Annotated in this window: 58 protein-coding genes and 1 tRNA gene (1 of these 59 running past the window's edge); 29 read left to right on the top strand and 30 right to left on the bottom strand. The window is 41.4% G+C overall.

All coding sequences use genetic code 11. The annotated features are described in order from the left end of the window. On the top strand, positions 1-798 hold the 3' portion of the coding sequence (locus KXJ59_RS00295) for a PAS domain-containing protein (protein ID WP_295199874.1). Its footprint begins 537 nt before the window's first position; only the last 798 of its 1,335 coding nucleotides appear in the window; its start codon lies off the left edge, out of view; it ends in the stop codon at positions 796-798. A 1-nt stretch (position 799) separates the two neighbouring features. Here the strand turns inward: KXJ59_RS00295 and KXJ59_RS00290 are convergent, their stop codons facing one another. From KXJ59_RS00290 to KXJ59_RS00275, 4 genes are all read right to left on the bottom strand, one after another. Further along, positions 800-1,690 (bottom strand): EamA family transporter, encoded by an 891-nt coding sequence (locus KXJ59_RS00290; protein WP_295199872.1) that lies wholly within the window; start codon positions 1,688-1,690, stop codon positions 800-802. A gap of 198 nt (positions 1,691-1,888) precedes the next feature. After that, entirely contained in the window at positions 1,889-2,632 is a 744-nt protein-coding gene (locus KXJ59_RS00285) for a polyprenol monophosphomannose synthase (protein ID WP_295199869.1), read from the bottom strand. A 97-nt stretch (positions 2,633-2,729) separates the two neighbouring features. Next, positions 2,730-3,500 carry a 3'-5' exonuclease gene (locus tag KXJ59_RS00280; RefSeq protein WP_295199867.1) on the bottom strand — a complete coding sequence of 257 codons (771 nt, stop codon included), beginning with the start codon at positions 3,498-3,500 and terminating at the stop codon, positions 2,730-2,732. A 24-nt stretch (positions 3,501-3,524) separates the two neighbouring features. After that, positions 3,525-4,904, bottom strand: a complete 1,380-nt coding sequence (locus KXJ59_RS00275) for a Mur ligase family protein (RefSeq protein WP_295199865.1) — start codon at positions 4,902-4,904, stop codon at positions 3,525-3,527. A gap of 297 nt (positions 4,905-5,201) precedes the next feature. On the opposite strand from KXJ59_RS00275, the gene ytxJ reads away from it, so the two are divergent. Both ytxJ and KXJ59_RS00265 read left to right on the top strand, forming a co-directional pair. Next, positions 5,202-5,534, top strand: coding sequence for a bacillithiol system redox-active protein YtxJ (gene ytxJ / locus KXJ59_RS00270; RefSeq protein ID WP_295199862.1), 333 nt, complete (start codon positions 5,202-5,204; stop codon positions 5,532-5,534). A 55-nt stretch (positions 5,535-5,589) separates the two neighbouring features. Next, entirely contained in the window at positions 5,590-6,228 is a 639-nt protein-coding gene (locus KXJ59_RS00265; RefSeq protein ID WP_295199860.1) for an NAD(P)H-binding protein, read from the top strand. A 72-nt stretch (positions 6,229-6,300) separates the two neighbouring features. On the opposite strand, the gene KXJ59_RS00260 is transcribed toward KXJ59_RS00265, so the two are convergent. Both KXJ59_RS00260 and KXJ59_RS00255 read right to left on the bottom strand, forming a co-directional pair. After that, entirely contained in the window at positions 6,301-6,831 is a 531-nt protein-coding gene (locus tag KXJ59_RS00260; RefSeq protein ID WP_295199857.1) for a GNAT family N-acetyltransferase, read from the bottom strand. A gap of 5 nt (positions 6,832-6,836) precedes the next feature. Continuing rightward, a complete protein-coding gene (locus tag KXJ59_RS00255; RefSeq protein ID WP_295199854.1) occupies positions 6,837-8,027 on the bottom strand; it encodes an acetyl-CoA C-acyltransferase in 1,191 nt (396 codons plus the stop codon). 177 nt (positions 8,028-8,204) lie between these two features. Between KXJ59_RS00255 and KXJ59_RS00250 the strand changes: the two genes are divergently transcribed. Genes KXJ59_RS00250 through KXJ59_RS00240 form a run of 3 tightly spaced genes read left to right on the top strand, consistent with a single transcriptional unit; the run spans position 8,205 to position 10,056 of the window. Further along, positions 8,205-8,633 carry a hypothetical protein gene (locus tag KXJ59_RS00250; protein WP_295199853.1) on the top strand — a complete coding sequence of 143 codons (429 nt, stop codon included), beginning with the start codon at positions 8,205-8,207 and terminating at the stop codon, positions 8,631-8,633. Positions 8,634-8,690: 57 nt separating this feature from the next. Then, a complete protein-coding gene (locus KXJ59_RS00245) occupies positions 8,691-9,359 on the top strand; it encodes a hypothetical protein (protein WP_295199850.1) in 669 nt (222 codons plus the stop codon). Positions 9,360-9,369: 10 nt separating this feature from the next. Continuing rightward, positions 9,370-10,056, top strand: coding sequence for a hypothetical protein (locus KXJ59_RS00240; RefSeq protein WP_295199847.1), 687 nt, complete (start codon positions 9,370-9,372; stop codon positions 10,054-10,056). Here KXJ59_RS00240 and KXJ59_RS00235 read toward each other — a convergent pair. After that, positions 10,053-10,898 (bottom strand): S1-like domain-containing RNA-binding protein, encoded by an 846-nt coding sequence (locus tag KXJ59_RS00235; protein WP_295199845.1) that lies wholly within the window; start codon positions 10,896-10,898, stop codon positions 10,053-10,055. The genes KXJ59_RS00240 and KXJ59_RS00235 overlap by 4 nt on opposite strands. 129 nt (positions 10,899-11,027) lie before the next feature. Between KXJ59_RS00235 and KXJ59_RS00230 the strand changes: the two genes are divergently transcribed. Beyond that, positions 11,028-11,957 (top strand): hypothetical protein, encoded by a 930-nt coding sequence (locus KXJ59_RS00230; RefSeq protein WP_295199843.1) that lies wholly within the window; start codon positions 11,028-11,030, stop codon positions 11,955-11,957. A gap of 33 nt (positions 11,958-11,990) precedes the next feature. On the opposite strand, the gene KXJ59_RS00225 is transcribed toward KXJ59_RS00230, so the two are convergent. From KXJ59_RS00225 to KXJ59_RS00210, 4 genes are read right to left on the bottom strand one after another with little or no spacing between them, the layout of a single operon-like run. Continuing rightward, positions 11,991-14,507 carry a DNA gyrase/topoisomerase IV subunit A gene (locus KXJ59_RS00225; protein WP_295199842.1) on the bottom strand — a complete coding sequence of 839 codons (2,517 nt, stop codon included), beginning with the start codon at positions 14,505-14,507 and terminating at the stop codon, positions 11,991-11,993. 20 nt (positions 14,508-14,527) lie between these two features. Beyond that, a complete protein-coding gene (locus tag KXJ59_RS00220; RefSeq protein WP_295199839.1) occupies positions 14,528-14,899 on the bottom strand; it encodes a hypothetical protein in 372 nt (123 codons plus the stop codon). A gap of 11 nt (positions 14,900-14,910) precedes the next feature. Continuing rightward, entirely contained in the window at positions 14,911-15,747 is an 837-nt protein-coding gene (locus KXJ59_RS00215) for a DUF1835 domain-containing protein (RefSeq protein WP_295199836.1), read from the bottom strand. Between the two features lie 28 nt (positions 15,748-15,775). Further along, positions 15,776-17,656: a DNA topoisomerase IV subunit B gene (locus KXJ59_RS00210; protein ID WP_295199834.1), complete on the bottom strand. Its 1,881-nt coding sequence runs from the start codon at positions 17,654-17,656 to the stop codon at positions 15,776-15,778. Positions 17,657-17,977: 321 nt separating this feature from the next. Between KXJ59_RS00210 and KXJ59_RS00205 the strand changes: the two genes are divergently transcribed. Together KXJ59_RS00205 and KXJ59_RS00200 are read left to right on the top strand one after the other, a co-directional pair. After that, entirely contained in the window at positions 17,978-18,361 is a 384-nt protein-coding gene (locus tag KXJ59_RS00205; protein WP_295199882.1) for a YkgJ family cysteine cluster protein, read from the top strand. 136 nt (positions 18,362-18,497) lie between these two features. Next, a complete protein-coding gene (locus KXJ59_RS00200; protein WP_295199833.1) occupies positions 18,498-19,667 on the top strand; it encodes a DUF1343 domain-containing protein in 1,170 nt (389 codons plus the stop codon). Positions 19,668-19,732: 65 nt separating this feature from the next. Here the strand turns inward: KXJ59_RS00200 and KXJ59_RS00195 are convergent, their stop codons facing one another. Further along, entirely contained in the window at positions 19,733-20,464 is a 732-nt protein-coding gene (locus KXJ59_RS00195; RefSeq protein WP_295199830.1) for a tRNA threonylcarbamoyladenosine dehydratase, read from the bottom strand. An 84-nt stretch (positions 20,465-20,548) separates the two neighbouring features. On the opposite strand from KXJ59_RS00195, the gene KXJ59_RS00190 reads away from it, so the two are divergent. Then, a complete protein-coding gene (locus KXJ59_RS00190; protein ID WP_295199827.1) occupies positions 20,549-21,661 on the top strand; it encodes a YCF48-related protein in 1,113 nt (370 codons plus the stop codon). A gap of 283 nt (positions 21,662-21,944) precedes the next feature. Further along, positions 21,945-22,247 (top strand): DUF3106 domain-containing protein, encoded by a 303-nt coding sequence (locus KXJ59_RS00185; protein ID WP_363265400.1) that lies wholly within the window; start codon positions 21,945-21,947, stop codon positions 22,245-22,247. Between the two features lie 40 nt (positions 22,248-22,287). Here the strand turns inward: KXJ59_RS00185 and KXJ59_RS00180 are convergent, their stop codons facing one another. Beyond that, entirely contained in the window at positions 22,288-22,620 is a 333-nt protein-coding gene (locus KXJ59_RS00180) for a DMT family protein (RefSeq protein WP_295199825.1), read from the bottom strand. Between the two features lie 131 nt (positions 22,621-22,751). Here KXJ59_RS00180 and KXJ59_RS00175 point away from each other — a divergent pair, with 131 nt between their 5' ends. From KXJ59_RS00175 to aat, 5 genes are all read left to right on the top strand, one after another. After that, entirely contained in the window at positions 22,752-23,042 is a 291-nt protein-coding gene (locus KXJ59_RS00175) for a hypothetical protein (protein ID WP_295199823.1), read from the top strand. A 68-nt stretch (positions 23,043-23,110) separates the two neighbouring features. Further along, a tRNA-Val gene (locus KXJ59_RS00170) sits at positions 23,111-23,185 on the top strand. Positions 23,186-23,240: 55 nt separating this feature from the next. Next, positions 23,241-23,495, top strand: a complete 255-nt coding sequence (locus KXJ59_RS00165; RefSeq protein WP_295199821.1) for a GIY-YIG nuclease family protein — start codon at positions 23,241-23,243, stop codon at positions 23,493-23,495. 143 nt (positions 23,496-23,638) lie between these two features. Next, positions 23,639-23,944, top strand: coding sequence for an ATP-dependent Clp protease adaptor ClpS (locus KXJ59_RS00160; RefSeq protein WP_295199819.1), 306 nt, complete (start codon positions 23,639-23,641; stop codon positions 23,942-23,944). 100 nt (positions 23,945-24,044) lie between these two features. Then, positions 24,045-24,695, top strand: a complete 651-nt coding sequence (aat, locus tag KXJ59_RS00155) for a leucyl/phenylalanyl-tRNA--protein transferase (RefSeq protein WP_295199817.1) — start codon at positions 24,045-24,047, stop codon at positions 24,693-24,695. Positions 24,696-24,770: 75 nt separating this feature from the next. On the opposite strand, the gene KXJ59_RS00150 is transcribed toward aat, so the two are convergent. From KXJ59_RS00150 to KXJ59_RS00140, 3 genes are all read right to left on the bottom strand, one after another. Then, positions 24,771-25,370, bottom strand: a complete 600-nt coding sequence (locus tag KXJ59_RS00150) for a DUF4294 domain-containing protein (RefSeq protein WP_295199815.1) — start codon at positions 25,368-25,370, stop codon at positions 24,771-24,773. 155 nt (positions 25,371-25,525) lie between these two features. Next, entirely contained in the window at positions 25,526-27,982 is a 2,457-nt protein-coding gene (gene ccsA, locus KXJ59_RS00145) for a cytochrome c biogenesis protein CcsA (protein WP_295199812.1), read from the bottom strand. Positions 27,983-28,026: 44 nt separating this feature from the next. Next, entirely contained in the window at positions 28,027-28,449 is a 423-nt protein-coding gene (locus tag KXJ59_RS00140) for a cytochrome c maturation protein CcmE (RefSeq protein ID WP_295199809.1), read from the bottom strand. Between the two features lie 103 nt (positions 28,450-28,552). Here KXJ59_RS00140 and KXJ59_RS00135 point away from each other — a divergent pair, with 103 nt between their 5' ends. From KXJ59_RS00135 to KXJ59_RS00095, 9 genes are all read left to right on the top strand, one after another. Beyond that, the gene (locus tag KXJ59_RS00135; protein ID WP_295199807.1) at positions 28,553-29,095 is read left to right on the top strand and encodes a hypothetical protein; all 543 of its coding nucleotides are present in this window, start codon (positions 28,553-28,555) and stop codon (positions 29,093-29,095) included. Between the two features lie 77 nt (positions 29,096-29,172). After that, on the top strand, positions 29,173-30,210 hold the full coding sequence (locus KXJ59_RS00130; protein ID WP_295199806.1) for an agmatinase family protein: 1,038 nt from the start codon (positions 29,173-29,175) through the stop codon (positions 30,208-30,210). A gap of 6 nt (positions 30,211-30,216) precedes the next feature. Beyond that, the gene (locus tag KXJ59_RS00125) at positions 30,217-30,792 is read left to right on the top strand and encodes a hypothetical protein (protein ID WP_295199803.1); all 576 of its coding nucleotides are present in this window, start codon (positions 30,217-30,219) and stop codon (positions 30,790-30,792) included. Between the two features lie 88 nt (positions 30,793-30,880). Then, the gene (locus KXJ59_RS00120; RefSeq protein WP_295199800.1) at positions 30,881-32,194 is read left to right on the top strand and encodes a radical SAM protein; all 1,314 of its coding nucleotides are present in this window, start codon (positions 30,881-30,883) and stop codon (positions 32,192-32,194) included. Positions 32,195-32,208: 14 nt separating this feature from the next. Continuing rightward, positions 32,209-33,126, top strand: coding sequence for a DMT family transporter (locus KXJ59_RS00115; protein ID WP_295199797.1), 918 nt, complete (start codon positions 32,209-32,211; stop codon positions 33,124-33,126). 8 nt (positions 33,127-33,134) lie between these two features. Further along, entirely contained in the window at positions 33,135-34,355 is a 1,221-nt protein-coding gene (locus KXJ59_RS00110; RefSeq protein ID WP_295199795.1) for an MFS transporter, read from the top strand. A gap of 36 nt (positions 34,356-34,391) precedes the next feature. After that, positions 34,392-35,159: a TSUP family transporter gene (locus KXJ59_RS00105; protein ID WP_295199793.1), complete on the top strand. Its 768-nt coding sequence runs from the start codon at positions 34,392-34,394 to the stop codon at positions 35,157-35,159. A gap of 211 nt (positions 35,160-35,370) precedes the next feature. Then, positions 35,371-36,255, top strand: coding sequence for a hypothetical protein (locus tag KXJ59_RS00100; protein WP_295199791.1), 885 nt, complete (start codon positions 35,371-35,373; stop codon positions 36,253-36,255). Between the two features lie 160 nt (positions 36,256-36,415). Next, positions 36,416-37,735, top strand: a complete 1,320-nt coding sequence (locus KXJ59_RS00095) for a folylpolyglutamate synthase/dihydrofolate synthase family protein (RefSeq protein WP_295199788.1) — start codon at positions 36,416-36,418, stop codon at positions 37,733-37,735. Between the two features lie 47 nt (positions 37,736-37,782). Here KXJ59_RS00095 and KXJ59_RS00090 read toward each other — a convergent pair whose 3' ends face one another. The 6 genes from KXJ59_RS00090 to KXJ59_RS00065 all read right to left on the bottom strand — a co-directional run bounded on the left by KXJ59_RS00090 (position 37,783) and on the right by KXJ59_RS00065 (position 42,018). Continuing rightward, positions 37,783-38,340, bottom strand: a complete 558-nt coding sequence (locus KXJ59_RS00090; RefSeq protein ID WP_295199786.1) for an NUDIX hydrolase — start codon at positions 38,338-38,340, stop codon at positions 37,783-37,785. After that, entirely contained in the window at positions 38,341-38,868 is a 528-nt protein-coding gene (locus KXJ59_RS00085) for a YfiT family bacillithiol transferase (RefSeq protein ID WP_295199784.1), read from the bottom strand. A gap of 135 nt (positions 38,869-39,003) precedes the next feature. Beyond that, positions 39,004-39,765, bottom strand: a complete 762-nt coding sequence (locus KXJ59_RS00080; protein ID WP_295199782.1) for an ABC transporter ATP-binding protein — start codon at positions 39,763-39,765, stop codon at positions 39,004-39,006. Between the two features lie 2 nt (positions 39,766-39,767). After that, a complete protein-coding gene (locus tag KXJ59_RS00075; protein ID WP_295199780.1) occupies positions 39,768-40,250 on the bottom strand; it encodes a hypothetical protein in 483 nt (160 codons plus the stop codon). Between the two features lie 92 nt (positions 40,251-40,342). Next, positions 40,343-41,356 carry a class 1 fructose-bisphosphatase gene (fbp, locus tag KXJ59_RS00070; protein ID WP_295199778.1) on the bottom strand — a complete coding sequence of 338 codons (1,014 nt, stop codon included), beginning with the start codon at positions 41,354-41,356 and terminating at the stop codon, positions 40,343-40,345. A gap of 164 nt (positions 41,357-41,520) precedes the next feature. After that, positions 41,521-42,018 carry a CAP domain-containing protein gene (locus KXJ59_RS00065; protein WP_295199776.1) on the bottom strand — a complete coding sequence of 166 codons (498 nt, stop codon included), beginning with the start codon at positions 42,016-42,018 and terminating at the stop codon, positions 41,521-41,523. Positions 42,019-42,262: 244 nt separating this feature from the next. Here KXJ59_RS00065 and KXJ59_RS00060 point away from each other — a divergent pair, with 244 nt between their 5' ends. Next, positions 42,263-43,906, top strand: coding sequence for a M28 family metallopeptidase (locus KXJ59_RS00060; RefSeq protein WP_295199773.1), 1,644 nt, complete (start codon positions 42,263-42,265; stop codon positions 43,904-43,906). 174 nt (positions 43,907-44,080) lie between these two features. Next, complete coding sequence (locus tag KXJ59_RS00055) at positions 44,081-45,343, top strand: aspartate kinase (RefSeq protein WP_295199771.1); 1,263 nt, start codon at positions 44,081-44,083, stop codon at positions 45,341-45,343. A gap of 157 nt (positions 45,344-45,500) precedes the next feature. Here the strand turns inward: KXJ59_RS00055 and KXJ59_RS00050 are convergent, their stop codons facing one another. Next, complete coding sequence (locus tag KXJ59_RS00050) at positions 45,501-46,223, bottom strand: NlpC/P60 family protein (protein WP_295199768.1); 723 nt, start codon at positions 46,221-46,223, stop codon at positions 45,501-45,503. 340 nt (positions 46,224-46,563) lie between these two features. Here KXJ59_RS00050 and dnaE point away from each other — a divergent pair, with 340 nt between their 5' ends. Together dnaE and KXJ59_RS00040 are read left to right on the top strand one after the other, a co-directional pair. Continuing rightward, entirely contained in the window at positions 46,564-50,235 is a 3,672-nt protein-coding gene (dnaE, locus tag KXJ59_RS00045; RefSeq protein WP_295199765.1) for a DNA polymerase III subunit alpha, read from the top strand. Between the two features lie 183 nt (positions 50,236-50,418). Continuing rightward, positions 50,419-51,666 carry a DUF418 domain-containing protein gene (locus KXJ59_RS00040; protein ID WP_295199764.1) on the top strand — a complete coding sequence of 416 codons (1,248 nt, stop codon included), beginning with the start codon at positions 50,419-50,421 and terminating at the stop codon, positions 51,664-51,666. 83 nt (positions 51,667-51,749) lie between these two features. Here KXJ59_RS00040 and KXJ59_RS00035 read toward each other — a convergent pair whose 3' ends face one another. The 7 genes from KXJ59_RS00035 to KXJ59_RS00005 all read right to left on the bottom strand — a co-directional run bounded on the left by KXJ59_RS00035 (position 51,750) and on the right by KXJ59_RS00005 (position 57,308). Beyond that, complete coding sequence (locus tag KXJ59_RS00035) at positions 51,750-52,097, bottom strand: VOC family protein (RefSeq protein WP_295199762.1); 348 nt, start codon at positions 52,095-52,097, stop codon at positions 51,750-51,752. A gap of 227 nt (positions 52,098-52,324) precedes the next feature. Next, on the bottom strand, positions 52,325-52,993 hold the full coding sequence (locus tag KXJ59_RS00030) for a DNA alkylation repair protein (protein ID WP_295199759.1): 669 nt from the start codon (positions 52,991-52,993) through the stop codon (positions 52,325-52,327). Positions 52,994-53,169: 176 nt separating this feature from the next. Next, positions 53,170-54,099: a hypothetical protein gene (locus KXJ59_RS00025; RefSeq protein ID WP_295199757.1), complete on the bottom strand. Its 930-nt coding sequence runs from the start codon at positions 54,097-54,099 to the stop codon at positions 53,170-53,172. Positions 54,100-54,230: 131 nt separating this feature from the next. After that, positions 54,231-54,797, bottom strand: coding sequence for a helix-turn-helix transcriptional regulator (locus KXJ59_RS00020; protein WP_295199755.1), 567 nt, complete (start codon positions 54,795-54,797; stop codon positions 54,231-54,233). 158 nt (positions 54,798-54,955) lie between these two features. After that, positions 54,956-55,330, bottom strand: coding sequence for a hypothetical protein (locus tag KXJ59_RS00015; RefSeq protein WP_295199752.1), 375 nt, complete (start codon positions 55,328-55,330; stop codon positions 54,956-54,958). Positions 55,331-55,420: 90 nt separating this feature from the next. After that, complete coding sequence (locus KXJ59_RS00010; protein ID WP_295199750.1) at positions 55,421-55,831, bottom strand: hypothetical protein; 411 nt, start codon at positions 55,829-55,831, stop codon at positions 55,421-55,423. A 736-nt stretch (positions 55,832-56,567) separates the two neighbouring features. Then, positions 56,568-57,308 (bottom strand): carboxypeptidase-like regulatory domain-containing protein, encoded by a 741-nt coding sequence (locus tag KXJ59_RS00005; RefSeq protein WP_295199748.1) that lies wholly within the window; start codon positions 57,306-57,308, stop codon positions 56,568-56,570. Positions 57,309-57,671 lie beyond the last annotated feature (363 nt).

Here is a 57,671-nt window from a genome sequence, read left to right as displayed (position 1 = left end):
TGGGATATATTTCCCGACTCTCCCGACCAACCCTATGCAGTGGCCATGCGCAAAGCATTCGACCAGGAACAAACCATCACATTTGAACAACCCTGGCCGCCGGAATATCATTTTGCAGTATCAGCTAGTCCCTCAAAAGAAGGTATCATCTGTTATTTCATTGATATTTCCTTACAAAAGAAACAGCAACTTGAACTGCTGGCCAATGAAATAAAATTAAAAGCCATTCTCGACAGCACCACCGATGTAAATATCATGATCAGTCCTGATATGCACATCCTTAACTACAACCGTACTGCGGGTTTGCTGGCTGAAGAATATTTCAGGACCCAGTTACATATTGGTGCCAATTTTATGCATTATGTAATGCCGGAACTGAGAGAATCATTTCAGGATAATTTCAACCGGGCATTAGCTGGTGAAAAACTGACTACTGAGCGACCCGTTGCCTTACCCAATGGTGATGCGATGTGGTTCCAGTTTTTGTATTACCCGGTTTATAGTGATGCAGAAAGTATGATGGGTGTAGCCATGAATATCACCAATATTAACGGGCGAAAAACCGCCGAGATGAAACTGCTGCAACAGTACGATAAAATGCGTGAGATTGCTTATTTACAATCGCATGAAGCCAGGGCTCCGTTGAGTAATATACTCGGGCTGATTAATGTGCTGATGCTCTACACAGAAAAAACAAATGATCCTGATATTTTACAGGTACTCGAACACCTCAATGAAAGTGCAGCCAGACTTGATACAGTGATCCAGAAAATTGTGTCGAATACAAGACAGGAATAAATTACAGTGAAGATTTTTTTACCTGTTGATGCTGCCTCATCACCCTGATCATCTGTAATACCACAGAAGCCGTGATAAGCAATACACCGATATAAAAACTATTTCCCAACTGTTTCTGTTCTCCAAATAAAACAAAAGCAAGTGCAATACCATATACAGGCTCAAGGTTGAGACTCAGGTTTTGTGTAAATGCAGATACTTTTTGCAAAGCCTGTAACATGAGATCCATGGCGAGTACGGTACAGAGCCAGCCCAGTATAAGTAACCAGCACCAGTCTGATAATGAAGGCAGCACTGATTCAACAGGATAATAATGCAGGTAAACAGGCATGAGTAAAGTAAGTAATAACAAACCCCCACTTAGCTCATATACCATCATTACGCGTGGTTCTACTTTATTTACCTGTCTTTTATTGAGTACGGTAAACAATGCCGCCAGTATGGCTGAAACAATACCGGCAATAATGCCTTCCCTGTAACGCTGATCAAATTGAAAAATCAGTAAAATTCCAAGCAGGCTGATGAAACCTAAGCCCACATCCCATGCACTGAATTTTTTATTATTGAACACAGGTTCTAGCAAAGCAGTAAAAAGCCCTGTTGAAGCAAAACATACCAGTCCGATAGATACATTGGCCATCTTAATACTCCCATAAAAAAATACCCAGTGCAACGCGATGAGTGTACCAATACCCAACAATTTCCAGACCATGGAGGCGGGAATACGCTGGAACTGTTTTTTTATCTGTAATAAAAACAAAAGACTCACTACCGTAATCATGATTCGATACCATACCAGCAAGCCTTCATTCAGTTGTATGAGTGCACCCAACACACCGGTAAAACCAGCCAGAAAAACAGAAATATGTAGTTTGATAAGTGCCTCTCTCATAAGAAGGGTTGTGTGGCAATAAAGCTAATGAGAAAGGAGTAAAGTGAGGGCCGTAATGTTTGAAAAGTCAGGCTGTTGTGCTTCGAGACTTGCACTATGAGCAAAACAGCGAATTATTTTGAGTACAACCCAATTTCAACACACTATCTTCCCTGGCTCGTAGCTCAAGGCTCACAGCTCATTGTCAATAATACTCTCCTAGGAACTCGCTACGCGCTTGCGGTAGTTACGGAAAAGGCTGTGCCATTGAATTTTCAATACACCCAATACACCTTCTTTAATAATACCCTTGCTCATTTTGCTTACACCGATTTTACGGTCAACAAAAGTGATGGGTACTTCTTTGATACGGAAACCCAGTTTCCAGGCTACAAATTTCATTTCTATCTGAAAAGCATATCCAACAAATTCAATCTCATCGAGGTTAATGGCTTCCAGTACCTGTCGTTTATAACAAACAAAACCGGCAGTAGGGTCGTTTACAGGCATCCAGGTTAAAAGACGGGTGTACAATGCGCCACCCCTTGAATACAATTGCCTGTCTAACGGCCAATTCTCTGTTTTACCACCAGGTACATACCTGCTACCCACTGCTACATCGGCACCCTCTTGTACGCAGGCCTGAAACAATCTTTCCAGGTCTTTGGGGTTATGCGAAAAATCGGCATCCATTTCAAAAATAAAATCATAACTCCTTGTAATACCCCATTTGAATCCATGGATATAAGCGGTACCCAGGCCGAGTTTCCCTTTTCTTTCTTCCAGGAAAAGTTGTTTGTGGTAATGTGGCATCAGCGATTTAACGATGGAGGCCGTTCCATCAGGAGAAGCATCATCAATTACCAGCACATGATAACCTGCATCCAATTCGAATACAGCGGCTATAATTGAGGCAATATTATCCTTCTCATTATAAGTTGGTATGATGACTAATTTTTTCAAGGGCTGAAACAGGTTGCTCCGCTAAAATACAACACAGAACGATTGCTCGCTGTTTCGTGGGAAGAAATGCGGGAAATACGGTGTATTTAATACAGACTTATCCTTTTTTTAACAGGGTTCTATTCAGGATTTCAGTTAGTTTTTGTTTCGTATTCATCGGAAAATCGCCTTTCATCATCCAGTCGTAGTACTGGGGCTCTTCTTTGAGTACCTGAACAACCGCTTTGCCTTTGTGTTTGCCAAAATTAAATATCTCTACCCCATTTTCTTTAATAAAGCGGCGTGCAAAATCAACAATATCATCTTCACCGGTAAATTTTACGATGCTGTCAACCGTATCGCCTATCTGCGGATATCGTTCTACCTGCGCTTCCAGTACTTCCCAGGTAGCTGTTGCATCTATTTCTGCACTGTGTGCACCTTCCAGTGTTTTCTGACAATAAAATTTATATGCAGCACTTAAAGTGCGTTGTTCCATCATGTGAAATACTTTTTGTACATCGACCAGTTTTTTGCCATCTACAGAAAATTCAATACCCACACGTAGAAACTCTTCAATCAGCATGGGAATATCGAAGCGATTGCTGTTATAACCACCCAGATCGCATTGATCAATAAATTGTTTGATTTCATTGGCCACCTGTTTAAAACTCGGCGCCTCTTTTACCATCTCATCTGTAATACCATGTATATCGCTTGAGCTTTTAGGAATAGGCATCAATGGATTGATGAGTTTACGTTTTACCTGTTTGGTACCATCAGGATTGATCTTTACGATAGCGATCTCCACAATACGGTCTATACTGATATTTACTCCGGTTGTTTCAAGATCAATAAAGGCAAGTGGACGGCTGAGTTGCAATTTCATGTTACGAAGTAAATACTTTAATTCTTAATTAGTGTTTTTTAGGTGTTGTTCCATCAGTTGACCAGCCAGTAAAGGAATATCCAACCCATCATAATTACCACTACTCATCAGCAGGAGGCTGGACTTTTTGTAATTCCGCGATACTAACCAGTCATGCAATACTTCTCTGTTGGTAAAAACAATCAGTCCTTTTTTATTAAATCCTGTTTCTATGGCTGTTGCAGATAAATCGGGTAGTCGTTTCAGTTCCAATGCGTGACGTGAATAGAACACTACTGCTTCATCTGCCTGTTCCAACGCCCCGTTATATTCCTGCATGAATGCTTCGTTGAGGCTGCTGTACGTGTGCAGTTCCAGCACTGCAATCAGTTTACGTTCCGGAAACTGGTTTTTTACCGCATCGATGGTTGCTTTTACCTTACTTGGTGCGTGGGCAAAATCGCGGTACATGGTGCAGTCATCTGATGATGCCAGCAATTCCAATCTTTTGGCCGCCCCTGTAAAGTTTTCGATAGCGGGCATAAATTTAGTTGCCGTTATACCCAATTCTTTGCAGGCATAATAAGCGGCATAGAGATTCATGAGGTTATGGTTTCCGAAAACTTTCAGCGAGCCTTTTACACCATCAATGGTAACAGATGTAGCACCATTAATAATCTCGTGTTCAGGAATATTGTAAGGTTGATAGCGAATATCGCTTCTTAGATTCTTTGTAACCAGTTCTTTTAATACAGGATCAGATGCATTGTAGATAAGCACGCCTCCCTCTTCAACCCTGTTGATAAAAATGGTAAACTGCTCCAGGTAAAAATCAAATGTGGGGAACACATTGATATGATCCCAGGCAATCCCAGTTAAGATGGCCACATGCGGATAGAGAAAATGAAATTTAGGTTTACGTTCAATGGCACTGGCTGGGTATTCATCTCCTTCACAAACAATAACAGGCGCATCTGTAATATTAACCGACTGATCAAAACCTTCCACCCTTGCACCCACCAGGTAATCAAAAGACTGCTGTGTTTGTTTCAACACATGCATAATCATACTGGTGGTGGTGGTTTTGCCATGACTGCCCCCAACTACTATACGGGTTTTGTTTTGGCTCTCGTGATAGATATATTCAGGGAAAGAATAAATTTTCAAACCAAGTGAAACCGCTTTTTGTAATTCCGGGTTATCCTGTTTGGCATGCATACCCAGGATAACGGCGTCCAAATCCGGAACAATCAGATCGGGCTGCCAGCCAATAACTACTGGTAAAAGCCCCTGTTGAAGCAGGTTGGTTTTGGCTGGTTCAAAGATTTCATCATCGGTTCCTGTAACCTGGTAACCCTTTTTATGCAGCGCTATGGCCAGCTGGTGCATCACACTCCCCCCTATTGAAATAAAATGAACCCTCATAATAATTGATTGATTTCAACCGTTTTACACTAATTAACGAATCGGCAACTGTACTCAAAGCAACATTATAACTTAAATCAGTATCTTCGTTATAGCGCAAAATACAGTCAAAACGCCAACTTAATACAACACACATGAAAAAGATAACCGCTTTAATGCTCCTGTTATTGTTCAGCGCTGCATTGGTTAGCTCTTGTACCTCTTCAAAAAGCAGAGGCTGCCCTACTACTAATCCCCGTTATTTCAAACCTTAACAGGGCAGAAATTTATTGGTTCAAAGAATGTTTGATATTTAAGATGAATTGGAATACCCTAAGTTCAGTTGAACAATTAGCCGCAATCAAATCAGCCTCTTTCCAGCAACCCCAGGTTATTTTCAAACACAGCACCCGTTGTAGTATCAGTTCCATGGTGCGTAGCCGGTTGGAAAGAAGTGTAGTACCAGAAAATATTCATTTTCATTACCTCGACTTACTGGCTTATCGTCCGCTTTCCAATCAGGTTGCCGAAGAATTTGGTGTTTATCATGAATCTCCACAGGTGCTGCTCATAAAAAATGGCGAATGTGTATACGATGAAAGTCACCAGGGCATAAATATGGATGAAATCGCAGAACAGGCTGTATTGTAGTTTCTCTATGCTTCATTATTATTTACATTCAGTAAATTGCTGAAAACACCGCTTCATGACTATTACTGTATTTGGCGCAACCGGACAGGTAGGCAAATATGTAGTTACGCAGGCATTGGCGCGTGGTTATACCGTTAAAGCTTTTGGCAGGTCTATAGCATCATTGATTGACAAAGATGCTGCCAATGAAAACCTCATTGCCGTTAAAGGTTATGTATTTGAAGAAGCAGATGTTTTAGCTGCTGTTACAGGTGTAGATGCAGTGGTTTCTGTTTTAGGCGGCGCTTTTGATGGAAAAGACCGCACCAGGAGTCTGGGTATGAAAAATATTATTGCCCAGATGAAAAAAACAGGGATAAAAAGAATTGTAGCCCTGGGTGGTATGGGTATATTAAATGCAGATGACAATGAATTACTCATTGAACAGTCCGACTATCCTGAGCAATACAAACCAGTAGGGCTCGAACATTTAGCTGCATATCGTTCACTGGAAGTTTCTGGTCTTGACTGGACTTTTGTTTGTTCTCCCGATATTCTCGATCAACCTGGTAACAGGCAATATATTACTTCGGCTAATTATCCCCCCAAACCCAATCAATACCAGATAGCCGCAGGTGATCTGGCAGATTGTATGTTGCAATGCATTCACAAAAAGCAGTATTTATTTCAGCGGGTAGGGATCAGCAGATTGTGAGGGTGAATGGTGAGTTAACAGGTATTAAATTTTTCAGGAAAAAAATATTATTCTTACCCCACTCACTACTGACTACTCACTACTCACTACTTCCCTCATCATCAACCAGTCTCTCTGCACATCTCTGCCTAATACAAAATCGTGTTCTGAAAATTTTTTGAAGTCAAATGAGTTGTAGAAACTGATGGCACGTTGATTTTTCTCCCATACACCGAGCCAGATAGTTGTATATTTTTTTTCTTTCGCATAAGCGATGGCATGCTGCATCAATGCTTTTCCTATACCCTTTCCTATCATATGTTTTCTGGCATAGAAACGACAGATTTCAATGGCTTTATCAGTCCCTTTTAATTCGGTGTGCTTTCCAGGTTTTAGTTTGATATAACCGGCGGGTTCTTCTTTATGATAAATAAGAAAAAAGATACAGTCAGGATGAGAGAGTTCTGCCATCAGTAATGGTGTACTGAAGGGCCCATCCAGAAATAACTGCATGTCTTCTGCTGTATTATTTTCTGCAAAGCTGTCGCAGAAAGTTTCACGGCTGATGGTTGCAATCAGTGCCGCATCTGCTTCGGTAGCCTGTCTGATGGTAATTTCAGTCATTAATGTTATGCTGATACGTTTTCAATCACCATGGCACTGGCACCACCGCCACCATTACAAATACCTGCAGCACCTGTTTTTCCACCATGTTGTTTGAGTACATGAATCAATGTAACAATAATTCTTGCCCCACTGCAACCCAGCGGATGTCCCAATGATACTGCACCACCATGTACATTTACTTTAGCAGGATCGAGCTGCATTTTTTGCATATTGGCAATACCTACCACAGAGAATGCTTCATTGAGTTCTACAAAATCAATATCACTCATCAACAATCCGGCTTTAGCTACTGCTTTGGGAACAGCCAGTGAAGGAGTGGTTGTAAACCATTCAGGCGCCTGTTCAGCATCGGCATAACTGCGGATAACAGCCAGTGGTTTAATACCCAGTGCTTCTGCTTTTTCTTTGCTCATGAGTACCAGAGCAGCGGCGCCGTCGTTCATGGTAGAAGCATTGGCGGCTGTTACAGTTCCATCTTTTACAAAAGCAGGTTTCAATTCGGGTATCTTATCAAATTTCACATTGAATGCTTCTTCATCTTTTGTAAACAGAACCGGATCCCCCTTACGTTGCGGAATAGGCACAGGAACAATCTCTGCATCAAAACTTCCATTGTTCCAGGCGGCCTGACTTCTTTTATAACTTTCTATGGCAAATGCATCCTGTTCTTCGCGACTGATATTACATTCTTTGGCACAAAGTTCAGCGGCATTACCCATAGCATAGTTATGGTACACATCAGTGAGTCCGTCTTTTGCCAGTCCATCTATTAATTGCACATTCCCATATTTATTACCCCAACGGAGGTTGGGAGAATAAAAGGGCACATTGCTCATACTTTCCATTCCACCGGCAACTATAATATCTGCATCACCCAATAAAATTGATTGGGCCCCCTGTGCAATGGCTTTCATACCACTGGCACATACTTTATTCACCGTAGTGCAAATGACAGCATCTGGCAAGCCGGCAAATTTTGCAGCCTGACGCGCAGGAGCCTGACCTGTATTGGCCTGTATTACACAACCCATTAATACTTCCTGTACATCAGTGGGTTGAATACCTGCTCTTTCCACAGCAGCTTTAATGGCAATGGCTCCCAACTGGGGAGCGGTAAAATCCTTTAAACTTCCACCAAATGAACCCATTGGTGTACGAACAGCCGATACGATATATACAGTTTTTGTTGCCATTTCTCAATTTTGAATTGCAAATATAAAGCATTCATACTAACAACCGTTAGTCTTGTTGCTTTAAAAGATATTCATTCATTGATCATTGAATCTCAGGCCACAGATTCACAGATTATTAAGTGTGCAGCTAAGCGGGTTAAGATTAAACAGACTTATCTTAGTGATAATATGAATGATATGCATTTGCTTAAATACCCGAAATTTTTATTGATCATTTTAATGAGTGCAATACTTACCGGTTTTGCAGTTATTGCACCAGATTGTACACAACTAAAAAAGGGGAAATTTCATAGCTATAACAAACAGGGCATACATATTATTATCAACAGGATTGATGGTATTCAGCAAGACATTAATACCCAAACAAAAGATACCACTTACTGGAAAATAGACTGGCTGGATAATTGTCGCTTTGCCGCCAGTTTTTTAACCGGTTCAGGGCCTAAAACCCCGGAAGAAAAGAATTTTTACCAGAGTACCGTTTTGTTTTATGAAGTAAAAGAAATAGCCGATAATTATTATATCGGAACCACTACTGTTAAGGCCCCCAATGGAACGAGCAGTTCTACTGATACTACCTGGCTGGTAGAAAAAAACAAATATTAAGCTTTTTCATCAGGTTTTGGTACAAGATTTGTAGGTATTATTTCATAACCCTTGCTGATGCAATTGAATAAAGCCATTCTAAGTACACTGCTGATTATTCTTTCGTTTAGCTCAAGAATAGATGCACAGGAGCCTGATCCTGTTTTTGTACAACAATACAAAACGTTCAGAGAGATTACCGATTCCCTATCCTCTTATGCCTTGTATCTGGTTCCTTATGGCTCAACTAACAAAATCAGGTTAACCGGTGCCTACCAGAGCCGGCTCTCTAAAGTGTATCATTTTTTGAAGCAGAATAAAAAAATAGATTTTCAACAACCAGATTTTATCATCGGAATTTTAATAGATGATCAGCAGATAGAAGAACCCAAAGTGCTGCCGAATGGGAGAAGAGATATGTATGACCAATATATTTTAAAAGTTACTTACCGGTATAAAGTTAATTTCCTGATTCACACGAAAGATAAAAAGGAATTAAGGTTTACACTTGGCGACATCGTTGCACATGAGAAAACCATGGAGATGAGTTCCCCGTTAAATGAAATCAGGGATTCCATCAGCCGGAGGGGTTATTCCATGCAACCACAGCCACAGGCGATTTCACTTACTCAATTGCAATCACCCAGGTACGGAGAGCTATGGATGCACACAGAAGATTATAAAACACTTTTATCTAAGCTACTGGACAAATTCACTAACTATTATGTAGACAGGGTTGATAACTAAAAACCAACAAATGAAAAAACTACGCTTACTACTGCTGTCAATTACCTTATTCATGAGTAGCTCTTGTTTGTTTGCACAGGATGATTCTGCCTTTGCACAGATTTACCGTACACTGCGTGAAATGACGGATTCGTTGAAAACCTATAGTTTATACATTGTTCCGCCTCAATCAGCAGACAAAATTAAGCTGGGGCCTGTTTATCAGAGAAGATTGGTAGAGGTGTTTCATTTTCTGAAATCGGGTAAGCAAGTGAACTATGAAGACCCGGATTTTATTATTGGTTTTCTTATTGACGGACAATCTTTACACACCCCCAATGGTACTGCGTCTACCAGTTATAGCGCGGGTGTAAATGGTGCTATAAATGTTTCACAGGCCACCCATAAATTTTATTTTACAGTTTTAGTTCACACCAAAAAAAAGCAACAACTTAGTTTCCGGCTTGGTGGAACTGTTTATGTCAGCAAACGTATTACTGAAACACCTACTTATAGTTTTAATAATCAGATTAAAGACTCCATAACCAGAAACAGGCTTCCACAGAACCAGGGTTATCTTTTAAGAGACCAGTCTATTTCACAAAACAACTCATTTTTAGACAGCAGACTCCTTCCCAATGTTGAAGATTATAAAGCACAACTCTTGAAAATATTCCAGCTATACAAGAATAAATATGTAGACAGGGTATATAATTAATCCTTTGTATCCAGTGCTTTAATACCTGTTTGGGTAAATTCAATTTTTCTTTGTTTGTACAGGTTACCCGTAGTCATTTTAAAGGTTTTTTTACTCATTCCAAAGAATTCATAAATGTCTTCCGGGGCCGACTTATCATTATAGGGCAGGTAGCCATTGTTTTCCGCGAGCAGGCGTAATACTTTACCCGCTTCATCTTCTACTTTCTGAAAGCCGGGTTTACCCAGCACTACATCAATTTTATTACCGGGTAATATTGTTTTTACAAAGCCTTTTAAATGATCGCCAATTTCTATATCACTGAATATTTCGCTTGTATGAATGATACCTGTGTGCAGGTTGTTTATGATGACTACATAACCCAATTCAGATTTTCGATACACCAGTAAGTCAACCTGATCGAGTTCTTTCACCGTGAGTGTGTCATTGCTCAGCAACTGCTCCAGTTTTTCTGTTGCAGCTACCCTTCCGGTCATTTCATCGATATAAAGTTTCACGAGGTATTCTCCGCCCTCACGCATACCACCCAATTGTTTGGATGCAGGCACAAACAGGTCCTTCATCAACCCCCAGTCTAAAAAAGCCCCCTGTCTGGTTACAGCCACTGCTTTCATTTTTACGATTTCTCCTACACAGGCTTTTGCTTTTTGTGTGGTGGCAATCAGCCGGTTATCTGAGTCGTGGTAAACGAATACAGTGATTTCGTCTCCAATTCTTAACCCCTTGGGGGCAAAACGGGTTGGCAGGAGAATACCCTCCTCCCCATTATCGAGATAAAAACCAAAATCTACTTTTCTTGATACTTTCAGTGTATTGTATCGGCCTACCAGCACTGGCTCCATAAAACAGTTTAAGGGGCAAAAATAGGTTAGTTTATTGGTTTAGCTGAAAATGCATGCATAAAGCCCCTTTCCACTACTGTTAGCAACTTTAAACAAGCACCTTCAAATGCTTTAAATATTTTGCGGCCAATGAACCGGATCAAGCCCCTTATTGGAATAGTATTTTTATTTTTTGGCTGGAATAAAACCTTACTGGCTCAACAGGTAAATGGCCATTGGTTTGGGGTGGGGAAAGTTGCAGTACCCGGCGAACACAGTGCCTATATGGCCGAACTCATTCTGAAACAAAAGGGTAAAACTGTGGCGGGTGAATTACAATATTATTTTCGCGACAGTCTTTTTAAGTTAGCGGTTAACGGTGTTTTCAACAGCAATACCCGGCAGCTTAGCTTTAAACCCGTTCCATTTATTTATTATTTATCGCGAAGCACCAGAAATGGGATTGATTGTATACTGACAGGCAATTTTACACTTATTGTTAACCGAACAGAATCTATTCTGAATGGTGCTTTTGAAAGTGATGCCGCACACCGGTACACAGCTCCAGCCATTCAGTTTCGTTTCAGGTATTCAACAGATACCCTTTCAGCCCCCATAAGCCCAATAACAGAAATAGCAGTTGATGAACCGGAGAAGGATACTGTTTTTATACCTGTTATTACCCCGGTTGCAGCACCCAATATCATTGATACAGTATTTCTGAAAAGGGAAAAACTATTGGTGCGCGAGATAGAGGTATCTGGTGGGCCTCTGCGACTTGAATTGTACGATAACGGAAGTATAGATTACGACTCTGTATCGGTTTATCTTAATAACCAGTTACTGATACCTAAAGTAAAACTCGATCACAGGGCCATCAGGAAAACCATTCAATTAGACAGTTCGCTGGCTTTTAATGAACTGAGTATGTTTGCAGAAAACCTGGGCATGGTACCACCGAATACCGCTGCATTAATCATCTACGACGGAGATAAAAGACATGAACTCATTCTCACCAGCGACCTGAACCGAACAGCAACAATAAGGCTGAGGAACAGAAGAATAGCGAATATTCAATAATGAATGTTGAAGTAATTCATTATTGAATATTCATCATTCAAACAGCTCCTGCTGTGGATTATCTTCTTTGGGTTTTTGCTCCCATTCCATTTCAATGCTTTTATTGAAGTCGGTGAGCTTGGCCCCTACTGCTTTCCAGCCCATTACTTCTACCATTTTTGCCACTTTAAATTTTGCTTTTCGTACCTGAGTACCTTTACCGGTTTGTACTCCCAATATAGGTTCATCTTCAGTAGTAACCGCTTCCAGACGGTTTCCCTCTCCTTCCTTAATAAAGAGGAACTGGGTTTTTAAAGTACTGGTTTCAATTTTAAATCGCTTGATATTATACTGCCGTTTATCGTTGTCGAGATAAACAGCTGTAATGATTTTATTGGGATCGAATTTTTCAACCAGTGCAATTTTTTCCGGCTCAAAACGCTGTGTCATTTCAGTATCGGTGAGCTCATAAGTTCCGTCGTGATAGATCAGCAGTAATTTTTCATCTTCAAAACTTCCGAGGTACTGCCCTTTTTCTTCCGTATTCAGTCGGCCGAATTTGTCATCGAACCAGAGTTTACGACCTGCCAGTGTACTCTTTCCGGCTTCCTTCAGTTTTACGGCTTTAATCGGATATTTGGTTACCTGGTTACCCATACTGCTCCTGCCCTTGATTTCCAGTTCTTCAAAATAGAAATCAAATTCCTTGTTTCGTGCTGTACAGTTAGGACTGAGTACAATTTTCACTACTTCTGCTTCACCGTTCAGGTTAGCGGTGAAATAGTGCACTTTACTTTTATCAGATCCTTTGGTAAGATCGTATTCTTTTTCTCTTGTAATACCGGTTACATTAAAACGTTTGGCATAACTGGTTCCGGTGGCTCCATCGAGATAAATCATGTTGTAGGTAGTACGCTCATCATTTTTCTGGAATACAGCAGCATGAAGAATATCTTTCCCGATAAACACTTTATCCGACACCTTCACCACTTTCATGGTACCTGAGCGGGTAAAGGCAATGATATCATCATAATCAGAGCAATCACAGAGAAACTCGTCTTTCTTTAATCCGGTGCCAATAAATCCTTCCGAACGGTTGATGTATAATCTGGTATTGGCAATAGCTACCTGTTTTACCTGGATGGTATCAAATTCTTTGATCTCGGTTTTGCGCTCTCTTCCTTTGCCATATTTTTTCAGGAGGTTTTCAAAATAAGCCACTGCAAAATCGGTCAGGTGTTCCAGATCGTGTTTTACCTGTTTGATATCTGCTTCTATCGATTTAATCTGCTCATTCAGTTCATTGATATCGAGTCGGTAAATTCTTCTCACCGGTTTTTCAGTGAGTTTGAGAATATCTTCTCTTTCAATAGCCCTTTTCAGTTTTTTCTTGAAGGGAGTAAATGCTTTATCAATGGCTGCTATTACTGCATCCCAGGTAGCATGTTTCTGTTCAAGCTCCTTGTATATTTTTTCTTCAAAGAATATTTTCTCTAGTGATGTATAATGCCATTTATCTTCCAGCTCACCCAGTTTTATCTCCAGTTCTCTTTTGAGTAATTCTTTTGTATTGTCAGCAGATACTTTCAGTAATTCATGTACTCCCATGAATTGCGGCTTATGATCTACAATTACACAGGCATTGGGCGATATACTCACTTCGCAATCTGTAAATGCATAGAGTGCGTCGATCGTAATATCGGGTGAAATACCGGCAGCCAGATCAATATGTATTTCTACTTCTTTGGCTGTTACGTCTGTTACTTTTTTAATTTTAATTTTCCCCTGGTCATTGGCTTTGGTGATGGTTTCCATCAACTGGGTAGTGGTTACACCATATGGCACATCTCTGATGACCAGTGTTTTTTTATCCAGTTCTTCTATATGCGCCCTTACCCTTACCTTACCACCTCTTTTTCCTTCATTATAATTCGCCACATCAATCATTCCTCCTGTCTGGAAATCGGGAAATATTTCAAACCGTTTCCCTTTGAGGTATTTAATGGAAGCATCAATGAGTTCACAGAAATTATGGGGTAATAATTTGGTCGACAAACCAACGGCAATACCATCCGCTCCCTGTGCCAATAAGAGCGGGAATTTCATGGGTAGTGTTACCGGCTCATTCTTTCTGCCATCATAACTCAACTGCCACCTTGTGGTTTTGGGATTGAACGCCACATCCAATGCAAATTTCGACAAACGTGCTTCTATATACCTTGATGCAGCGGCATCGTCACCTGTTCTTACATCACCCCAGTTTCCCTGCGTTTCAATCAGTAAATCTTTTTGTCCGAGGTTCACCAATGCATCACCAATACTTGCATCACCATGTGGATGGTATTGCATACTTTGACCGATGATATTGGCCACTTTGTTAAAACGGCCATCATCCATTTCCTTCATTGAATGCAAAATCCTTCTCTGCACCGGTTTCAATCCGTCTTCAATAGCCGGAATAGCCCGTTCCAATATTACATAGGAAGCATAATCAAGGAACCAGTTACGGTATTGGCCCTGCACCCCTGTTTCATTTTCAAAAACCCTGTTCGGTTGTTTTTCTTTCGCCATGTCTACTTCATTTGTGATCGCTACTGATTAAGTCTGAAAGTATCGTCTTTTGCATCTTCAAGACCATTCAGTTCAAACACGATGATATCTGTATCTGCTATTACTTCATGCCAGGCCCATGGTTGAATTTTAACCATCACCGGCGCTTTTATTTTAATAGTTCCTTTTTTATCGCTCCGCACATCCAGCCAGTTTACCGTTGCTTCTCCCTGCATAATGATGATCTGCTCGGGGTTTTTATGTACTGCTGTTCCTTTGTGATAATGTCTGCCGCTGGCACTGCCTGCTTTCCGGTAGGCAATAATAAATTGACCTGTTCTGTCTGTATCAAAAAAATGTGTGGTCCCTCGTTCATCTTCTGCCACCTGTTTTACCGGGATAATTTCTACCATGCGCTACTTTTTTATGCTGTTTCCGTTATCACTGTTTGTGCTGCAGATGCCGTTTTTACAGTCACTTCTTTCCATCCCCTGTTCCAGTCTCCTGCTGTTTCCAGTCTTCCGGCAGCTACCAGTTCCCTGATACGCCAAACCAGAAAAACATCACCGGTCTTTACTTTCATTTTACTCAGGGTATTTGTAATTACTTTATTCAGTTTCTGCGGTTCACCAGTTATATGGACAAGGATATCTTTATCAAAGAATTCCACTTCTTTCCCCATAATTTTCTTACCCCCTTCCAGAAAACGTATCAGGGCTCCATCCTGACAAAGTTTTTTCCATTCATCAGGATCCACTTCAAATTCACTGAGTGTAATGGGGCGTGCCAGTTTTTTTGCCTTGAGGAATTCTTTCGGTTGAATCTCATGCAGGTAAGACGGATAAAATATCTGCCCCTTTTCATTGATAAAAGGCAGGTTATTCAGGTACAGTACCTGCACACGGCCCTGGTATTCTTTTAACTGACTCATGAGCCAGTAGTAACCACATACATCATGGGCATTCTGTGCCATCCAAATCCATACTTCTGCTTCAGGCTCTTCATCTAATTGTTTGAGTAACTGATGAACTGTAAGCTTATCATCAACAATATTGATTTGCTCTGTGTAAGGAGAATATTCTAATACATTTTTTTGCCAGTCACGTCTGGTCTGATAACCTTCTGTTTCATTAATATCTCCCAACGGACCTACTGCATAATCATCTTTTATTTCTACAATACTGCCTTGCAGGCTCTCATCCAGTTCTATGGCCTGTTGCAGTGCTGTTACATTTGCTGTTTCAAAAACTATATGAATCATCTTTTCTTTTTTGCGCTTTACTAAATAATCAATCTACCAGGTCAAGTTCTACTTTCAGGTTGTTAATAATAAACTCCTGCCGTTCCATGGTATTCTTGCCCATATAATATTCAAGTAACTGCTGGATATGATCGCCTTGCTCAAGGATAACAGGTTGTACACGCATTTCTTCGCCGATAAAACGACCAAATTCTTCGGGTGAAATTTCGCCCAACCCTTTAAAACGGGTTATCTCCGGTTTGTTTCCCAGTTTGGCTACGGCTGCCTGTTTTTCTGTTTCGTCGTAGCAATAAATGGTTTCCTGTTTGTTTCTTACCCTGAACAAGGGTGTTTCCAATATATACACATGACCTCTTTTTACCAGATCAGGAAAGAACTGGAGAAAGAAAGTCATCATGAGTAAGCGTATATGCATACCATCCACATCGGCATCCGTTGCAATAACAATATTATTGTACCGAAGGCCTTCCATCCCTTCCTCTATATTCAGTGCATGCTGCAGCAGGTTGAATTCTTCGTTTTCATACACAACTTTTTTAGTGAGTCCGAAAGCATTCAATGGCTTACCCCGCAGGCTGAATACGGCCTGTGTATCTACATTTCTCGATTTGGTGATACTTCCACTTGCACTATCTCCTTCTGTAATAAAGATGGTTGAGTTTTTCTGCGTTGCAATAAATTCTTCTTTATTCTTAGCAGGCAGGTCATCATTTAAATGTACCCTGCAGTCGCGCAATTTTTTATTATGAAGATTTGCTTTTTTGGCTCTTTCATTGGCCAGTTTTTTAATACCCGCCAGCTCTTTTCTTTCCCGCTCACTCTGTTCTATACGTTTACGCAAGGCCTCAGATACAGCCGGATTCCTGTGTAAATAGTTATCCAGTTCTTTTGCAAGGAATTCTTCCACAAATTTCTTCATGGTTGGGCCGCCTTCGTATACATTCTGTGAACCCAATTTTGTTTTGGTCTGGCTTTCAAATACCGGCTCCTGTACACGAACAGAAATTGCCGCTACAATACTTCCGCGGATATCTGCCGCATCATAATCCTTTTTGTAATAATCACGGATTACTTTGATATAGGCTTCCCTGAACGCCTGTTGATGGGTCCCCCCCTGTGTGGTATACTGACCATTTACAAATGAGAAAATATCTTCCCCATAATCGTTGTTATGTGAAAGTGCCACTTCTATATCTTCTCCTTTCAGGTGAATAATCGGGTAACGCAGTTCATCAGCATTGGTCTTCCGTTCTAATAAATCGAGCAGACCGTTTTTGCTGACATATTTTTTCCCGTTGAAATGAAGTGACAAACCCGCATTCAGGTAACAATAGTTCCATAGCTGGCTGTCGAGGTATTCATGAATAAAATGAAAATTACGGAACACGGTTTCATCAGGAACAAAACTCACCAGTGTTCCATTCGCTTCTGAGGTTTTCTGTTCTTTATGATCGTTTATCAGAACGCCGCGTTCAAATTCTGCTGTTTTTTCTTTCCCATCCCGGTGAGAGGTTACTTTAAAATACTGACTTAAGGCATTCACCGCTTTGGTACCCACCCCATTCAATCCCACACTTTTCTGAAAGGCTTTACTGTCGTACTTGGCACCGGTATTAATTTTACTCACCACATCCACCACTTTACCCAAAGGAATACCGCGACCATAGTCACGAATTGTTACCTGTTTACCATCAATACTGATTTCAACCTGTTTACCATAACCCATGGTATGTTCATCGATACAGTTATCAAGCACTTCTTTGATCAGTACATAAATACCATCATCGGTAGCAGAGCCATCTCCCAGTTTACCAATATACATGCCGGGACGCAGACGGATATGTTCACGCCAGTCGAGCGACCGTATGGAATCTTCATTATACTCGTTCAAATTCTTCTGTTCAGCCATTTGCAATCAGTTTAATCAGTCACTGTACCCTTTCTGCAGAAAGGAAACGCATAATTCTCAACCCGCAAATCTAACCACCTCAACTCCCGGTACAATTTTACTTTTCTACAAATAGGCATTTCATGTGGATAAAAGAGGTTAAAATGTTGATTTATTGGGTTTTCAAAGCCTTGGTTATACCTTTACCCCATCAAACAGCCTGAAAAATACCTTTTAGAGGACCTTGAACAGATTGCCTCTCTTGCCCTTGACAGGGAAGCCGAAAATGACCGATTTGCACAGCAGGTAAAATCGCTCGACCCACTTGAAATTGATCGTTTGGTGCACCGGTTGAACAAAGAAATTACACCCAGAATAAACTGTACCGATTGTGGCAATTGCTGCAGAAGCCTGATGATTAATGTTTCAGAAACAGAAGCAGACCGTTTATCAGATCATCTTAACCAGCCGAGGATAGATTTTGATAAACAGTATATTGAAAAAGGCAGTAATGGCATGATGATTATGAATGCTGTCCCCTGTACTTTTCTAAATGAAAATAAATGTACTGTTTATGAATACCGTTTTGAAGGTTGCCGCGAATTTCCGGCCATGCATTTACCCGGATTCAGTAAAAGATTATTCACTACCCTTATGCATTATGGTCGCTGCCCCATAATTTTTAATATTGTAGAGGAAATGAAAAAGCAGATTTTGGATGTCTGATGTAGGATGTAGGATGTCGGATTTTTTTTTGATTTTTGACTTTTGACTTTTGGTTTACAATTGCTTCATTTATTTCATCTTTACTCTAGGTATCAGAAATCTGACATCCGCCATCTGACATCAAAAAATCTCCCCTATGCTTGCTTTTGGAATAGACAGCTTGTTACACACCACTCCTTCCTGGAAAGGTTTACGGATTGGCATGGTTACCAATGAAGCGGCTACGACCCGTTTACTGGAACCGTCGAGACAGGCTTTACTGAAAGCGGGTTTTAATATCCAGGTATTGTTTTCTCCGGAGCATGGACTTGATGTTCGTGGTGCAGACGGGCATGCCATTAAAGATGGCTATGATTTACTCACTGGTTTACCCGTAATCAGTTTATACGGTGAACGACTCGCCCCCACCGAAGCCCAGCTGGCCGATATTGATCTGCTTCTTTTTGATGTACCTGATATCGGCAGTCGTTTCTATACTTATTTATGGACCCTTACTTATCTCATAGAAACTGCTGCTGCCACTAATAAAAAACTTGTACTACTGGATCGTCCCAACCCCGTGTCTGGGAATATGCAATTATGCGAGGGGCCAATGCTTACTGAAGCCAACAACTCTTTTATTGGAAGATGGGAAATGCCTGTGCGGCATAGTTGTACATTGGGAGAACTGGCACTTTATTTTAATGATACAAGAAAGATTCATGCTGATATTGAAGTAATACGGTGCGAAAACTGGCAAAGAGATTCATTCCAGCCCGACTGGGGTATTCCATTTGTACCCACTTCTCCAGCCATCCAAAGTTTTCAATCGATGTTATTGTATCCCGGACTCTGTTTGCTGGAAGCTACCAATATCAGTGAAGCACGCGGCACAGCTTATAGTTTTGAAGCTGCAGGCAGCCCCTGGCTTCACGCAGAAGTGGTGGCCGACATGCTTAATAATATGTCCGGCGGCGAAATAACCACTGCTACTATTCAGTTTACACCTGTACACAGTAAATTTGAAAAGCAATTATGCAATGCCGTGCACATGAAGGTAGACGACCGTTCCTGTTTTAATGCAGTGATGAATGGTATGATATTAATCAAACTCATAAAAAGTCTGCATCCTTCACAATTTAGCTGGGCCACTTATCCAACCAGTGTAAACCCTTCCGGCAAAGGTCATCTTGATAAATTATTGGGTATTTCAAACAGCGAAGCATTATTTGACCTACCCGTTCCTGCATTTATTGCCACCATTACAAAATATTGCAGGTGTAAGGAATGGGAAGAAGAAGTAGGTGAAAATTTACTGTATGAATAGTGAGTAGTGAGTAGTGAATAGTGAGTAATATTATTAAATACCCCCCACTGACTACTGACTACTCACTATTCACTACTTCCTCCATACAAATCCCTTATCACCACGCTGGCTGCTACACAACCAAAGATGGCGGGCATATAGCTGATGGTTCCAATGATTGATTTTTTTGGGTATGCTTTTTCTGTTTCAATAATCCGGCTCTGGTCTACCCTCTCCGCACTGAATACTACTTTTAATCCTTTGTATATCCCCTGCTCATGCAGTCTTTTACGAACATACCTGGCCAGGTTACACTGATGGGTTTTGGAAATATCTGTTACCACTACTTTCGAAGGATCTACTTTACCACCTGCACCCAATGAGCTTACAATGGGTATTTTTCTGTCGATACAGGCTTTTATAAAAAATACTTTTGGAGAAAGCGTATCGATACAATCCACTGCATAATCAAAATTTCCCTGGTCCAGTATTTCTTTTGTGCGGTCGTCTTTAATAAACTCAGTAAGGATGGTGAGGTCAAGAGCAGGATTAATGTCTTTCAATCGTTCTGCCATTACTTCCGCCTTTAGTTTACCGGCAGCAGAGTGAAGCGCAGGTATCTGGCGGTTACAGTTACTCAGGTCAACCGTATCGGCATCTACGATGGTCATTTTACCCACGCCAGCTCGTGCAATCATTTCCGCACAAATACCTCCAACGCCACCCAGACCCACTACCAATACATTTTTGGTCATGAGTTTTTCAATCGGTTCGTCACCCAATAAGAGCTGGGTTCGGCTCATCCAATATGGCACCATCTTTGATTTTTTGATTTGGTGATCTTTGATTTCGATTTACTTATCTTTCTATCCAGAAATTTAATATACAAAAATGTAGTTCCTATGCGGTTTAATAAAATAATTATTGTCTTGTACACTGTGTTAACATCATTCAATAGCTTTTCGCAGACTTCGCCTGTAAAACTATTCGATGCAGGCAGGCGGGTAAGTTTTCGTGGGCTCAGTGTGGTGAACGACCTGGTTTTCTGGGCCAGTGGCAGTAATGGAACGGTGGTAAGATCACTGGATGGAGGTAATACGTTGGAATGGATGACCATTCCCGGCTATGAGAAAAGAGATTTCAGGGATATCGAAGCCATCGATGCAGAAACAGCTGTTATTATGGCCATTGCTGAACCTGCGGTTATTCTTAAAACAAAAGATGGTGGCAAAAACTGGAGTAAAGTATTTGAGGATACAACCAAGGGCATGTTTATGGATGCTATGGACATGTTGGTTGATTCAGCACAAATAAAAAGAAGCAAGGATCAAGGAAACAGGAAAAAGGGTGATAAAGCTCCGACCCATACACTGATTGTGATAGGTGATCCGATCAATGGAAAATTATTTGTGGCCATGTCATTCGATGCAGGCGATACCTGGCAGGTAATGCCAAAATCTGAATCGAAAGATGATGTAAGACTTGTTCCTGATACAGAAGCCATGTTTGCTTCGAGCGGCACCAATGTTAAGCTTACAGCCATGGGTAAGTATTCACCTGCATTAGTAGCCACAGGCGGAAGCAAAGCGAGACTCAAAGATTTATCACTACATAATATCAACGATTCCCTTCCCATGATGCAGGGTGGCACTTCAACGGGTGCCAATTCTATTGACGTGTTCAACAAAACCAAATCGGCCGTCATTGTGGGTGGCGATTTTGCCAGAGATAGTATTGGTACTGATAATTGTGTGCTTGTTTCTTTTCAAACCGGAAAGCCGGTGTATTCATTGCCGGTAACCATGCCACACGGATACAGATCCTGCGTTATTTATCTTGATGCAAACAACCTGGTAACCTGCGGTACTTCCGGTATCGATATTTCAAAAGACGCAGGTAAAAACTGGCAACTTATTTCAAAAGAGAGTTTTCATGTGGTACAAAAAGCCAGAAACGGTAAAGCCATTTTTATGGCAGGTGGCGGCGGCCGTATTGCGCAACTGATTCTACCCTGAGTAAATATCTTCTGTGTCTTTCTGTGTCTTCAGTGGCAAATAATTAATTTTTATTGCCACTGAAGACACAGAAGAACACAGAAGGATGGTGAATTGATTGAAATGTTAAAAAACTTCACTGCTTATTACATTCTTTAAACCTGTATCTGTGTCAGCGGTCTTATACACATAAAACCACTGAAACATGAAAAAGACCATTCTCATTTGCCTTGGCAGTTTCTTCCTGCTTACTTTAATCAATCTCGAAACGATGGCGCAGGATAACACAACAGCACGGTGACAAATTCGTCATCGTGCCGATACACTGAACCCTGAACAAAAAGCAAAACTGGCTGAGTTCAGAAAAGAACGTGGGGAGCGTATATCTCCTGAAAAAAGAAAAGAACTGAAAGCGCGTTACGACAGTCTTTCTCCTGAACAAAAGAAAGAGCAGCGCGAAAAAATGCGCAAGCGTTTTGATGAGTTATCACCTGAGCAGAAATCACAGATGAAGGAGAGAATGAAAAATCGTGCAGACAGTTTATCACCCCGTGAAAAGAAAGCGTTCAAACGCCGGATCAGGGAAGTAAAAAAAGATACGGAATAAGGTTATACGGATAGATGGAAGGGGTACCAGCGTGTACCCCTTATTTTTTGAAAGCAAAGTATACGGCTCCGAGTATAAACAAAAAACTGATCAGGTATTTGGTTTGAAACGGCTCTTTGAGGTAAAACACTGCAAAAACCGTAAACACAAGCAGCGTTATGATTTCCTGGGTAATCTTTAATTGAAAGCCGCTGAATCCGTTGGCATATCCATTTCTGTTGGCAGGCACCATTAAGCAGTATTCAAAAAAGGCGATGCCCCAACTGATGGCAATGGCTTTCCATAAAGGCATCCCCTGTTGTTTGAGATGACCATACCAGGCGAATGTCATAAAGATGTTGGAAACCAGCAGCAATAAAATGGTTTTAATCATATAACTTTCATTTGTAGTTTGACAGTATGAACTGCAATATCAGCAGTAAACTGATACAAAGATTGCCAGATTGCCACTTGAAAGCAGAACAGCACGGATCTTGCATTAGGTATACCAGTAAAAGAGCGCGTATGCAAAAGTTTCAGGCAATTATTAAGTTCCAGATGGATGATGATTTTATGTCACTCGTACCACCACACCGTACTTATGTAAATTTTCTGCTGAATAAGGGTATTATCGACAGTTATGCAGTAAGTATGGAGAGCCAGACCTGCTGGATTACACTGAATACAGAAAGTAAGGAAGAAGCCGATAAAATACTGGTAAAATCTCCCCTGTATAAATACTGGACCTATGAGATTGAGGAATTGTTTGTGTATGACAGCCAGCACTATCGTTTACCCGCAGTTCAGTTGAATTAATTTAAAAAAACATAAAACTTTTTTTGGCAGTAATGTTTCAGACCCTATTTTTGCACTCCCAACAAAACGGGAGCATAGCTCAGTTGGTTTAGAGCATCTGCCTTACAAGCAGAGGGTCCGCGGTTCGAACCCGTGTGCTCCCACAGAATAACAAGAAAGGCCATCTCGGAAGAGATGGTTTTTTTATGCCCAAAACCAATGACACAAAAAACTTATATCCTTTTTTCTGCATCTAAAAATCGATTCTATATCGGGTGTACTGGTGATGACTTATCTCAACGAATAAGAAGGCACAATACAAATCATAGAGGGTTTACTGGTAATAGCGGAGATTGGATCTTAATGTATCATGAAGAATTCCTCACAAAAAAAGAAGCTTTGGGTAGAGAAAGAGAAATTAAAGCCTGGAAAAGTAAAGTGAAAATTTTAGCCCTTATTAAAAAACTCAGTTGATTTAGAGCACTCCGAACCAAGTTCGGAGGGGTCCGCGGTTCGAACCCGTGTGCTCCCACAGAAAAAAGACTTACAACCAAATTGTAAGTCTTTTTTATTTAACCAATATCTGTACTTTCTGAAGTTAAATTTAACTTTACAGAATGATCCCTATTTCAAATAGTACAAGCCCCCGCCCCTGGGAATCGCAGGAAGAAGATGTAGTGGTGGACAATGCCACCCCATTCCGCCTAATTGTGTGGAACGATGAGGTAAATACTTTTGAATGGGTCATTGAAACACTGATGGAAGTTTGTGGACACACGCACGAACAGGCCGAACAATCTGCTATTATCATTCATTTTAAAGGAAAATCTACTGTTAAAACCGGCGATTACGACACCCTTAAACCTATGTGCGATGCCATTACCGAACGCGGCATCGGAGCAACCGTTGAAACAGAGAAGTAGAAAACAGAAGAATATCGAATATTGAATTTCGAATGATGAAATGAATTATAGGAATTAATTTGAAAATTCGACATTCGATATTGGAAATTCGAAATTGTTTATGTCTTTACACGCACTAGATTCACGCCTTTGGTTTCCGCCTGTTAATGAGGCTTTGGAAGATGGTTTGCTGGCGATGGGTGGAGATGTTTCTGTTGAGAGATTACTGCTTGCTTATCGGAATGGTATTTTCCCCTGGTATGATGATGAAAGTATTCCTTTATGGTGGAGCCCCAACCCGCGATTTGTTTTATTTCCCGATCGATTGAAAGTTAGCAAGAGCATGTTGCAGGTATTTAAAAAAGGAGATTTCAGTTTCCGTACCAATACCCATTTTGCAGGCGTAATAGGCGCCTGTAAATCGCTGCAACGAAAAGGACAGGACGGCACCTGGATCACCGACGAACTGGAACAGTCTTTTGTTCAACTGCACAAAATGGGTGTGGCGCATTCCGCAGAAACATGGTTGAACAACGAATTGGTAGGCGGATTATATGGTATCAGAATGGGGCCTTTCTTTTTTGGAGAAAGCATGTTCAGTAAACAAAGCAATGCCAGCAAATTTGCCTTTATCAGTTATGTGCAACAATTACAAAAAGAGGGTGTAATACTCATCGATTGCCAGGTACATACAGACCATCTCGAAAGCCTTGGTGCCGAAATGATCCCCAGAGATCAGTTTATGCAATTACTTCGGCAGCATATTGGTTGATTTTTTGATCTTTGATTTTTCGATTCAGTTATCTACTTCAAATCGAAAAATCAAAGATCAAAAAATCAAACTTATCTAGCTTTTATAACCATACATCAATTGTACATCGCGTACAATTTTTTCCATGTCGAGGTCTTTCCCATAAGGGTCGTAGTTCTGTTTCAGGTTACTGCCGAATACCACTGCGATGGTTTGCCAGAAAGCAGCGTTAAATCCTCCCTTATATTCCTGTATAATTTCGTAACAGTTATCGCCTGTTTGCCTGTAGATCAGTTTCATCAGCACTTTACCCTGGTACACAGATAATTGTGTGAGCTTATCAGCAAAATCTCTTTTTAATTCTTTTTCTCTCGATTTAATAATGGCCCTTCGTTGTTTTTTATCGCTTACCCTTTCCAGCTTTACATTGATTTCATTCATGATCCTGCTTGCTGCAATGGCATATGGATAAGTAACATAAACGGCATTGCGTAACCTCGTCCACTCAGCCCAATGACGTTTCCATTTACCGGTTAACTTTCCCAGTACTTCAACAGGAGGCAGGATACTTTCAGGAATGGTGTCTCCTTCCGGGGTAATAAAAGCATATACCCTAACCGTATCATAGGGGCCACGGGTTTGGGCATGCAGGTTTTGCCAACCTCCTGCCATCAACAGCAGGAATATTATAATCACGATATGCTTGCCAGGGATTTGCACTACTTAAATATAGAACTAGTTACGATAATTAATGCTGCCTCAGCCAAAAAGTAACCCTGTACCTGACATCCTTTTAACAATTCGTCAACGGATTTGCCGGTACAGGGTTCTATCAGTTATGCTCTTTGAAATCAGGATACTGACTTCAGCTTATTCTGTGTTTGTCTGTTCCGCTGAATAATCGACATCACAAACCCCACCACCATCAGCACAATACCCAGCCATAAAATATTAATCATCGGAAACTCATATACTTTCAGCGTAATAAGGTCGGTAATAGCGCCGCTTTCTTTTATGCCTATTTCCAACAATCCTTTTTTCTCATCTTTTACTTTATTGAACTGGATGATCAGGCTTTGCGATGTTACCGTATCGGCAATGGGTCTGAACGAATTGCCATTCACAGCAATACCCGGATTAACCGCATAACGGCGGCCATCTTTCGACAAAACAGCGATATCTAAAAACAAAGCTGTTTCCCCATTAGCATACAGGGCCGATTGTTCAGGAGGGTTTACATCTACCTTATTCAATACCAATAACCCATTACTGTAAAACAGGGTATCTCCAACTTTAATTTCACGGTTTACAAACTGTGTAGTGTCTTCTCCGTCGTTTTCCTGAAAAGAAGTGATATAGGCAAAAATATCCTTGTGCAGATAATGTTTGGCAGCGGGATTGGCCGCAAACCCTTCCATCCCTTTATTATTTTTAATAACATCGGGATAAAGACTGAATGATTCCTTACCCTGCTTTGCTTTAAATGTAATTTCAAAATACCTTTTCCTGTCGCGCTCGTTAATGGTATCTTTTGTATAAGTAACCATATACCTGCCCATATCGGTTGCCACACCTTTAAACAGGGTGATATTTTCTGCAGGATTACCTGCAGGGTTACCCCTTTCTTTGGCATCTTCCTGACGCAAAGGTGTTACACCAGTTGTGTTCCAGCTTAGCACAGTTTTCTTGGCAGATGAAATCAGAATACCCACCAATACCATTCCAAAACCAATATGTGCCACCGATGCGCCTGCCGCTTTCAGTTTACCTTTTAATCCCAGCCAGATATACGATGCATTGGCTACCACAGCATATACTGCCGTAAAAATGGCCAGGTGAATGGCAAATAAAAATCCTGGGCCTTTCTTATCATAATTTATTTCTCCAAAGAAACTGATGGCAAGACTTATCAATACCGCAATGATGGTGGGTATCCATATTTTCTTTCCGAAAAATTCTTTGGGTGTATCCTTGTATTTCAGGTATTGGGTAATAGCGGTTAAGAAGCCGATGATGACTGCTACAAAAATCTGAATCTGGTTATGTGCATACTCTGGATCTTCGGGAGGTGCAATATTGGTTCCGAATAATTTATTAAATACAGGTGTTGATGTTTTTGCGATGATAACCATCCCCGATAAAAACAGTACCAGCGATCCGATAAACATCCAGAATTCCCTGCTATACGTGTTCTCTTCTTTCTGAATACTTGGAATGGCTTTGTATTGTTTGAAATACAGAAATAAAGCAGGTACAAAGAATACCAATACAAACAATAACAACTGTGTATTCATACCCAGATCGGTAAATGCGTGTACCGATGTATCACCCAATACGCCACTTCGGGTAAGGAATGTTGAATAAAGAATGAGTGAAAAAGTAATGATATAAAAGAAATAAGTAGGCCTGAGTGAATAACCGCTATTCCGGTAAATCAGGTTGGTATGCAAGCCGGCTATCAATGTAATCCAGGGCACCAGCGATGCATTCTCTACCGGATCCCATGCCCAGTAACCGCCAAACGATAAACTCTCATAGGCCCAGGCGGCACCCATCATTATACCCACACCCAATACGGCCGCAGAAAAAGAGGCCCAGGGTAATGAAGGCCTTACCCACTCATGCTTTTTGCTCATTAAACCAGCAATGGCATACGCAAAAGGAACAATGGTGGAGGCAAAACCCAAAAACAAAATCGGCGGATGTATCACCATCCAGTAATTCTGTAAAAGTGTATTCAACCCCTCTCCATCCCTGATCTTACTCAAATAATCAGGACTGCTCAGGAAGGGCCATTCAAATTCGTTTCTCAGTAATACAAATGGACTGCTTCCGATCTTCACACCAAAAACATATACCCCCAGTAACATAGTTGCCAATGCAAACTGAGCGAAACTGATGACAGTCATTACCCCTGCTTCCCATGCTTTGGCACGCCAGATTAATACCCATCCTAATACACAATGCCAGAAACTCCAGAGCATAAAACTTCCTTCCTGTCCTTCCCAGAAGCAGCTCAGTAAATATTCAACCTGCAAGCTCCTGTCGCTGTGTACATAAGCATATTTGTATTCAAACAGGTGATTGGAAATAATATAATACAGAATACCAAACATGGCAAACACACTGATCGTTTCTACAAGAAAAGCCACGCGTGCCATCCGGATCCAGCCCGATTTGGTTGTTTCCAGTTCAGTTCTGCTGGCTTTAAAATAGGCAACAGTAGCAATGAGTGAAGCGATTAGTGATAAAACAGCAAAAAAATGTCCTGCCTGTCCGGGAAATAAATGTTCACCTAAATATTGCATGGTATATAATTCTGTAGGGAAAATTAATGTGTAGAAAAACAGCCTTAGTTAGCCGGCTCAGTGGCTGCAACAGGTTGATTTTGCTGTTGTGCTTTGGGGTCGTCTTTGTATTTAGACGGACATTTCAGTAAAATATCTTTACACTCAAAATGATCGCCCTGCATTTTACCTTTTAATACCAGGCGTTCACTTTTTTCCATATCGGTGGGTTTGTTATTGTGGTACACCACTTTAACACTGTTACCCAAAGTATCAATTGCAGTAAATGTAAGGTAGTTAGGGTTTTTTACTGCGTCGTATTCCAGCGGTTGGGTGGTATCCAGTTTGGCAATCAGGTTTACAAATTTGCCTTCTTTCTGACGTGCCGAAGCAATGGTTTCATAGGTAGTAAGGTCACCGGTATAACTGATCAGTACAACAATGGCGGCAGCAATCAATACCAGGATGATAATATGTGTTTTTTTCATCTCTTCTCGTTTACGCTGCAAAAGTAGCCCAAAATGAACAAGCAATAGCTGATGTTTGTCAGGCATTGTTGTTAAAACCGGAATCTTTATACAATTTTAGCCGATGGAACAAGCCAATAACCCGCTCACAGGTTCAGAAGCAACTTACCGATTATTTGTGGCCAGGATCATTGCCGGGTGGTTATTCCTTATTTTTCTCTTTTTGTGGGGAACAAAAGCCCTTCCCCACCATTTCCTGGAAATACTACCAGCTACAGTCATCGATCCGGAACTGGTATTTGCTTATTCGCTGGTATGGGTGATCGTTTCAACCGGTTTATTATTTTTTCTGATAGTACCTGGCCGGCTCACAGCCCTGGTACTCTTCACTTTGATGACCATTTTTATCCAATCCTACAGATATGGCGGATTATCGCTGCTGAATCCGGCTTTTGCGCTGGTATTAATACCTTTTATTTTACCCCTTTCCCGTTTCAAAAAAAGCTGGCAGGTATTAAAATGGGTATTGCTCCTGTCGCTTGCCCTTCACAGCTGGTTTCTTCCGCTTTCCCTGAAAGCCATTCCCGGATATTCACTTTACCTGATTCCGCTCATTCCGTGGGAAAGATGGTTTCAGCGGTTTAATGAGCAATTTGAGCCCAAATAATCCATTTAGGGGCTATTTAATCTCATAATTCAGAAAATTGCTGCAATTTGCACCCCGTTTGCAATCTAAGAGAAATCATGGCCGACTTATCGCAGTTTAACCCCAACGCAGTTGGTAATCCCAACAACAATATTTTCGGACTTCCCTTTACTGAAGATGATGCCCGTTTAGTAATACTTCCAGTGCCCTGGGAGGTAACGGTAAGTTATGGCGCGGGTACATCGCGTGCGGCTGAACATGTTTTAAAAGCCAGTATCCAGGTAGACCTGTTTGATGCAGATGTTCCGAATGGATGGAGAGAGGGTTTTTACCTGCGTGAGACCAATAAAAAAGTTTTACTCAAAAGCGATTATCTCCGCAAAGAAGCAGAACTCTATATTGATTATATCTCTAAAGGCGATGAAGTAGAGAAAAATAAATTCATGTGCAAAAGCCTGAAAGAAATCAATGAAGGCGGTTTATTTCTGAACCAGTGGGTATATGATGAAACAAAAGCACTGCTTGATAAAGGAAAAATTGTTGGACTACTCGGCGGCGATCACAGCACCCCTCTTGGTTTTATGAAAGCCCTTGCCGAAAAACATGGCGATTTTGGGGTATTACAGATTGATGCACATTGCGACCTTAGAAAATGCTATGAGAATTTTGTGTACTCACACGCATCTGTTATGTACAATGCACTGACCGAAATTCCGCAAATACAGAAACTGGTACAGGTAGGTATACGCGATCTGTGTGAAGAAGAATGGGAATATATCTGTAACAGCCAGTTCAGGATCATCACCTACTTCGATAAAAATATCAAGGAAAGACAATTTGAAGGTGAAACCTGGAAACATATTACAGAAGAAATCATCAACCACCTGCCACAAAAAGTCTATCTCAGTTTTGATATCGACGGACTCGACAGAAAATATTGTCCGAATACCGGCACACCCGTTCAGGGCGGATTTGAAACCGAGGAAGTATTGTATCTTTTCAGGAAAATAAAAGAGAGTGGCAGGGAAATCATCGGGTTCGATCTGGTAGAGATTGGAGTGGGACAAACAGACTGGGACAGCAATGTAGGTGCCCGTTTGTTATGGAGAATATGCAACCTGATGGTAAAAAAATAACGAATTATGGCAGCCAGGACTTACGATTATGTAGTGGTATTAAAGCAGCGTGATTTTAAACTGGTAGATAATATCAGTCTGATGATGTTATTCCTGGCCATCATAGTATTGATGGAATCGGCGCTTACCCCTTTTTCTGATGCATCAATATTTCCGGCTACGATTGTGGCACTCATTATTGGCTGGGTGGCATTTACTTTTGTAAAAAAACGCAATGGTAAAACTGCTTATTTCCGTATTGCCATGTTATTTGCTGCATGGGGCCTGATGATGACTTTACCTATGCCTTATACCTGGCTCACTGCGGTATATGTAATAGCAGCCGTAATAGAAAAGCAGGTAAAATTTCCGAGAGAAGTGGCTTTTGATGAGGAAGAAGTAGTATTCAACACTTTTCCCCGCAGCCATTACCACTGGAGTGAATTCAGCAATGTGGTACTGAAAGAAGGATTACTCACCATTGATTTTAAAAACAATAAACTGATACAAAAAGAAATCGATTCAACAGTTTCACCAAAACTGGAACAGGATTTTAATGATTTTTGTAAAGAAAGAATAATGGAGAAAGTGAGTAGTGAGTAGTCAATAGTGAGTTATTGAGATAAAAATATTTCAACTCACTACTGACTACTCACTACTCCCCATTCACGCACAAAACCTTTTATCCCCTATGCCCCTCACCCAATCACCATACATTCTCTACTCCGATGGTAATGGAAATATCTTTGAAGATACCAGTTTGTATGCGGTAGGCCGTGCAGGATGGGATGCCTTTCCAATACCGGTTGATGAATGGATAGAACTACCCGATGGTGGCAACCTCTATGAATTACCCGGAAGAAGAGGAATTGGTATTGATGTGGTTACCGGCGATATGCGTTTGTGTGAAAAGGGCTGGGCTGTTGCTGCATTCATTCCTCCGGCTCATACAGGTTTATACATAGCTGCTTACGAAACTTTACCTGATGCACCAACCCTGCCCCTGTTTTGTTATACAGCAGCGGGCTGGTTCAATAATAAAACCTATGTACCTGCAATAAGGATTGAAAAAGACATCCGTCAGGAATGTGCAGGTTATGACGATACAAAAATAAAAACAGGCACACAGCAATTACTCGAACATTACCCCGAGAACCGCCTGGTAAAACACCTGATGGAAAATTGCTGCATGACGTATAACTGTCCTGCTGCCAGAAATTTTTCTTTATCGCGATGGGAATGCCCTGTTCCCACTTCACCGGCATGTAACGCCAATTGTGTTGGATGTATTTCATTTCAACCGGAAGAAGAAACCATTGTTTCTACACAGGATCGCCTCACTTTTAAACCCATGGCAGAAGAGATTGTGGAATTTACAGTTCCACATTTAATGAATGCCCCCTTCCCCATTGTAAGTTTTGGGCAGGGTTGTGAGGGAGAGCCCTTACTCATGTGGGAAACAATCCGGGAAGCCATCATTGAAATCAGGAAACATACCAACAGAGGAAATATCAATATCAATACCAACGGTTCCAAACCCGATGCAGTAAAAGCCTTATGTGAAGCGGGCCTTAACAGTATACGCGTAAGTACCAACTCTGCCCGCAAACATATTTATGAACCTTATTACCGTCCTAACAATTACCGTTTTGAAGATATCATAGAGAGTCTGAAAGTGGTGAGAAGTTATGGTGGATGGGCCAGTATCAATTATTTTGTTTTCCCGGGTATGACGGATAGTGTGGAAGAATATGAAGCTTTACGAAAACTCATCATCGATACAGACCTGTCGATGATTCAATGGCGCAATTTCAATATTGACCCCGATTGGTACATGGGTAAGATCGGTGTACATGAAACAGGAGAAATGCTGGGCGTAAAACAATTGATGAGTCTGATACGTGAAGAGTTTCCACAACTGAAATTCGGTTATTTCAATCCACCGATGGAAAGAATCAAAGGCAATTACGATCAGCATTTCGCAGGTGCTGAATTATATCAATAGCAGCAACTGCAAACATGCATCCCTACAAAAAAGACTATTATATCGGTATTACACTCGCCGTGCTGGCTACCATGGTATGGTCGGGTAATTTTGTCATTTCAAGGGCTGTTAATCAACAGATACCACCAGTAAGTCTGGCTTTCTATCGCTGGGCATTAGCCACCCTTTTAATAGCACCACTGGCTTATCAGAAATTCAAGGCAGAAAGAAAAATTGTATTTCAAAACTGGAAATACCTGTTCTGGGTATCACTGAGTGGTATTACATTGTTTAACACATTTGTATACGTAGCCGGACATTATACTTCAGCCATTAATATGGCTCTGATTGGCACCACTTCGTCTCCCATTTTCGCCACAGTATTAGCCATTATTTTTTTGAAAGAAAGACTGAATATATTCAGAATTGCGGGCATGCTTATCTGTATTGCAGGTATTGTATTGTTATTATCACAGGGTAGTTGGGAGAAACTGGCTTCATTTACTTTTTCAACAGGCGATTTATGGATATTGGCCGGAGCAATGGCTTTTGCAGTATACAATATTCTCGTCAGAAAAAAACCTTCCGGTATTACGTCTGTCAATTTCCTTTTTGTCATCTTTTTATTTGGCGCCCTGTTGTTGTTACCGGCTTATATCATCGAATTAAGTATTACTGAACCTGTTCAATGGAATGGTAATATTATCGGATCAGTTATCTACCTGGGACTCGGCACATCTGTTATTTCATTTCTTTGCTGGAACGCCGCCTTACAAAAACTCGGAACAGGCACCACTGTTTTATTTGGCAACCTGATTCCCATCTTCAGTACACTGGAAGCAGTGTGGTTATTAGGTGAACAAATCAGTACCATTCATGTCATCAGTGGTTTATTAGTTATCGGCGGACTCATTCTGGCCAATACCATGCAGCGGAAAAAAACTATTGCATAATTTACCGTATGACTGTAAAAACTTCATCGGCAGTTCCTGTTTATATTTTACCCCTTATTGTATTGTCGCAGTTTGCCGGAACATCTGTTTGGTTTGCAGGCAATGCCATCCTTCCGGCACTACAATCTATTTATCATTTCCCCCAAGAAATGCTGGGCAATATTACCATAGCAGTTCAGTTGGGTTTTATTACAGGAACTTTATTGTTTGCCCTGCTCACCATTGCAGACAGATTCTCGCCGGTAAAGGTTTTTATGCTATCGGCACTGCTTGCAGCAGCTTTTAATTTCTTTGTGCTGTTTACGGATGGAAATATCAGTTCTATTCTTATACTTCGTTTTTTCACCGGTTTCTTTCTTGCAGGTGTATATCCTGTAGGAATGAAAATTGCGGCCGACTGGTATGCTGCAAATCTTGGTAAGGCATTGGGGTTTCTGGTAGGTGCATTGGTTGCAGGAAAAGCCCTCCCCCATTTATTAAAAGGCCTGGGCGATGTATCGATGTGGAAACAGGTCATTATATATACATCCTGCATTGCAGCAACCGGTGGCATTATGGTTGGATGGTTCCTGAAGAACGGCCCTCACAGAAACAGGGCAAAGGGTATGTCATTACACAACCTGTCTTCACTTTTTCATCGTAAAGATTTCAAAGCCGCTGCATTTGGTTATTTCGGACATATGTGGGAACTCTACACATTCTGGGCCTTTGTACCTGTAATGCTGAGTTGGTATAATCTTCAGGAGCAGATTTCCCTGAATATTTCATTATGGTCATTTATCATCATTGGTATTGGTGCTCTCAGTTGTGTCATTGGCGGCTATTTTTCACGCAGCATTGGCAGTGCTAAAGTGGCATTTGTAAGTTTATCGGGGTCGGGTATTTGTTGCTTATTATCTCCATTGTTTTTTTTATTACCACCCGCATTTTTTTTAGCCGCATTACTTATCTGGAGCTGTTTGGTGATTGCCGATTCTCCGCAGTTCTCCGCACTTGTTTCACAAACAGCAGAAAGCAGTAGGAAAGGAACCGCATTAACCCTGGTAACATCCATCGGTTTTGCCATCACTATTATCAGTATAGAAACCATGAGTTATTTTTTTATGAACGACCAGCAAATCATCCCCTGGTTCCGGTCAAATAAAGCGGTCAGTTTGATTATAATGGCTGCAGGACCTTTATTCGGGATCATCAGTATGCGATCTTTATTGAAAAAACAAACAGCCTAATCTCCCTCAACCATTATTGAATTATATTGCCGCCCGATGGATACAGTAACGATTATATTACTTTGTATTGCTGCTTTTAGTGCCGGTTTTGTAGATGCCATTGTGGGTGGCGGCGGCCTGATTCAAACACCTGCAGCACTTATATTATTACCTGATTTGCCTGTATCAACCGTTATAGGTTCTATTAAAATACCTTCTTTCAGTGGTACATTTTTCGCGGCACGACAATACCTGAAAAGAGTGACGATGAACTGGCCCTTAACCATTATGATGTGTATTACTGCATTTATAGCTGCTTTTGCCGGATCTGAGTTATTGACCATTGTAAGTAACCGTTTCATGAAACCTGTCATCTTTATTGTACTGATTCTTGTGGCGATTTACACGTACAGCAAAAAGAATTTTGGTCAGCAGGTACGCAAACAACATTCCACAAAAAAAATCATCTGGTACAGTTTAATCATCAGTCTTGTCATTGGTTTTTATGATGGTTTTATTGGTCCGGGAGCCGGCAGTTTTCTGGTACTCGCTTTTATTGCCGTACTCGGTTTCGATTTTATGCAGGCCAGTGCCAATGCCAAAATGGTAAACCTCTCCACCAACCTGGGCTCTATTGTTTTATTTTTGTTAAAAGGAACCATCCTCTGGAGCGTAGCTATTCCAATGGCCATCTCCAATGCCATTGGCGGCATACTTGGCGCTAGTCTGGCAGTCAAAAAAGGTAATCGCTTCATCCGTATTTTTTTCCTGCTGGTTGTTACCGCTACTTTGCTGAGATTCGGGTATGATGTGTTTTGGGCGTGAATGGTCAATAAGGGAAGCTTGATCGCGGTTACCTTTATTATGCGGTTAACACATATTATTTCCTCATTCACGATTCACCATTGACCATTGACCCCAAGATTAACCTTTATTTATACCCCAAAAGTGGATTACTGCATGGTTGTGGATGTAATTTTCAACATTATTCACCATCGGAGCAGTTCGTTGTACATTTATGAGTAATTATACTGGTATGACTATCGATTTTGAAAAAGAAAAGAATATAAAGGCATCTGCCATTACAGCCGGTGTATGTGTACTGCTGTTCCTGCTCTTTTTCTTTTTACAATGGAGTCTGCCACAAATACCCGCACCCGATTATGGAGAAGGTATAGAAGTAAACCTTGGCAACAGCGAAACAGGTTTGGGTGATGTAGCCCCTCAAATACCCGGCGAACCATCCGAAACAGCAGAAGTAAAAACAAGTCCGGCAGCATCAACACCCATCACCAACCAGGCCAATATTACCGGCGATGAAAATGAAGCAGATGATGCACCCGTTGTAAATAAAACAATAACCAAACCGGCAACAAAACCGGTCAGTGATATTAAACCCGCTGTAACAAAACCTGCCACAACCAATAACAATACGCCTACACCACCGGCACCAAAACCCAAAGCCGTATTCAAAGGCGGAACAACTGCCGGTACTGGTGGTAACCGTGCCGATAGTTATAATGGTGTTCGCGACCAGGGAATAGCAGGTGGCAAGGGAGATCAGGGAAATCCGAATGGCAATCCTAATTCAGACAGTTACAAAGGCAATGCTGCCAGTGGTAATGGCGGTGCAGGCGGTAGTGGCGGGGTAAGCATCCGTAATGGATTGGATGGCAGACGTATTACCAAACTACCTTCTTTTGAAGATGATTTCAATGAAAACGCCAAAGTAGCGGTAGATATTACAGTAGACAAATCGGGCAATGTAACCATGGCAGTAGTTAATGTGCGTGGCACCACTACCACCAACCAGAATATCCGCAGCATCGCCCTCAGAAAAGCCCGATCCCTAAAACTAAATGCAGGCACCGCCGAAGAACAAACAGGAACGTTGGTGTTTAGCTTTAAGCTGAGAGGTTGAGAAAACAGAGGAATAAGGAATAAGAAATAAGGAATGAGAAAGTATGCGTGATTTCCTGATCCTTGATCCTTGTTTCTTGATCCTTCCTTCCTACTTTCTCATTTCTTATTCCTTATTTCTCTGTTCCTCTGTTTCTTTTCTCTTTTCTTTGCATTTTACTATGAACTACGCTGAAACCCTTGATTATTTATTTGCCAAGCTGCCTATGTTCAGCAGACTGGGGGCGGCGGCTTATAAAAAGGATCTTACCAATACCATTCGTTTGTGTGAAGCATTGGGTAATCCGCAGCAACAGTTTAAATCCATTCATATTGCAGGTACCAATGGCAAAGGCTCTACCAGTCATATGCTGGCGGCTATTTTACAGACAGGCGGATATAAAACAGGATTATACACTTCTCCTCATTTAAAAGATTTCCGCGAACGCATTAAAATAGACGGACAATTCTGTTCCGAAGAATTTGTAGTGCGGTTTACAGAGCGTATTCAACACTTGATAGACGAAATAGAACCTTCTTTCTTTGAGATTACTGTAGCCATGGCTTTTACCTGGTTTGCGGAACAAAAAGTTGATATCGCTGTCATTGAAACAGGTTTGGGCGGCAGGCTCGACAGTACCAATATTATTCAGCCTGAACTGAGTATCATTACCAATATCGGATGGGATCATATGAATTTACTGGGTAATTCACTGGCTGAAATTGCAGGAGAAAAAGTAGGCATCATCAAAAAAAACACACCCCTGGTTATTGGTGAATGGTTACCCGAAACAAAACCCGTTTTTGAACAGCAATACGCAATCGTCAATAATGCAAACACAAGCCAGCCCCCGTTTGTATTTGCATCGGAAGAACGCTGGATAAGTGATTGGGAATACGAACACCATCTATTGGAAGCCGAAGTGGCCCATCACCAGTCTGATGAGCGACATAAATACCAGTTAGACCTCCCGGGCCTCTATCAACTTAAAAATCTTTTAACGGTATTGGCTGCAACGCATGAATTGGGAAAAAAAGGATGGAACTGTAACCAGGAGATAATAAAAAAAGCATTGACCCAGGTAAAAAAGAAAACCGGTTTGCATGGCAGATGGGAACTGATTCACCAGCACCCTTCTGTTATATTGGATGTGGGGCATAATGTAGATGGCATAAAAGCCATCCGTCAGCAACTGGAGCATTGCTCTTATAAGCATCTGCATATTATTATTGGCATGGTAAAGGATAAGGATATTAATGCAGTGCTGGCCTTATTACCAGAACATGCTTCCTATCATTTTACAGAAGCCAATATTCCACGTGCATTAGATGCGGTAAGTCTGCAAGAACAGGCTGCTTCATTCGGATTGAAAGGAAATGTTTATGCAAACGTAAATATTGCATTAAAAGAAGTAATAGCAAAAGCCGACTCAACAGACCTCATCCTCATTTGCGGAAGTGTTTTCCTCGTAGGTGAAGTTGCGGGAGTGAGCAGTGAGTAGTCAGTAGTGAGTAGTGAGTTATAAAGTACTTACTCACTACTCACTCCCTAAATCCTTAGCCAGTTAAGTTTAATCAATGCCTCATAAATGGGGCCGAGCTGCACCCCATGCTGAATTTTATTTTCGCGGAGTAATTGGAGGAACTCAGTTTTGGAGAACAGCATCACATCAATATCTTCAAACGCATCGAAATTTTTCTTTTCACCGGGTACTGCATTTTTTGCGAGGTAGAAATAAGCCGTATTATCGTTGATGGCCGGGTTGGGAGCCAGCTTACATAAAAATTCAACTTCAGATGAATGATAGCCCGTTTCTTCCTGCATTTCACGAATGGCAGCCTGCATAGGATCCTCGCCTTTATCAATCACACCTCCCGGTAATTCAAATGTGGTTTGGTCAACCGGATATCGATACTGACGCACCAGTACAATTTTTTCATCGGCCGTCACCACTACAATATTCGCCCAATTGGGTAATTCAACAATATAATACGGTTCTATTACCCTTCCATCGGGGAATTTGCAGGAATCGGCACGCAGGCTTAGCCAGCGGTCGCTATAAACAGTTCGGGAAGACAGTTTCTCCCAGCGCAGGTCTCTCATCATTTACCATCCTTTATTGGCACGCAAGGTAGTAATATGTGCAGTATGATGTTTCCCATGCCATGCATACAGCCCCAATAAAAACCAGAGGGTCATTTCACGACCATGTTCAGGATGTGTAATCTTTCTCTCCCACTGTTCAGGTGTAAGGTCTTTAATGGTAGCCAGCATACGTTGGTGTAGTCCATGCAGTATAGTGGTAGATACATTGATGGGCACTGTATCAACATCGGCCAGTTTTGCCCACTCCGTTTCATCATAAGGTTTAATGGTGGGGTTATCTTCAGTAAGCCCCAGCCTGAACCTGATGAAAGCATTCATGTGACTATCTGCAATATGGTGTACCAATTGTTGAACAGTCCAGCCCCCATCACGATAAGGTGTTTGCAATTGAGCAGCATCTAAATTGAGGATGGCTCTTTCAACCTCATCCGGTAAAAACTGTATATCGGCCAGCCATTCTTTTTTCTGTTGTTCCGAATATGGTTGCGGCTCGTATTTGCCAATCGGGTATCGTGGATCGGTATTCATAGTATTATTTTAGTGAGTAGTCAGTAGTCAATAGTGAGTTTTTAATTTATTAATCTAAACAGTCCATTTACTATATCAATCACTTTCTCACTCACTTCCAAAAATCATTCAACATTCAACATTCAATATTCATTATTAATCATCCCTCAATGCATGCCCGGTAAGCTGAATAAATACATCTTCGAGGTTGGCTTTCTTTATTTCCTTTGGTTTCTCAAAACCACTTGCTACCAATTCATCTACCAGTTTATCAGGAGAATTGAGTGCAATAAGATTTCCCTTGTCAACTATGGCTACCCGGTCGCACAATATCTCTGCTTCATCCATATAATGCGTAGTAATAATAACAGTTGTGCCTTTACTCCTGATCTGTCTGATCAGGTCCCACAAATTTCTCCGGGCCTGCGGATCAAGACCTGTGGTTGGTTCATCGAGAAAAATAATCCTGGGAGAATTGATCAGCGTGGTGGCTATAGAAAATCTTTGCTTTTGTCCACCACTCAAATCCTTGTATTTGGCTTTGGCTTTATCGCGCAGGTTCACTGTATCGAGCAAAGCCATAGGATCAACAGGCTGGTTGTATAAACCCGCGAACAATTCCAGCAGTTCAATCAGGTTGAGTCCGGGATAATAACCGGAAGTCTGCAACTGCACCCCGATGATTTTTTTTATTTCATTGGGTTGTTTGTCAAGATTAAATCCGCCGACCCATATTTCACCGCTTGTTTTTTCACGTAATGTTTCAATGATCTCCAGTGTGGTTGATTTACCGGCACCATTGGGGCCCAGTAACCCAAATATCTCTCCTTCGAGCACCTCAAAACTGAGGCCCTTTACTGCCTCAAAATCTCCATACTTTTTGTACAGGTTAATGACCTGTATAATGGGCTTTGCCATAATTAAAATTTGTAAACGAGTCCGGCCTGCTGTTGTGTAATACCAATTCCCAACGACGCTTTATTGTGACGCTGGTTAAATAAAGTTACAGCCATATTTAATTGTCTTTGGCTTTCCATGATCAGAAATCCGCTTGTTAATGTAGAAGCAAAACCACCTCCAATCAATGCCCAACCCAATCCTTTCTGATCATCGGAAGAAACCCTGCTGATACCAAAAATCATTGCAAAACTACCCACAACACCCAGTACCTGCCCGGTAATTTTATTGGTCTGGTGTTTTTGATAGAGCGAAATCAGTTGCTGATCGCGTGTACGGTAAAACAATTGCATAAACTCCTTACTCCCGCGGTATAAAGTATCACGGTACAAAATACTATTCGGCTTGGGATTGGTTATATAATGCATACGCCCAGGCTCCAGTGGTTGCTGAGCAGGTAAATACTGAACAAACAATACTGCCAGCAAACAAAAAAATAATCGCATAAACGGGAATAAATTATGAATACTGAATAAAGAATATTGAATAATGAAGTTAGTACAAATAACTTAGTTCATTATTCAATATTCAACATTGCTTATTCATTATTCAAATAGCTTTCCAGTTCGGCCATCATTTCGCTGCTGCCAATAAATAATGGGGTACGCTGGTGTAGTTCTGTTGGCTGCACATCAAGTATCCTTTGTTGACCATTGGTGGCTTTACCACCTGCCACTTCTACAATAAAGGCAAAGGGATTGGCCTCATATAATAAACGCAGTTTACCCTTGGGTTTATCGGTTGTTCCGGGGTACATAAAAATACCCCCTTTAATAAGATTTCTGTGTACATCTGCCACCATACTGCCAATATAACGTTGCGTATAAGGGCCTCCTGTTTCTTTTGTTTTACGCTGACAGCCATCAATATATTTTCTCACATTAAGATCGTACTGGAAAAAATTTCCATGATTAACCGAGTAAAATTTACCCGATGGCGGGCATTTAATATCCGGATGACTCAAACAGAATTCACCGATAGAAGGATCCAGTGTAAATCCATTCACTCCACGGCGAGTGGCATAAACGAACATGGTACTCGAACCATAGATCACATAACCAGCAGCTACCTGGCGGTTACCCGGTTGCAGAAAATCTTCTTTCACACAGGGTTTTCCTCTCTCACTCACCCGACGATACACACTGAAAATGGTACCTATCGATACATTCACATCAATATTTCCACTACCATCCAATGGATCGAACATCACCACATACTTACTCTGGTTACTCACTTCATCATCAAACACCACAAAATCATCCAGTTCTTCACTGCCAATACCAGCACAGCTGATACCATGTTGCAACACACCCATAAACTGGTTATTGGCATAAATATCCAGTTTCTTAACATCCTCTCCCTGAATATTAATGGTACCGGCATCACCAAGTATATCTACCAGTCCGGCTTTATTCACTTCTACATTAACACGTTTGGCAGCCAGACCAATATCACGCAGTAAACTACTCAGTTCACCGGTTGCAGTAGGAAATTGTCTTAATTGCTGTAAAGTAAATTCATCAAGTGTAAGAATTCTTCTGTTGACAGTCATAGCAGGGCGATCGTTTGAGCGAAGGTATTCAATTTGGAAATTTGAAAATTTGGAAATTTGAAAATGAGACTACCTGCTATGTAAGAGTTACACATTAAACCAAGCCATCCTATTTCCAAATTTCCTCCATAGGAGTCCTTCGGACAAATCTCCAAATTCTTAAATTACTTCCTCATAAACAACTGCGTAAAAAACACCACCCCTTTGTTATCGCGGTAAACGCCTATTCCTGTTAGGGTATAATCACCCTCAATGTTTTTGCGGTGTCCCGGACTGTTGATCCAGCCGTCTACTACTTCTTTGGCAGATAGTTGTCCGTAAGCCACATTTTCTGCGGCGGCACGCATGGTTCCTGCTGTTTTTGATATCGTGGCAATGCGTTGTTCAAACCCATTATGACTGAAGGCTGTTTTTTTCTGGGCCATATTCTTGCTATGCAGTGTTGCCTGCTGATCGGCAACCTCAAGGGTTGACAATGCACCAAGTCCTTTCTTCTTCCGGTAAGCATTTACATATTGAAGAATATCTGCCGTCATATCTGCGGCATTAAAACTTGTTTCCGTTTTAGGTTTACTATCAGCAGCGGGTGCAATATTCCTGGTGCAGGAAAAAAGCAATACAGGAATCAATAACACCAATAAAAAACTACATCGTTTAAACATTACTATTAATTTAAGTTCTCTTATCATACCCTGCGTAAACTCTGCTAACTCTCGTTCTCTGCGGTGAATTTACTCGAATGTTCACCGCAGAGAAAAGAGAACAGGGAGGTTACGCAGGGGGTTTGTTAGGAAAGAAGCAACAACTGTACCAAATACAAAGACGTTCATCACTCCTTAACATCTTCCACGAAATACGTCAAAACCGCTAACTTAGAACTTCACAACACCGTTAAAATTTTCATACATGTATAAACTATCCCTCGGTCTATCCCTCGCAGGCATGACCGTATTCGCTGCCTGCTCAACCAGCGTTGACCCTCAAGATGGTCTCTCCGCCTTTAATGCCGACAGTCTTAAAAAGCATGTTAGTATTCTGGCATCCGATTCATTTATGGGTCGCAAACCCTTTACCGAAGGAGAAACCAAAACCATTGATTATTTAACCACACAGTTTGCTGCCGCAGGTCTCGAAGCAGGAAACGGTAACAGTTTTGTACAGGAAGTACCTATGGTTAGTCTGCTGGCACAGGCGGCACCAACCATGGAAGTAAGTTCATCAAAAGGAAAATTCAGTCTCAAGGCTTTTGATGACTATATTATCTGGACCGATAAGGCCGATGCAGAACAAACCCTCGACAAATCAGAACTCATCTTTGCTGGTTATGGTGTAGTGGCTCCTGAATACAACTGGAACGATTATGAAGGTCTGGATGTAAAAGGGAAAGTAGTGATGGTGATGGTGAACGACCCGGGGTTTTGGGTGGGTGATACCAGCCTGTTCAAAGGCAAAACCATGACCTATTATGGCAGATGGACCTATAAATTTGAAGAAGCCGCGCGTCAGGGTGCAAAAGGCTGTCTGATTGTGCACAATACTGCCGCGGCAAGCTATCCATTCAGCGTACAGCAAAACAGTTTTAATACATCCAGATTACAACTCGATACCAGGGGTATGGATGTTAAAAACTGCGATGTAATTGGATGGGTTACTGAAAAAACAGCGAACCAGTTATTTACGGCAGCGGGCTTTGATTCCACCCTGCTCACAAAAGCCAATACCCCCGGTTTTAAATCAGTGCCACTGAACCTGAATGTGTCTACCAGCATGAAAGTGCAGGCCACTTATAAAAAATCGTACAATGTGATTGGTAAAATAACCGGCACCAAAAGACCTGATGAAGTCATCATTTATACCGCACATTGGGATCATCTGGGTATTGGCCGACCCAATGCAGCCGGCGACTCCATTTACAATGGTGCGCTTGATAATGCTACCGGCACTGCCGGTATATTTGAACTGATCCGTGCATTCAAAAGCATGAAAAAACAACCGGAGAGAACCATCATCTTCCTCGCTGTTACTGCTGAAGAACAGGGTTTATTAGGCTCTGCCTATTATGCACAGAACCCTGTTTACCCTGCTGCCAAAACGGTAGCCAATATCAACATGGACGGACTCAACCGTTTTGAACCCACCAATGATATTGTAATTGTGGGTCAGGGACAGTCTGATCTTGAAGATTACCTGAAAGAAGTTGTGGAGAAAACAGGCGGTTATATTTCTTATGATTCACACCCCGAAGCAGGGTATTATTACCGTTCCGATCATTTCAATTTTGCCAAAGCAGGTATACCGGCATTGTATGTAAGTACAGGAGTCGACGTAATCAACAAGGGCAAAGAATTCGGACAAAAACTGAAAGACGATTACACCGATAAACATTATCACCAGCCATCTGATGGTTACGACCCCGCCACCTGGACCATGAATGGCGCCATCAACGATTTAAAAAGACTGTTCCAGGTAGGAAAAAAACTGGCATTCGAAACCCATATGCCAAAGTGGAAAGAGGGGTCGGAGTTTAGAGCGAAGAGAGAGGAGAAATAATTTGGGAATGTGCTAATTTGGAAATTTGGAAATGAAAGGAGTTTTTTGCTGTGCAAAAAATAGCGTACTATTTTGTAGTACACTATTAAAATGATGCTCCCTCCATTTCCAAATTTCCAAATTTTCAAATTTTCAAATTATTCTCCCCTAGTTTTGTAACCAAGAATTTAGCGCATGAAAGTATTTAAGTTTGGCGGGGCAAGTGTAAACAGTGTGGAGCGTATTAAGAACCTGGCTGCTATTGTAGAGCAATATAAGGATGACCAATTGGTGATTATTATTTCTGCGATGGGTAAAACCACCAATGCGCTGGAGAAAGTGGTGGAAGCATTTTATGCCGGTAAAAAAGAAGAGGCACTGCAACTTTTTGAAATCGTAAAGAATCAACACCTTACTACGGCTAAATATTTGCTGGTTACACATTATAATGGCTGTGCAGAACAGCTCAACGATTTTTTTACAGAAGTAGAATGGCTCTTACACGACAAACCCGTTCGTGAATTTGATTATTATTACGATCAGGTTGTATGCGTGGGTGAATTGCTCAGCACCTGCATCATCAGTCATTTCCTGAACCAGGAAAAACTAAAGAACCAGTGGCTCGATGTTCGCGACATCATTCGTACCGATGATAATTTCAGAGATGCCGGAGTTGACTGGAACTATACGGCTGAAAAAACTACCCAGGCCTGGGCATCACTATCGGCCGGTAAAAACATACTGATTACACAGGGTTTTATTGGCTCAACAGATGAAAACGAAAGCACCACACTCGGTCGTGAGGGCAGCGACTACACAGCTGCGCTCTTTGCCAATATGCTTAATGCCGAAAGTTTAACCATCTGGAAAGATGTGGAGGGTGTAATGAATGCCGATCCCAAACAGTTTCCCGATGCACAACTTATCAGCGAACTGAATTTTAATGAAGTCATCGAAATGGCTTTTTATGGTGCGCAGGTAATTCACCCCAAAACCATTAAACCTTTACAGAACAAGGGTATTCCCATGTATGTAAAATGTTTTCTTGACCCTTCCCTACCCGGAACGGTTATTCACAAGAAAAATATCAAGGGGCTTCCTCCTATCATCGTTATAAAAGAAAAACAATTGCTGGTACATCTTAACAGCCGCGATTTTTCTTTTATGGGCGAAGAACCCATGCGTCAGTTATACGGCATTTTTGCACAAACCCGCGTTCGTCCCAACCTCATTCAATCCGGCGCCATCGGTGTTCAGATTTGTATGGATGACAAGCAGGATAAAACAGACCAGTTCGCCTCGCAAGCCAGCAACCTATTCGACGTTCAACTCGAAAAAGGCCTCCACCTCCTCACCATCCGCCACTACAACGAAGCGCTTGTAACTAAAATGCTGGAAGGAAAGGAGGTTGTTTTAATGCAAAAAACCAAAGAAACTATTCAGATACTCTATAAGTAATTTGGAAATTTGGAAATGTGCTAATTTGTCCGAAGGACTCCTATGGAGGAAATGAAATACCTTTTTGTTTGATAGTTCATTCCCAAATGAACCCGTATTTTTTGCGCAGCAAAAAACTCCTTTCATTTCCAAATTTCCAAATTAGCACATTTCCAAATTATTTAGCGCGGCCCGCGCCCCTAAACTTCGGCTGCCAGTATTTTTCGTTGAGGTCGCTGATCATTACGCCTCCGCTGGTGGCGGCATGTACAAATTTGTTGTTGAGGAGGTAGATGCCCACATGGGTAATATCTTTTTTGCGGCCGGTGGTATGAAAGAAAACCAGGTCACCTTCCTGTAAATCGGCCAGGTCAATTTTTTCACTGGTATCGTATTGTTCCTGTGCGGTTCTGGGTAATGTGGTATTAAATACATCACGCATGAGTACCTGGGTAAAAGCTGAACAGTCTATACAGTCTGAACTGCTACCACCCATACAATATTTGGTACCCCACCATTTATCAATGGTTTCAAGTAAGGGGATATTGGTGAGTTTTTCAACTGTTGCATCAATAATTACTGCATATTTTAACTGGAGATAACCGGCACGCTCAATATTAAAGCTGCTCATATCGCGGGCTGCAGCGGAGGTTTTATCTTTACCTGATGCGCCTGCCACAACTGCATTGGTAGTGCTGGTTTTATGCCGGCTGGTAACAGCGGCGCCGGGTGTAACTTCTATCCCATCCAGAAACTCACGCTGCTGGGTAGAGGCCGTTGTTTTGGCTGGAGCCGTTTTAGCAGTTGAATTGTCCCTCGACGTAAGTTTACTCAACGATTTACAACTCGTCAGTACAAATACCGATATCATCCCCATCAAAAAAACAATTCTTTTCATCATAACATTTGCAATATAAACCCACATCCTTTTCAGCCCAAGGATTGAGTATAAGTTTTATGGTTTAAATCCCAACTGCACAAATGTGGAAAACCCTCAGTACCACTCTGTGGTTTTATGTTATTTTTTTACCACAGCGTTTCACAGAGTAAGGCGCGGAGTTGCACTGTTTTAAAACTCATCCCGGCCCTCTCCTTCCCCTTCCAGGTCTCAGCTTTCACGAAAATGTGGATAACCCACCCTTCCCCAAGCGCCCCAAAATCAGGACATTTGTTGTTCGGAAAATCGGGTACTCCTGTACATCAAATCAGACATCCGACATCTAACATCCGACATCTCTGCTATGGTTTTCTCGCACTTACACGTACATACCCAATATTCTCTGCTCGACGGCGCTGCCGCCATAGACAGTCTCTACAAAAAAGCGGCCAAAGATAATATGCCCGCACTCGCTATTACCGACCATGGAAATATGTTCGGGGCATTTGAATTTGTGAGTCAGGCCTGGAAAGACACCAAAGTAACCGGTAAGGATGAGAACGGAAAAGATATCCTCGCACCAAAAGTTAAACCCATTGTAGGTTGCGAGTTTTATGTGGTGAAAGACCGTCATATCAAAACCTTTACCAAAGAAGTAAAAGATGAACGTTATCATCAGGTATTACTTGCAAAAAATAAAAAAGGATATGAAAACCTCGTAAAACTTACTTCACTGGGTTTTATTGAGGGCATGTACAGCAAATATCCCCGAATAGATAAGGAACTGATTGAACGATACCATGAAGGACTCATTGCAACTACCTGCTGCATCGGCGCCTATGTACCGCAAACCATTCTGCACGACGGAGAGGAAAAAGCAGAACAGGAATTCAAATGGTGGCTCGATATGTTTGGTGAAGATTATTATATTGAGATACAGCGACATAATATCAAAGAACAGGAACTCATTAACCAGACTTTATTAAAGTTTGCCAGGAAATACAATGTACCGGTTATTGCTACCAACGATAGTCATTATGTAGACAGGGATGATGCCAATGCACATGATATCCTGCTCTGTATTAATACCGGTGAAAAACAAAGCACACCGGGATTCGATGATTTTGTAAATGATGATACACAGGTGAAGAACCGTCGTTTTAAATTTCCGAACGATCAGTTCTATTTCAAGACTACGCAGGAAATGGAGAAATTATTTAGTGATATTCCTGCCTCACTGGATAATACCAACCAGATTGTTGACAAGGTTGAAGTATTAAACCTGAAGAAAGATATCTTACTTCCTGCCTTCCCCATACCCCAGTCATTTCAGATACATTCCGATGCCAACCTGAACCAGTGGGAATACCTGAAACATATTACCATGGAGGGCGCAAAAATGCGCTATGCCGATCTTACACCCGAGATACAGGAAAGAATAGATTTTGAATTGTTCACCATTAAAACCATGGGTTTTGCGGGTTACTTTCTCATCGTAAGCGATTTTATTAAGGCAGGTCGTGAGCTGGGTGTATTTGTAGGCCCGGGTCGTGGTTCAGCCGCAGGTAGTGTGGTAGCTTATTGTATCGGTATTACCAATATCGACCCTATTAAATACAATTTACTGTTTGAACGTTTCCTGAATCCGGATCGTAAGAGCATGCCCGATATAGATACAGATTTTGACGATGAGGGTCGTCAGAAAGTAATTGATTATGTGGTATCGAAATATGGCAAGCAGCAGGTGGCACAGATTGTTACCTATGGTACCATGGCCGCCAAAATGAGCATTAAAGATGTGGCACGTGTATTAGACCTGCCTCTGGCTGAAAGTAATATGCTCGCCAAACTGGTGCCCGATAAACCGGGCACCGAACTGGGTCGGGTATTACATGCTCCACTCACGGTTAAAGAGGGAGAAAAATCGCTGGAAGAAAAAGAAGCTTATCAGCAGGAAGACATAGAAAATGTAAAAAAGCTCAGGGAAATATACAACGGTACCGATATACGCGCGCAGGTATTGAAAGAAGCAGAACGTTTGGAGGGCTCTGTTCGTAATACAGGCATCCATGCCGCAGGTATCATCATTGCTCCCAGAGATCTGACAGAACTGATTCCGGTAGCAACAGCCAAAGATTCCGATCTATGGATTACACAGATTGAAGGAAGTATTATTGAAGATGCCGGTGTAATCAAGATGGACTTTCTGGGTCTGAAGACCCTCTCCATTATGAAAACCGCACTGGAACTCATTAAACAGAACCATGGTGTTGCTATCGATCTCGACACGATTCCTCTTGATGATGAGAAAACATTTCATCTCTACCAGCGTGGTGAAACCAATGCCACATTCCAGTTTGAAAGTGTGGGGATGCAGAAATACCTGCGCGACCTCAAACCCGATAAATTCGATGACCTGATTGCCATGAACGCCCTGTATCGTCCGGGCCCAATTGCATATATCCCTAAATTCATCGATCGTAAACATGGTCGCGAAGCTGTGAGTTACGATATTCCTGAAATGGAAGAATACCTCGCCGAAACCTATGGTATTACCGTGTATCAGGAACAGGTGATGTTGCTGAGCCAGAGCCTTGGCGGTTTTACCAAAGGCGATGCGGATGTACTCCGTAAAGCCATGGGTAAAAAGCAGAAATCGGTACTCGATAAAATGAAAAAACAATTTATCGATGGTGCCGGGGCCAAAGGACATCCTGCCGATAAACTCGAAAAAATATGGACCGACTGGGAAGCTTTTGCCCAGTACGCCTTCAATAAATCGCACTCTACCTGTTATGCTTTTGTAGCCTACCAGACAACCTATTTAAAAGCGCATTATCCGGGAGAATATATGTCTGCTGTACTCAACCATGCGGGCAGTATTGAAAAGATTACCTTCTTTATGGAAGAATGTAAACGCATGGGTATAAAAGTGCTGGGACCCAATATCAATGAATCACTCAAAGGATTTGCAGTAAACAAAAAAGGCGAGATCCGTTTTGGTTTGGGGGGATTAAAGGGCGTAGGTGAAGCAGCCGTAGAAAATATTATTGCCGAAAGAGAAAAGAATGGGGCCTATAAAGATGTATTCGATTTCAGCAAGCGGGTGGTACAAAGAAGCGTGAATAAAAAATCACTCGAAAGCCTCGCCTATTCAGGTGCATTCGATTGCTTCCCTGAATTTCATCGCGCACAATATTTTCATGTAGCTGACGGAGACAAATTAAACGGACTGGAAAAAATTATCCAGTACGGACAAGCCAACCAAACCGCATCTGCAGCCAGTGCCAATACATTGTTTGGTGATATGACTTCTGCCATGCAGGTACCTGTTCCGAAAATTGCGAGCCTCGAACCCTGGACACTCACCGAATTGCTCGATCATGAAAAAGATGTAACGGGTATGTTTATGAGTGGTCACCCACTCGATCATTTCAAATTCGAACTGAAATATTATGGCATTACCAATATCAGCGATTTCAATGAAATAAAAGAAACCCTGCACCTGCAGCCCAATCCCGGTAAGCAGTTACGGGTAGCAGGTTTGGTAATTGATGTGCAACACCGTGTAACCAAAACGGGAAAAAATTTCGGCTCATTTGTAATAGAAGATTTCAGTGGGAAGACAGATTTTATTCTGTGGAGTGAAGACTATATCAAATTCCAGAACTACCTCGAAAAAGGGCAGAATATCTTACTCACCGGTTTCTTCCGTTCGCGTTATAATCAGCCAAATAATTTTGAGTTCAAGATTAATGTGATGTCATTGCTGGAAACAGTAAAACAAAATTTAACCCGCAGCATAGAAATAAGCATGCAGCCCGCGGCGTTAAATCCCGACTTTGTTTCTTTTATTGATAAAAACGTAAGAGAGTTCCCGGGTAAATCGTCGTTACGTTTTACATTATATGAGCCAAGAGAGCAATTGAAAGTAAGCCTCTACACATTAGAAAAAGGTTTCCTCATGAATGAAGACATGGCCAATTTCCTGCTCGACAACCCAGACATAGAAGTAAATGTAGGCTTAGTAGGATAGCCTCTGCGTAAACTCTGAGCCCTCTCGTTCTCTGCGGTGAATTTACTCGAATGTTCACCGCAGAGAACGAGAGAACGGGGAGTTTACGCAGAGAAACCCGCTATTCATCCTTACCGCCGCCCATCCATTTTCCGTTTACAAATCTCAAAAAATCATACCTTCTTGCATTCAAATAAACGACGAATGCAAGCCGAAACCCTGAAACAACGAATCATAACCGTTGATGCACTGCGTGGATTTGCCCTGCTGGGCATTTTACTCGCACATATGATTTACTGGTACAATGCCGGTCCTTTACCGGGTGAAATTTTTGAAAAACACAATACTATCAGTTCCGGTATTATCGGCACCATCAATGAAATACTGATCTCCGGAAAATTCTTCGCCTTCTTCTCTTTCCTCTTTGGACTAAGTTTTTTCCTGCAGATGAAAAGCATGGAAGACACTGACCGCCCCTTTGTATGGCGTTATGCCTGGCGCATTACCATCATGGGTATTATTGGCCTGATACACCATGCTTTTTGGAGAGGCGATATCCTGTCTATCTATGCTCCTTTAGGTTTTATTCTGTTGCCCATGCGCAAGCTGAGTAATAAGGCTGTATTGATCACCGGCATATTACTGGCCATTAACCTGCCCGGTTTGCTCATACAGTTACCCGGATTAATAGAACAGTTGGGTGCAAGTACACCACCACCTCCTCCACCCTCTGCTCCTCCTGCCGGGACTGACCCATCGCAAGTATTTTTTAATGCTGTTTACAAAAGTGATATCTGGAGCATGATGAAAAATAATATCCTCAGCATTGGTGAGAAATTCGGTTTTCAGTTTGGCAGTGGACGCATCTATGTAACACTCGGATTTTTTCTGCTGGGTATGTACAGCGGTAGAAAAGGTTGGTTTGCCATGAATACAGAAGAACTAAGACCCATTTTCAGAAAAATAAAAAACAAATCAGGTTGGCTGGTGCTGATCACACTTATTTGTGCACTGGGTATGTTTGGTTTGAATGAAGCTTTTAAACTGGGTTGGGAAAGAAGCCCGGTGCCTGGCTTTATTTTCAGCATATTCTATAATATCAATAACGCAGCATTGGTGGTGTTTTATGTAACCGGCATCACATTACTGATGAACAGAAAATTCTGGCAAAACCTTTTATACCCGTTGGCACCCGTGGGTAAGATGGCACTCACCAGTTACCTGTTACAAACGGCACTCGGACTCATTCTTTTCTTTGGTTTTGGCTTCGGATTGGTAGGCGAAACCCCACCATGGCTCAACTGGATCATTGCTATTACATTCTTTGTAATACAGGCTAGGCTGTGTAAATGGTGGTTCAGGTATTTCTATTTCGGACCGGTAGAATGGTTATGGAGAACAGTTACCTATTTCAAAATACAACCTTTCCGAAAAAATCACCTCTCTGCGTAAACTCCATTAACTCATGTTCTCTGCGGTGAACATTCGCATAAATTCACCGCAGAGAACGAGAGAACGGGGAGTTTACGCAGGAGTTATATGGCCTGGCTGAATGTGAGGAGGTTATGATCGGGGTCTAGTAAAGAAAATTCTTTTTGTCCCCAGGGCTTGACTGCCAGTGCTCCATTTGGGTGAATGGCTACAGCTTTATCCTGTAATAACTGGTATAACTCATCTATGGCATTGGTTCTAATATACACTTGCCCGTAATTGCTAAGTGGGTCCAATTCAGGAAAAGCAAAAAAGTGTATTTCAATGGCTTCTTTTTGAATGATGAGGTAATCGCCATAATCGGCACTGATGGTAAAACCGAGTTGCTGATAATATATTTTGGTAATGTCCTTATCCCGCATGGGTAATTTGGGATGAATCTGTTGAAGCATAATCAATCATTTTAGATAAGCACTGCAATATCTGGTTTTATAATCCTCTGTAATAGAAAAATCAATAGTACATCCCATTTTTTCAACGCATCAAAATCTTTTCCTCATTTCTGTGTTTTTCTGTGCCTTCAGTGGCAATTATTAATGCCACTGAAGGCACAGAAGATCACTGAAAAATTAGCGCAACAAAATAAATGATCATTCTTTCGGACGCCCGACTTTCAAACTCATTTCCCCTGCCTCCGAACCATTTCATTAATCCAGATAGGTGCAAAGGGTGAGGTACAGCCTTTCGAAACCGGGTAGTCGCGGTAAATACCCATGGCCTCACCTAAAGCTAAAGCCTGTTTACGGAAAGATGGATGATGAATACCAATATAAGCCAGTGCAAAATTCATTGTCCATTGAACTTCCGGAACAGCTTTGGGCATTTCTTTTTGCAACTGTTTGAGTAATGCTTCTAAATCAAGTCCATCAGCGTCGCGTGCAATTTTACCGGCCATTAAACTCCAGCCCGAACGAAGCGCCCATTTGTTTTTAGACCTGAGCCATTTAACACGCAAGTTTTCTTTCTCCGCATGTTCTTTTACAATATAGGAATTGAACCAATCGGCCACATGCGAAAAGCTGATGGTTTCCACCATATCATCCAGTTCTTTTAGAGAAAGGTCTTTGGGTTTTATAATGAGTAATGCCAGAAACTGTGCATCTGCATTACCTGTTTTCCAGAGTTCCTGTCCGAGTGCGTGATTGGTTTTAATTTTCTTGGCCAGGTTCCTGATATCGCCCGTCTTCACACCAAACTGGTTTTTACCGGCACCTGCTTTGGTGTTTACTGCATAAGTTTTTTCATTGCCTAATATTTTAAGTTCGGCGAGTGCTTCTTTGGCGGTCATTGTAGGGTGTATTTTGAAGAAATCTAAGGTAGGAATTTTAAGGCTCCCTTCTCCCTGTTAATAGAAGTCATGTATGGCTCAGTTTAGAAAACGTAAAGCCATTTTACAGAGAGAAGGGAGCTTAAGTCGAATTGTTTCAAAATTCGAATCCCACGAACAAATAATACACGCTAAAATTATTTCGATGGGATCAAGAGAAATTTTTTGTTTTTGGTGTCGAGCACCAGACCGGAATGTAAAAAGAGTTTATTACCCGTCATCCCTCCTATTCCTAATTTCAGCATGCGGTTCACCTGTTCTTCGCTGGCTCCTTCCATATACGTTACTGTATGAAGGGGAATTTTAAGCTGGCTCATTTCTACACTATCAGCCGTAACCAAACTATTGGCATACAGTGTTCGACCCCACGACTTAACCGGGTATCTGCTGGCAACAGCATCGGCTACGGCCATCGACAGGGCTGTTTCTTTGGAAGTTAGTAATGCAAATGCACTGGAACCTGAATCGAAATACAAGATCGTTTTCTTCCCCTTTATCATTACCGGAATCAGAATATTACGCTGAACATAACTAAAATCGGTTAACCTGCTTTGCAGTTTCTCCGGAACCGTATAGTTCAATATAATTTCCTGTTTTGGGTAGTTGATTAAAACAGTTCTGTTCTCTAACCAGTCACTACCGATGGTGCCGATTATTTCCTTTTTCCCGGCAAACCAGTCAATCGTTTTTTCTCCAAAGTCAAGCAGATATGCCTGGGTGATGCTGATCTTGTTTTTTCCAACTGTTATTGCCATCTGCTGTAAACTGCCGGCAGTATCAGGTAGTGGATCGAAGGATGGATATTTTTCACTGATGGCCCTGAGTTTATTTTTATAGAATACGGTATTGGGTGCACCCATATCGAACTGCATATAAAACTGTTGCGAACAATGGGGCAGCTTTACAGGTATGAGCATGGCGGCATGGGGTTCAATAGAACCATTTACACTATCTGCTAACCAGGTGAATGGAATACTGTACTTTTTTGAAGGAGAGAGTGCAATTGTTGTTACCGGTTTTTGTGCAACCGATTGAGCAATGAAAACCAACTTTACAAGGAGAATCAAACAGCATTTTTTACGAAGAAACAGACGCATATATTTTTTCAGCAAAACTAATGGTGTAACCGGGGTAAGCCCTACCACAAATACCCGACAAGCACACGACAACTGCACGACATCTGTTAACAATCAAACTGTTAGAATAATTTCCGGATCTGCCGGTGCTGGTACAGAATGATTACAGCATTCGCAAAATAGAGCAACAGGAAGGGCCAGATATAAGCAACAAATCCCTCTTTATTACCCGTTAACCTGACGATTGCATAATTATAACCAAACACTGCCAGCAGCGCCAGATGCAGGGTAATTACCCAGTACACCTGTCGCCTGATAATTGTTCTGCCATACTGAATGGCATGAGCGGGAATATTCATTCTCTTTTTCAGGATACACATTGGCACCAGGCTATGCAACCATGGAATAATGATATAGGTAAAACAGGAAAAATTAAACAGAATCATGAAATGGCGAAGATCATCCGTTGCAGGTGTAACGGCACTGGCTTCGGGTTCGGGATTAATCAGGCTTTCATATTCAATATCCAGTGCTTTGGCAATGGCTTTCAGGGTAAAACTTTGGGGGGTATTGGCACCGGCTTCTATGCGTTGAATGGTACGCACTGTTATTTGCGAAAGATCGGCCAGCTCTTCCTGGGTAAGTCCTTTTAATTTTCTGGCGGCGGCTATTTTCTTTCCGGGCTGCATGATTGTTTTAGTCCTGTTATTTGCGTGGGCAAAATACAGGCAAAATTGTGTTTTCGGGTTTTTTATTTTAGATGGTGGGCTGGTGTTATGCGAGGATTTTTTTCACCGCAGAGAAAGGAGAAAGGGAGGTTGCGCGGAGTCGTTTAGTAGATTTAGGTTTACTTAGTTCTCCTTTCCTGCACATTAAATACAGTTCCTGCAGGGTCCTGAATCCAATGCATATTTGGGGGGAGTTCTTCCAGCTCATCGCAGGTTTCTACTCCATTGGTTTGCAAATAGCTTGTTGCTTCTTCTATATTGGGAACTGTTAGTTGCAACCAGGTTTCTGAATGCGTATAGTTATCTACACAGTCAAGCCAGATGATATTGTTTCCAAATTTCACTTCGCATGTTCTCGATACAGTTGGATTATCGATGGGCTTTTCTTCCACTTCCAGCTTTAAAATATCCCTGTAAAAAGCCACTGTTTTTTCATATTTAGCTTTAGGAATTTTAATGGCGATATTGATGCCTGCTTCAAATTTTGGGTGCATATTTTTATTTATTTTTTTTACCGCAGAGAACGGGAGAAAAGGAGGTTGCGCAGAGTCGTTTAGTAGATGTGAGGTTTTGGCAACGTGGTTTTAATGATCATAACCAAGATCAGTTTTCTTTATAGCGTTTAAATTTTCAAGCGATTGTTGTAAAAGTTGATCAATACTACTATCCATTTTTTCAAACCGCGCTTTTCTTAAAAGGAATTTTTGCCAAAATGGGCTTCCTTTTTCCGATGACGAACCATCTTTGAGCCAGGCGAAATTTTGAAAATCCCAATCGGGTGAATCTATATTCCCGTTATCAAAGTTTTGTGTAATGATGATGGCTTTCCCGATTGAACCATCAATCCAGACAATTCTTCGCATTTCCAACTTGTCTTCAGGAACAGTTACTCCATCAAATGAAGCTCCACCACCAGATGTAGCCACTGTAGTACCGAGCTTTTTGGCCAGTCCGTTTAATTTAATATCTATCTGCTTAAATTTATGCTTCCTCATTACATCTTGCTTATTCGATGATGCATGGTGGCAGGCTATACATAAAAGTAGAAGCAGTATAAACAGGTTTCTTGTTTTCACCATCGCTATTTTTAGTGAGAGAATGACCAGTATTACAATATAAAGATTTTCTATTCGACACTGGTTAACGAAAAGTCTACATTTTTCTATCCCCCACCTACAAAAAACAGATCAACTCAATATCTCTTTGATCATGAATACCTTATGAGAAATAAGCGGCTATTTCTCGCATTTCCCAGCATTTCAAGATATCCAGCGAATGTTGCAATCTTCTTAGCTAATCTCAGGGGTTTTAGTCACCCTTTCTTCGGGGTTTCTTCGGAACGGCTTCGGAACCGCTTCGGAAGTTTCCGAAGGATTCCCGAAGAAACCCCGAAGAACATCCGAAGCCAGGTAGGTTATGATACGGCTATGACTGGAAGCGGAGTCGAATCTTTTATACCTGGCTTACACAGATACGCTTCGGAGATAAGAAACTTTTGGAAAGTTTCGGAACTTTCCAAAAGTTATCGCTCAATTGTATTTATTCGATTCTTCAGCAATGAATTTGTTAGCTCCAAAGTAATTCGTACACCCTAGCTGTGTAACACGCAACGTCCCTTCGTGCCTCAGGAGACGATGCGCCGAACTTCTTTTGGATGGAAGACACTACGGAGAAGGAAAAATCTTTACAGGTACACCCTACGGAGAAGGAAGGAAGCTATTGCTCATTATTTCACTTCCAGAACTGCCACCACTTTTTTCTTTTCGGAATAATAATTACTTCTCCAAGGAGTTCTTCATTAGGTTGAAGAAATATTAATTCCCCCTTCTCGTACATACGTTTTGGATCGATTTTTGTTTCTACCTGAACATAGCCAACAGAGCTAACAACCAGTTCTATTTGTTTAGCCTTTAGTTTCTCAGGAACAATAATGGTAAACAAACCCATCGTATCGGTTAGTACACCTACATTGGTATTTTTAATCATTACCGTTGCATAAGCTATTGGAAGTTTAGTATTTGCCCCCGTTACTTTACCCTGAATAATATTTTGCGTACTGTCGATGGTTGGCGGTCCGGCATTTACATCAGATTTAACATGCAACCTTGAAGACGGTTCTTCAACATGATAAAGCGTTGTATTGACTGATGATTTATGCAAAGCGGCACTAGCATTTTCGACTGTCAGCATTGTAAATATTCCTGTAAATATGGCTAACCTTGTCCGTTTGGCTTTAGGAGTATGGGTTCGCAAATCCCGGTTAAGCTGTTCTGGAGTAACCCTTGCACAAACATTTCTTGTGTTTTGCGAAAGCAATTGAATAATTTCCTGATCTGACAACTCCGTAAAATCAATGACTAACTTTGCACATTGCATACAAAACTTTCCATCCTGCTTATCAGACATTGCAGACCATGTCTGCTGACAGCCCTTTTTTAATGAGAGAGAATATGAATTAGTTCTTATTGGCATAAATTAAAGATGCAACAAAACGATAATCTACATATTACAAAATTTATGATTTTTTTTTACATTACTAGAAATATTTGTTTAAAGGCTCTTTTTCTTTCCCGAAAGGCTAGTTTTTGAAACGTTCCACACAAATATCTCTAATTGTGAACGCTGCGAACTCTTACACATAGAAAAGTTAATGCTAAATTGTATTGTTCGATTCTTCAGTAATGAATTAGTAAGTGTAAGCTTCCCCTAAGTTCGGCCAGTAAGATTAGAGTTAACGACAAAAGTGTTTGTTAACTTTAAATTTTAATAGTCATGAAAAAGGGAAGATTTACCGAACAGCAGATAGTATCTGCGTTAAAGAAACAAGAGGCTGGA

Source organism: Sediminibacterium sp. (assembly GCF_019264485.1).
GTDB lineage: Bacteria > Bacteroidota > Bacteroidia > Chitinophagales > Chitinophagaceae > Sediminibacterium.
Note: the sequence above shows the minus strand (reverse complement) of the source record. Positions and strands in the feature narration are given on the sequence as shown.

Bases quoted from the DNA above. Each gene is read 5' to 3' on its own strand.
- KXJ59_RS00290 (WP_295199872.1), bottom strand. From the start codon at position 1,690: ATGAGAGAGGCACTTATCAAACTACATATTTCTGTTTTTCTGGCTGGT.
- KXJ59_RS00280 (WP_295199867.1), bottom strand. From the start codon at position 3,500: ATGAAATTGCAACTCAGCCGTCCACTTGCCTTTATTGATCTTGAAACA.
- KXJ59_RS00275 (WP_295199865.1), bottom strand. From the start codon at position 4,904: ATGAGGGTTCATTTTATTTCAATAGGGGGGAGTGTGATGCACCAGCTG.
- ytxJ (WP_295199862.1), top strand. From the start codon at position 5,202: ATGAATTGGAATACCCTAAGTTCAGTTGAACAATTAGCCGCAATCAAA.
- KXJ59_RS00265 (WP_295199860.1), top strand. From the start codon at position 5,590: ATGACTATTACTGTATTTGGCGCAACCGGACAGGTAGGCAAATATGTA.
- KXJ59_RS00260 (WP_295199857.1), bottom strand. From the start codon at position 6,831: ATGACTGAAATTACCATCAGACAGGCTACCGAAGCAGATGCGGCACTG.
- KXJ59_RS00255 (WP_295199854.1), bottom strand. From the start codon at position 8,027: ATGGCAACAAAAACTGTATATATCGTATCGGCTGTTCGTACACCAATG.
- KXJ59_RS00250 (WP_295199853.1), top strand. From the start codon at position 8,205: ATGCATTTGCTTAAATACCCGAAATTTTTATTGATCATTTTAATGAGT.
- KXJ59_RS00245 (WP_295199850.1), top strand. From the start codon at position 8,691: ATGCAATTGAATAAAGCCATTCTAAGTACACTGCTGATTATTCTTTCG.
- KXJ59_RS00240 (WP_295199847.1), top strand. From the start codon at position 9,370: ATGAAAAAACTACGCTTACTACTGCTGTCAATTACCTTATTCATGAGT.
- KXJ59_RS00235 (WP_295199845.1), bottom strand. From the start codon at position 10,898: ATGGAGCCAGTGCTGGTAGGCCGATACAATACACTGAAAGTATCAAGA.
- KXJ59_RS00230 (WP_295199843.1), top strand. From the start codon at position 11,028: ATGAACCGGATCAAGCCCCTTATTGGAATAGTATTTTTATTTTTTGGC.
- KXJ59_RS00225 (WP_295199842.1), bottom strand. From the start codon at position 14,507: ATGGCGAAAGAAAAACAACCGAACAGGGTTTTTGAAAATGAAACAGGG.
- KXJ59_RS00220 (WP_295199839.1), bottom strand. From the start codon at position 14,899: ATGGTAGAAATTATCCCGGTAAAACAGGTGGCAGAAGATGAACGAGGG.
- KXJ59_RS00215 (WP_295199836.1), bottom strand. From the start codon at position 15,747: ATGATTCATATAGTTTTTGAAACAGCAAATGTAACAGCACTGCAACAG.
- KXJ59_RS00210 (WP_295199834.1), bottom strand. From the start codon at position 17,656: ATGGCTGAACAGAAGAATTTGAACGAGTATAATGAAGATTCCATACGG.
- KXJ59_RS00200 (WP_295199833.1), top strand. From the start codon at position 18,498: ATGCTTGCTTTTGGAATAGACAGCTTGTTACACACCACTCCTTCCTGG.
- KXJ59_RS00195 (WP_295199830.1), bottom strand. From the start codon at position 20,464: ATGGTGCCATATTGGATGAGCCGAACCCAGCTCTTATTGGGTGACGAA.
- KXJ59_RS00190 (WP_295199827.1), top strand. From the start codon at position 20,549: ATGCGGTTTAATAAAATAATTATTGTCTTGTACACTGTGTTAACATCA.
- KXJ59_RS00180 (WP_295199825.1), bottom strand. From the start codon at position 22,620: ATGATTAAAACCATTTTATTGCTGCTGGTTTCCAACATCTTTATGACA.
- KXJ59_RS00175 (WP_295199823.1), top strand. From the start codon at position 22,752: ATGCAAAAGTTTCAGGCAATTATTAAGTTCCAGATGGATGATGATTTT.
- KXJ59_RS00165 (WP_295199821.1), top strand. From the start codon at position 23,241: ATGACACAAAAAACTTATATCCTTTTTTCTGCATCTAAAAATCGATTC.
- KXJ59_RS00160 (WP_295199819.1), top strand. From the start codon at position 23,639: ATGATCCCTATTTCAAATAGTACAAGCCCCCGCCCCTGGGAATCGCAG.
- aat (WP_295199817.1), top strand. From the start codon at position 24,045: ATGTCTTTACACGCACTAGATTCACGCCTTTGGTTTCCGCCTGTTAAT.
- ccsA (WP_295199812.1), bottom strand. From the start codon at position 27,982: ATGCAATATTTAGGTGAACATTTATTTCCCGGACAGGCAGGACATTTT.
- KXJ59_RS00140 (WP_295199809.1), bottom strand. From the start codon at position 28,449: ATGAAAAAAACACATATTATCATCCTGGTATTGATTGCTGCCGCCATT.
- KXJ59_RS00135 (WP_295199807.1), top strand. From the start codon at position 28,553: ATGGAACAAGCCAATAACCCGCTCACAGGTTCAGAAGCAACTTACCGA.
- KXJ59_RS00130 (WP_295199806.1), top strand. From the start codon at position 29,173: ATGGCCGACTTATCGCAGTTTAACCCCAACGCAGTTGGTAATCCCAAC.
- KXJ59_RS00125 (WP_295199803.1), top strand. From the start codon at position 30,217: ATGGCAGCCAGGACTTACGATTATGTAGTGGTATTAAAGCAGCGTGAT.
- KXJ59_RS00120 (WP_295199800.1), top strand. From the start codon at position 30,881: ATGCCCCTCACCCAATCACCATACATTCTCTACTCCGATGGTAATGGA.
- KXJ59_RS00115 (WP_295199797.1), top strand. From the start codon at position 32,209: ATGCATCCCTACAAAAAAGACTATTATATCGGTATTACACTCGCCGTG.
- KXJ59_RS00110 (WP_295199795.1), top strand. From the start codon at position 33,135: ATGACTGTAAAAACTTCATCGGCAGTTCCTGTTTATATTTTACCCCTT.
- KXJ59_RS00105 (WP_295199793.1), top strand. From the start codon at position 34,392: ATGGATACAGTAACGATTATATTACTTTGTATTGCTGCTTTTAGTGCC.
- KXJ59_RS00100 (WP_295199791.1), top strand. From the start codon at position 35,371: ATGACTATCGATTTTGAAAAAGAAAAGAATATAAAGGCATCTGCCATT.
- KXJ59_RS00095 (WP_295199788.1), top strand. From the start codon at position 36,416: ATGAACTACGCTGAAACCCTTGATTATTTATTTGCCAAGCTGCCTATG.
- KXJ59_RS00090 (WP_295199786.1), bottom strand. From the start codon at position 38,340: ATGATGAGAGACCTGCGCTGGGAGAAACTGTCTTCCCGAACTGTTTAT.
- KXJ59_RS00085 (WP_295199784.1), bottom strand. From the start codon at position 38,868: ATGAATACCGATCCACGATACCCGATTGGCAAATACGAGCCGCAACCA.
- KXJ59_RS00080 (WP_295199782.1), bottom strand. From the start codon at position 39,765: ATGGCAAAGCCCATTATACAGGTCATTAACCTGTACAAAAAGTATGGA.
- KXJ59_RS00075 (WP_295199780.1), bottom strand. From the start codon at position 40,250: ATGCGATTATTTTTTTGTTTGCTGGCAGTATTGTTTGTTCAGTATTTA.
- fbp (WP_295199778.1), bottom strand. From the start codon at position 41,356: ATGACTGTCAACAGAAGAATTCTTACACTTGATGAATTTACTTTACAG.
- KXJ59_RS00065 (WP_295199776.1), bottom strand. From the start codon at position 42,018: ATGTTTAAACGATGTAGTTTTTTATTGGTGTTATTGATTCCTGTATTG.
- KXJ59_RS00060 (WP_295199773.1), top strand. From the start codon at position 42,263: ATGTATAAACTATCCCTCGGTCTATCCCTCGCAGGCATGACCGTATTC.
- KXJ59_RS00055 (WP_295199771.1), top strand. From the start codon at position 44,081: ATGAAAGTATTTAAGTTTGGCGGGGCAAGTGTAAACAGTGTGGAGCGT.
- KXJ59_RS00050 (WP_295199768.1), bottom strand. From the start codon at position 46,223: ATGATGAAAAGAATTGTTTTTTTGATGGGGATGATATCGGTATTTGTA.
- dnaE (WP_295199765.1), top strand. From the start codon at position 46,564: ATGGTTTTCTCGCACTTACACGTACATACCCAATATTCTCTGCTCGAC.
- KXJ59_RS00040 (WP_295199764.1), top strand. From the start codon at position 50,419: ATGCAAGCCGAAACCCTGAAACAACGAATCATAACCGTTGATGCACTG.
- KXJ59_RS00035 (WP_295199762.1), bottom strand. From the start codon at position 52,097: ATGCTTCAACAGATTCATCCCAAATTACCCATGCGGGATAAGGACATT.
- KXJ59_RS00030 (WP_295199759.1), bottom strand. From the start codon at position 52,993: ATGACCGCCAAAGAAGCACTCGCCGAACTTAAAATATTAGGCAATGAA.
- KXJ59_RS00020 (WP_295199755.1), bottom strand. From the start codon at position 54,797: ATGCAGCCCGGAAAGAAAATAGCCGCCGCCAGAAAATTAAAAGGACTT.
- KXJ59_RS00015 (WP_295199752.1), bottom strand. From the start codon at position 55,330: ATGCACCCAAAATTTGAAGCAGGCATCAATATCGCCATTAAAATTCCT.
- KXJ59_RS00010 (WP_295199750.1), bottom strand. From the start codon at position 55,831: ATGAGGAAGCATAAATTTAAGCAGATAGATATTAAATTAAACGGACTG.
- KXJ59_RS00005 (WP_295199748.1), bottom strand. From the start codon at position 57,308: ATGCCAATAAGAACTAATTCATATTCTCTCTCATTAAAAAAGGGCTGT.